At 61.4% G+C, this 57,671-nt stretch carries 45 protein-coding genes and 2 tRNA genes (1 of these 47 running past the window's edge); 16 read left to right on the top strand and 31 right to left on the bottom strand.

Annotation, left to right across the window (positions count from 1 at the left end; translation table 11 throughout):
* Positions 1-113: 113 nt before the first annotated feature.
* The 5 genes from B9Y51_RS03290 to B9Y51_RS03270 form a co-directional block, all read right to left on the bottom strand.
* Complete coding sequence (locus B9Y51_RS03290) at positions 114-1,265, bottom strand: M20 metallopeptidase family protein (protein WP_085528754.1); 1,152 nt, start codon at positions 1,263-1,265, stop codon at positions 114-116.
* Complete coding sequence (locus tag B9Y51_RS03285; RefSeq protein WP_085528753.1) at positions 1,262-2,398, bottom strand: amidohydrolase family protein; 1,137 nt, start codon at positions 2,396-2,398, stop codon at positions 1,262-1,264. The genes B9Y51_RS03290 and B9Y51_RS03285 overlap by 4 nt, the downstream gene beginning before the upstream one ends.
* The gene (locus tag B9Y51_RS03280) at positions 2,388-3,686 is read right to left on the bottom strand and encodes a type I glutamate--ammonia ligase (RefSeq protein ID WP_048680953.1); all 1,299 of its coding nucleotides are present in this window, start codon (positions 3,684-3,686) and stop codon (positions 2,388-2,390) included. Before B9Y51_RS03280 ends, B9Y51_RS03285 begins: the two co-directional genes overlap by 11 nt.
* A 143-nt stretch (positions 3,687-3,829) precedes the next feature.
* The gene (locus B9Y51_RS03275; protein ID WP_085528752.1) at positions 3,830-4,681 is read right to left on the bottom strand and encodes a MurR/RpiR family transcriptional regulator; all 852 of its coding nucleotides are present in this window, start codon (positions 4,679-4,681) and stop codon (positions 3,830-3,832) included.
* Positions 4,675-6,030: an aspartate aminotransferase family protein gene (locus B9Y51_RS03270; RefSeq protein WP_158088242.1), complete on the bottom strand. Its 1,356-nt coding sequence runs from the start codon at positions 6,028-6,030 to the stop codon at positions 4,675-4,677. The genes B9Y51_RS03275 and B9Y51_RS03270 overlap by 7 nt, the downstream gene beginning before the upstream one ends.
* Before the next feature lie 112 nt (positions 6,031-6,142).
* On the opposite strand from B9Y51_RS03270, the gene B9Y51_RS03265 reads away from it, so the two are divergent.
* Positions 6,143-7,603: an APC family permease gene (locus tag B9Y51_RS03265; RefSeq protein WP_245826036.1), complete on the top strand. Its 1,461-nt coding sequence runs from the start codon at positions 6,143-6,145 to the stop codon at positions 7,601-7,603.
* Positions 7,604-7,790: 187 nt separating this feature from the next.
* The gene (locus B9Y51_RS03260) at positions 7,791-8,696 is read left to right on the top strand and encodes an SDR family oxidoreductase (protein WP_425432050.1); all 906 of its coding nucleotides are present in this window, start codon (positions 7,791-7,793) and stop codon (positions 8,694-8,696) included.
* Between the two features lie 47 nt (positions 8,697-8,743).
* Here B9Y51_RS03260 and B9Y51_RS03255 read toward each other — a convergent pair whose 3' ends face one another.
* Positions 8,744-9,340 (bottom strand): HD domain-containing protein, encoded by a 597-nt coding sequence (locus B9Y51_RS03255; protein ID WP_085528750.1) that lies wholly within the window; start codon positions 9,338-9,340, stop codon positions 8,744-8,746.
* Between the two features lie 88 nt (positions 9,341-9,428).
* Here B9Y51_RS03255 and B9Y51_RS03250 point away from each other — a divergent pair, with 88 nt between their 5' ends.
* Both B9Y51_RS03250 and B9Y51_RS11310 read left to right on the top strand, forming a co-directional pair.
* Positions 9,429-10,190 (top strand): glycosyltransferase, encoded by a 762-nt coding sequence (locus B9Y51_RS03250; protein ID WP_143467970.1) that lies wholly within the window; start codon positions 9,429-9,431, stop codon positions 10,188-10,190.
* A 954-nt stretch (positions 10,191-11,144) separates the two neighbouring features.
* Complete coding sequence (locus tag B9Y51_RS11310; RefSeq protein WP_085528748.1) at positions 11,145-11,759, top strand: metalloregulator ArsR/SmtB family transcription factor; 615 nt, start codon at positions 11,145-11,147, stop codon at positions 11,757-11,759.
* A 496-nt stretch (positions 11,760-12,255) separates the two neighbouring features.
* On the opposite strand, the gene B9Y51_RS03240 is transcribed toward B9Y51_RS11310, so the two are convergent.
* The 3 genes from B9Y51_RS03240 to B9Y51_RS03230 all read right to left on the bottom strand — a co-directional run bounded on the left by B9Y51_RS03240 (position 12,256) and on the right by B9Y51_RS03230 (position 15,837).
* Positions 12,256-13,563 (bottom strand): ISL3 family transposase, encoded by a 1,308-nt coding sequence (locus B9Y51_RS03240; RefSeq protein ID WP_048680651.1) that lies wholly within the window; start codon positions 13,561-13,563, stop codon positions 12,256-12,258.
* A gap of 204 nt (positions 13,564-13,767) precedes the next feature.
* A complete protein-coding gene (locus tag B9Y51_RS03235) occupies positions 13,768-14,970 on the bottom strand; it encodes a low temperature requirement protein A (protein ID WP_245826035.1) in 1,203 nt (400 codons plus the stop codon).
* A 111-nt stretch (positions 14,971-15,081) separates the two neighbouring features.
* Positions 15,082-15,837, bottom strand: coding sequence for an SDR family oxidoreductase (locus B9Y51_RS03230; protein ID WP_048681003.1), 756 nt, complete (start codon positions 15,835-15,837; stop codon positions 15,082-15,084).
* A gap of 64 nt (positions 15,838-15,901) precedes the next feature.
* On the opposite strand from B9Y51_RS03230, the gene B9Y51_RS03225 reads away from it, so the two are divergent.
* A complete protein-coding gene (locus B9Y51_RS03225; RefSeq protein ID WP_085528746.1) occupies positions 15,902-16,588 on the top strand; it encodes a TetR/AcrR family transcriptional regulator in 687 nt (228 codons plus the stop codon).
* An 87-nt stretch (positions 16,589-16,675) separates the two neighbouring features.
* Here the strand turns inward: B9Y51_RS03225 and B9Y51_RS03220 are convergent, their stop codons facing one another.
* The 3 genes from B9Y51_RS03220 to B9Y51_RS03210 form a co-directional block, all read right to left on the bottom strand.
* Positions 16,676-17,026 carry a DUF488 domain-containing protein gene (locus B9Y51_RS03220; RefSeq protein ID WP_085528745.1) on the bottom strand — a complete coding sequence of 117 codons (351 nt, stop codon included), beginning with the start codon at positions 17,024-17,026 and terminating at the stop codon, positions 16,676-16,678.
* Between the two features lie 147 nt (positions 17,027-17,173).
* Complete coding sequence (locus B9Y51_RS03215; RefSeq protein WP_085528744.1) at positions 17,174-17,743, bottom strand: hypothetical protein; 570 nt, start codon at positions 17,741-17,743, stop codon at positions 17,174-17,176.
* A gap of 75 nt (positions 17,744-17,818) precedes the next feature.
* A complete protein-coding gene (locus B9Y51_RS03210) occupies positions 17,819-18,277 on the bottom strand; it encodes a hypothetical protein (protein ID WP_085528743.1) in 459 nt (152 codons plus the stop codon).
* A 1,501-nt stretch (positions 18,278-19,778) separates the two neighbouring features.
* Here B9Y51_RS03210 and B9Y51_RS03200 point away from each other — a divergent pair.
* The gene (locus tag B9Y51_RS03200; RefSeq protein ID WP_085528741.1) at positions 19,779-20,027 is read left to right on the top strand and encodes a hypothetical protein; all 249 of its coding nucleotides are present in this window, start codon (positions 19,779-19,781) and stop codon (positions 20,025-20,027) included.
* Positions 20,028-20,216: 189 nt separating this feature from the next.
* Here the strand turns inward: B9Y51_RS03200 and B9Y51_RS03195 are convergent, their stop codons facing one another.
* From B9Y51_RS03195 to B9Y51_RS03185, 3 genes are read right to left on the bottom strand one after another with little or no spacing between them, the layout of a single operon-like run.
* A complete protein-coding gene (locus B9Y51_RS03195; RefSeq protein WP_085528740.1) occupies positions 20,217-20,639 on the bottom strand; it encodes an arsenate-mycothiol transferase ArsC in 423 nt (140 codons plus the stop codon).
* Complete coding sequence (gene arsB, locus B9Y51_RS03190; protein WP_085528739.1) at positions 20,636-21,700, bottom strand: ACR3 family arsenite efflux transporter; 1,065 nt, start codon at positions 21,698-21,700, stop codon at positions 20,636-20,638. The genes B9Y51_RS03195 and arsB overlap by 4 nt, the downstream gene beginning before the upstream one ends.
* Positions 21,697-22,992 carry an NAD(P)-binding domain-containing protein gene (locus B9Y51_RS03185; RefSeq protein ID WP_085528738.1) on the bottom strand — a complete coding sequence of 432 codons (1,296 nt, stop codon included), beginning with the start codon at positions 22,990-22,992 and terminating at the stop codon, positions 21,697-21,699. The genes arsB and B9Y51_RS03185 overlap by 4 nt, the downstream gene beginning before the upstream one ends.
* Before the next feature lie 74 nt (positions 22,993-23,066).
* Here B9Y51_RS03185 and B9Y51_RS03180 point away from each other — a divergent pair, with 74 nt between their 5' ends.
* Entirely contained in the window at positions 23,067-23,399 is a 333-nt protein-coding gene (locus B9Y51_RS03180) for an ArsR/SmtB family transcription factor (protein ID WP_202975613.1), read from the top strand.
* Between the two features lie 882 nt (positions 23,400-24,281).
* Here the strand turns inward: B9Y51_RS03180 and B9Y51_RS03170 are convergent.
* Positions 24,282-24,354: transfer RNA gene (locus tag B9Y51_RS03170), tRNA-Lys, on the bottom strand.
* A gap of 207 nt (positions 24,355-24,561) precedes the next feature.
* Here B9Y51_RS03170 and B9Y51_RS03165 point away from each other — a divergent pair.
* A complete protein-coding gene (locus B9Y51_RS03165; RefSeq protein ID WP_085528736.1) occupies positions 24,562-25,263 on the top strand; it encodes a hypothetical protein in 702 nt (233 codons plus the stop codon).
* A 38-nt stretch (positions 25,264-25,301) separates the two neighbouring features.
* Here the strand turns inward: B9Y51_RS03165 and cls are convergent, their stop codons facing one another.
* The 3 genes from cls to B9Y51_RS03150 all read right to left on the bottom strand — a co-directional run bounded on the left by cls (position 25,302) and on the right by B9Y51_RS03150 (position 30,359).
* Positions 25,302-26,708 (bottom strand): cardiolipin synthase, encoded by a 1,407-nt coding sequence (gene cls / locus B9Y51_RS03160; protein ID WP_082156777.1) that lies wholly within the window; start codon positions 26,706-26,708, stop codon positions 25,302-25,304.
* A gap of 65 nt (positions 26,709-26,773) precedes the next feature.
* Positions 26,774-27,748 (bottom strand): hypothetical protein, encoded by a 975-nt coding sequence (locus tag B9Y51_RS03155; RefSeq protein ID WP_085528735.1) that lies wholly within the window; start codon positions 27,746-27,748, stop codon positions 26,774-26,776.
* A gap of 79 nt (positions 27,749-27,827) precedes the next feature.
* On the bottom strand, positions 27,828-30,359 hold the full coding sequence (locus B9Y51_RS03150; RefSeq protein WP_085528734.1) for a hypothetical protein: 2,532 nt from the start codon (positions 30,357-30,359) through the stop codon (positions 27,828-27,830).
* Between the two features lie 253 nt (positions 30,360-30,612).
* Here B9Y51_RS03150 and B9Y51_RS03145 point away from each other — a divergent pair, with 253 nt between their 5' ends.
* Both B9Y51_RS03145 and B9Y51_RS03140 read left to right on the top strand, forming a co-directional pair.
* Positions 30,613-31,683: an FUSC family protein gene (locus tag B9Y51_RS03145; protein WP_085528733.1), complete on the top strand. Its 1,071-nt coding sequence runs from the start codon at positions 30,613-30,615 to the stop codon at positions 31,681-31,683.
* Complete coding sequence (locus tag B9Y51_RS03140) at positions 31,683-33,974, top strand: ABC transporter permease (RefSeq protein WP_085528732.1); 2,292 nt, start codon at positions 31,683-31,685, stop codon at positions 33,972-33,974. The genes B9Y51_RS03145 and B9Y51_RS03140 overlap by 1 nt, the downstream gene beginning before the upstream one ends.
* Here the strand turns inward: B9Y51_RS03140 and B9Y51_RS03135 are convergent.
* The 7 genes from B9Y51_RS03135 to B9Y51_RS03105 form a co-directional block, all read right to left on the bottom strand.
* Positions 33,971-34,477 (bottom strand): SRPBCC family protein, encoded by a 507-nt coding sequence (locus B9Y51_RS03135; protein ID WP_048681205.1) that lies wholly within the window; start codon positions 34,475-34,477, stop codon positions 33,971-33,973. The genes B9Y51_RS03140 and B9Y51_RS03135 overlap by 4 nt on opposite strands.
* Entirely contained in the window at positions 34,474-35,799 is a 1,326-nt protein-coding gene (gene tgt / locus B9Y51_RS03130; protein WP_048681208.1) for a tRNA guanosine(34) transglycosylase Tgt, read from the bottom strand. The genes B9Y51_RS03135 and tgt overlap by 4 nt, the downstream gene beginning before the upstream one ends.
* Positions 35,800-35,835: 36 nt before the next feature.
* The gene (locus B9Y51_RS03125; RefSeq protein ID WP_048681211.1) at positions 35,836-36,381 is read right to left on the bottom strand and encodes an NUDIX hydrolase family protein; all 546 of its coding nucleotides are present in this window, start codon (positions 36,379-36,381) and stop codon (positions 35,836-35,838) included.
* A 144-nt stretch (positions 36,382-36,525) separates the two neighbouring features.
* A complete protein-coding gene (locus B9Y51_RS03120; protein ID WP_085528731.1) occupies positions 36,526-37,791 on the bottom strand; it encodes a glycoside hydrolase family 76 protein in 1,266 nt (421 codons plus the stop codon).
* Positions 37,792-37,822: 31 nt separating this feature from the next.
* Entirely contained in the window at positions 37,823-38,767 is a 945-nt protein-coding gene (locus B9Y51_RS03115; protein ID WP_245826034.1) for a pseudouridine synthase, read from the bottom strand.
* 159 nt (positions 38,768-38,926) lie between these two features.
* On the bottom strand, positions 38,927-40,444 hold the full coding sequence (locus B9Y51_RS03110) for an amino acid permease (RefSeq protein WP_048681216.1): 1,518 nt from the start codon (positions 40,442-40,444) through the stop codon (positions 38,927-38,929).
* 103 nt (positions 40,445-40,547) lie between these two features.
* On the bottom strand, positions 40,548-45,656 hold the full coding sequence (locus B9Y51_RS03105; RefSeq protein ID WP_143467968.1) for an Lhr family ATP-dependent helicase: 5,109 nt from the start codon (positions 45,654-45,656) through the stop codon (positions 40,548-40,550).
* Positions 45,657-45,855: 199 nt separating this feature from the next.
* Between B9Y51_RS03105 and B9Y51_RS03100 the strand changes: the two genes are divergently transcribed.
* Complete coding sequence (locus B9Y51_RS03100; RefSeq protein WP_048681221.1) at positions 45,856-46,458, top strand: malonic semialdehyde reductase; 603 nt, start codon at positions 45,856-45,858, stop codon at positions 46,456-46,458.
* A gap of 14 nt (positions 46,459-46,472) precedes the next feature.
* Here the strand turns inward: B9Y51_RS03100 and B9Y51_RS03095 are convergent, their stop codons facing one another.
* Entirely contained in the window at positions 46,473-47,261 is a 789-nt protein-coding gene (locus tag B9Y51_RS03095; RefSeq protein WP_085528728.1) for a DUF4232 domain-containing protein, read from the bottom strand.
* Between the two features lie 79 nt (positions 47,262-47,340).
* Positions 47,341-47,664, bottom strand: a complete 324-nt coding sequence (locus B9Y51_RS03090; protein ID WP_048681230.1) for a 2Fe-2S iron-sulfur cluster-binding protein — start codon at positions 47,662-47,664, stop codon at positions 47,341-47,343.
* A gap of 161 nt (positions 47,665-47,825) precedes the next feature.
* Between B9Y51_RS03090 and B9Y51_RS03085 the strand changes: the two genes are divergently transcribed.
* Complete coding sequence (locus B9Y51_RS03085; RefSeq protein WP_085528727.1) at positions 47,826-48,962, top strand: NgoMIV family type II restriction endonuclease; 1,137 nt, start codon at positions 47,826-47,828, stop codon at positions 48,960-48,962.
* Between the two features lie 35 nt (positions 48,963-48,997).
* Here the strand turns inward: B9Y51_RS03085 and B9Y51_RS03080 are convergent, their stop codons facing one another.
* On the bottom strand, positions 48,998-51,970 hold the full coding sequence (locus B9Y51_RS03080) for an ExeM/NucH family extracellular endonuclease (protein WP_085528726.1): 2,973 nt from the start codon (positions 51,968-51,970) through the stop codon (positions 48,998-49,000).
* Between the two features lie 179 nt (positions 51,971-52,149).
* A tRNA-Arg gene (locus B9Y51_RS03075) sits at positions 52,150-52,225 on the bottom strand.
* Positions 52,226-52,513: 288 nt separating this feature from the next.
* On the opposite strand from B9Y51_RS03075, the gene B9Y51_RS03070 reads away from it, so the two are divergent.
* Positions 52,514-54,373: a phosphoenolpyruvate carboxykinase (GTP) gene (locus B9Y51_RS03070; protein ID WP_048681257.1), complete on the top strand. Its 1,860-nt coding sequence runs from the start codon at positions 52,514-52,516 to the stop codon at positions 54,371-54,373.
* A 156-nt stretch (positions 54,374-54,529) separates the two neighbouring features.
* Here the strand turns inward: B9Y51_RS03070 and B9Y51_RS03065 are convergent, their stop codons facing one another.
* Positions 54,530-55,933 carry a phosphomannomutase/phosphoglucomutase gene (locus tag B9Y51_RS03065; protein WP_048681260.1) on the bottom strand — a complete coding sequence of 468 codons (1,404 nt, stop codon included), beginning with the start codon at positions 55,931-55,933 and terminating at the stop codon, positions 54,530-54,532.
* Between B9Y51_RS03065 and B9Y51_RS11405 the strand changes: the two genes are divergently transcribed.
* The 3 genes in view from B9Y51_RS11405 to B9Y51_RS03055 are tightly spaced (at most 51 nt apart) and all read left to right on the top strand, a layout consistent with a single transcriptional unit that may run on beyond the window.
* Positions 55,926-56,048: a hypothetical protein gene (locus B9Y51_RS11405; RefSeq protein WP_281252056.1), complete on the top strand. Its 123-nt coding sequence runs from the start codon at positions 55,926-55,928 to the stop codon at positions 56,046-56,048. The genes B9Y51_RS03065 and B9Y51_RS11405 overlap by 8 nt on opposite strands.
* The gene (gene manA / locus B9Y51_RS03060; protein WP_085528725.1) at positions 56,036-57,265 is read left to right on the top strand and encodes a mannose-6-phosphate isomerase, class I; all 1,230 of its coding nucleotides are present in this window, start codon (positions 56,036-56,038) and stop codon (positions 57,263-57,265) included. Before B9Y51_RS11405 ends, manA begins: the two co-directional genes overlap by 13 nt.
* Positions 57,266-57,316: 51 nt before the next feature.
* Positions 57,317-57,671, top strand: the 5' portion of a protein-coding gene (locus B9Y51_RS03055) for an AI-2E family transporter (protein WP_158088240.1). 881 nt of this gene lie beyond the right edge of the window; 355 of the gene's 1,236 nt are visible here — the first part of the coding sequence; its start codon is at positions 57,317-57,319; the stop codon falls past the right edge of the window.

The following is a 57,671-nucleotide window of genomic DNA, read 5'->3' as shown; positions in this document are numbered from 1 at the left end:
GAGTACATCAGCCGCAGATGACGAATGGGGGAGCATCGGGTGACGAGAACACGACCAACCCGTGGCCCAGGGCGGGAAGAGACCGGGCCACGGCGGCCGTGTTCGATCTCGCCTTAGGCCACGGCGTCGGCGAGCGCTAGGTAGCCAGACATCATGGCCCGAGCCACCCGATATACGTCGTCGTCGTTCGGAAGGAACGTCGAGGAATGCAGTCCCTCCGTGGTCTCGGTCCCCACGAAGAGCATGAGGGAGGGGATCTTCTCGGCGAAGAATGAGAAGTCATCCGCGCCCAACGAACGAAGGGTTTCGTCGACGTCGAACCCCTGTTCGGCAAGTATGGCCGCGGTGGCTTCGGCCAACGTCGGGTCGTTGTACAGCACAGGCTCACCGGCCGTGATGGTGACCTCCGCAGTGCACCCGTGGGCCGCCGACGTCGCGACCGCGATCTCCCGAACCTGAGCGCGTATGAGGGCCCGGGTTTCCTCGTCGAGCGCTCGCAGGGTCCCGGATATTGTGGCGCGCTCTGGGACAACATTTGCGGCCTCGCCGGCGTGAAAGGACGACACCCCGACGACTGCCGAGCGCATGGGGTCTACGACGCGGCCGACCACGGACTGGAGGGCCCCGACGATCTGGGTGCCCGCGTAGAGCGGGTCGCGGGTGGTGTGCGGGTACGCGGCGTGACCTGGACGGCCGCTGACCTCAATGTGGAACTCGTCTGCGGCGGCGTTGACGCCTTCCGGCGTGCACGAGACGACGTCGCGCTCCAGCGTGGGCTGAACATGCGCCCCCAACATTGCCGCGCACTCTTCGTGACGGAGGATTCCGGAGGCGACGATATCTTCCGCTCCTGAGGGGTAGGTCTCTTCCCGCGGTTGAAGGACCGCGAGCAGCGGCATGGGAGCCTCCGTCGAGGTCACCGCATGGACTACGGCCGTCAGCGCGGCCAGGTGCACGTCGTGACCGCAGGCGTGCATGACCCCCGGGTTTTCCGAGGCCCAGTCCACCCCGGTTTCTTCGAGAATGGGCAATGCATCCAGCTCACCGCGAATCCCAATGGCAGGGCCCGGTCCGCCACAACGCACGACGGCGCCCGCCTCGGCCACAGTCGTGCGCGGCAGCCCTTGAGGGAGATGCTCGATCACCAGGTCTCGCGTCTCGGTCTCGTTCCCGGAAGGTCGCGGATTCCGATGGAGGAGCCCTCGCAAGGCGCGGGCACGTGGCATCTCGGCGTCGAGGGCCGACCACAATTCTTCGTAGTTCATGACGTCACCTCGTAGACGCACAGTGCGTTATTCCTGCCGATCATCCGGGCGACGCGGGATGCTACGGCGGGACTCCATTCGTCGTCGTCGATCCATTGTTGGAGCACGCGTTCGGTTCCGCGACGCCACAAGACCGAACCGAGATAGTGCAGCTCGGGTGGGCCCCACGCGTCGGAGGAGTAGAGAATCTTGCCGAAGGGCGCGAGCTCCATACTCTCGGCGATGATTCGCGTCGCTGCGGCACCTGTGTAGTTGATGGCCAGTCCGACGTCCATATAGACGTGCGGAAACACGTGGGCCAGGTACCCGGCGATCCGATGGTACGGGTAGCAATGCAGAAGCATGATGCGTGCGCCCGTGGGCTCGATGAGCTTGAGCCAATCCGACAGCAGCGCGGGGTTGCACCGGTGCATGTCGACGTCGGCGTCGCCGAAGCCCACGTGAAGTTGCAGGGGTTTGCCCGTGGCGCAGGCCGCGTGAAGCAGGAAGCGCAGGAGCACCGGGTTCTCGACCCTCGGGGTGACACCAGGCTGGAAGTCTCCCATCCACTCACGGGCGGCTTCGCGAATCTCGGCGCTGCTGGGGCGCGTGGGGTCAAAGTCAAAGCCGTAGCGGTATGCGACGATCGATTTCCAGCCCACGGCTCGTTCCGATGCTTTGGCGAGGGCTTCCTCGACGTCCGTCTCCAAGTTTTCCGGGGTGGAATTCGGAGCTATGGCTTCGAGGGTCGATTCCAAACGCACAATCTCGTGGGTGGTGCCCTGCAGTTCGGCATTCATGCGGGCGACGTCCCAGATCGCGTCGGTCGCGAAACCGGAGTCCACGATCCAGTCGCTCACGCCCGCCGAACCCATCAGAACTTTCGCTAGGGCATCGGCCCCGAGATCCTCGCGGGCGGCCATGTAGGCATCCGCGCTCGCGTGGGCCTCCAGTCCCAAGGCGGGCGCGCAGTGACGTCGCACCGCGAAGCCAACCTGGCTGTCGAAGGCGCTGACCCCGGCAGGTTGGGGCACGTCGCATTCGCTGATGAGCGTCTCAAACGTGCCCCGATCCACGTTTCCGGCGAGTGGGCCGTGGACGTGGTGGTCCACCAGCTTCAGCTCGCGGAGGGTTTCGTGTAGCTCAGTAGACATTCGCGACCTTTCGGCAGATCTCCTTCGCGGTCAGGCCCTCACAGGATTCCAGGTCGGCTCGCTTGACGTCCACGTAGGTCTGGATGAGATCCGGGTGGAACCACGACATCACAACGTCGTCCTTGCGGAGGGCATCCAAGGCATCTTCGACGTCGGTGGGCAGCTTGGGCACCCGAGTGAGCTCTTCGGCCGAATCCTCTTCGTGCCAAATCTTCTCGGGCTGATACCCGCGCTTGATGCCTTCCATTCCCGCGCGCACGATGGCCCCCACGGCCAACCAAGGGTTCGCCGTCGCGTCCGCGGCGCGGTATTCCAAGTTGAACTGGTGCTGCGGTCGTCCCCCGCCGAGGGTGCTCGTGGGGCAGATCCGGACGAGGGCCTCACGGTGATATTCGCCCAGGAAGGCACCGCCGACGCTCCAGCGGTTGGGGCTTAGCCGCAAGTAGGAGGCCGGGCTGCACGCGGTCAGGGCGGTCAGCGGCTTGGCGTGGGTGATGATTCCGGCGGCGAACTGGGCACCGACCTCGGCGAGGTCCGAGGGGCGCTCCGGGTCATGGAGCACAGGCGCGCCGGTCTGGGCGTCGCGCAGGGAGAAGTGGATGTGCACGCCGCTGCCGGAACCATCCGGATCCAGCAGGGGAGCGAACGAGGCCTTGCGACCACTGCGTTCGGCCAGATCGCGGACCAAGTCGCGAAGCACGACGGCACGATCGGCGGCGGCCAAGGCACCCGTCGGCTCCAGGGTGATCTCGAACTGGTCTTCGCCGTATTCCGGAAGCCAGGTCTCCGGCCGGAGGCCGACCTCGTCCAGGAGCTCTACGAGCTTCGATCCGAACGGCTCGGCCTTGCGGAAACGCTCGAAGCTAAACGGGGCGGTCTCTTCCGCGCCGGACAGGAAAAACTCGTGTTCAAATGAGGCCACGACTTCCAAGCCAGTGAGTTCGGTGAACTCGCGCAGGGCGTCGCGGGCAAAGGTGCGGGGGCAGCATGCCCACGGTGAGCCGTCGGGGCGAGTTTGATCGGCCAAGTAGTAGCTCAGACCGGGGCGTTCTTCGGATTCGGCGATGTTAAACAACGCCTCGTTGTCGGGCATGAGCCGTAGGTCTCCCGTCGCGCCAAAGACGTTGTCCTCCGCGATGTGACCGAAGGCCCCGATCGCCAGATTGGCCGGAACCCAACCGACGCCGCGTCGTAGTGCTGCCGGAGTCTCGGCGCCGGGGACGGAACGTCCACGGGTCTGTGCGGAGAGGTCGTTGGTTGCGATGAAGGTTAGGGGGGTCGTGGTCATGGTCCTCACGCATCTTCGTCAGTGAATCAAATGTTCCAACACCGAGTGTTTCGATGTCTTTCGTAATGCACATTACATTTTCTGAGAGACGTGGGCCACAGTCTGCGTCATTTTGGTCGCTATTTGGTGAGGTGAGACGCGGGTCAAGCGTCCCGGAGGATGCCTTCGGCTAGTGCCACCCGGCGTTTGCCGTGTTCGCCCAACTGCTCCGTCACCGCCGCGATCAGGCTCTCGACCACAGCGGTTGCGGCGGTGATGGAATCGAAGGGTGAGGGCGACTCGACGGGGCAAGGCAGAACGACCGAGGACATTCGGGCAATGGGGGAGAGCCAGACGTCGGTCATGAGGCACACGGTTGCCCCTTGGGCCTGGACGGTCTGGGCCAAGTGCTCGGCCCAGGCCGTGTAGCGCCGGTAATCGAAGACGACGAGAACGGTCTGTCGGTTGGCGTCAGCCACCGCGGTGGCGCGGGACAATTCATCATGCCCGACCACCGAGACTCCGGGTCGCAAGAGCCGCAGGTGCGCTGCCAGGTACTCCGCGAGGAAACCGCTGAACCTGCCGCCCACGAGCATGATCTGTTTCTTCCGATCACACAGCTCTTGGACCATTGCGCGGAACTCGGATTCGGGGAGGCTCTCGTAGGTACTCTCGATCATGTCCACGAAAGTGCGCCGCGAGCGGGTGAGAACATCACGGCCGTCCTCGTGGGCCGCACCCGTCTTGTGGGGATATTGGCTGAGGGGTGAGCCTTCGTCGTTGAGCCCCTTGACGACGTCGCGCTGGAGCTCTGGCCACCCCGAATAGCCCAGGCGTGCGGCGAAGCGGATGACGGTTGGAGGGCTCACGTCGGCGACGGCGGCCAATTCCGCCACGGTGCCGAGGGCTGAACTGGGGTAGCCGGCGAGCACGGCCCGGGCGGCCTTGCGCTCGCTCGGGCTCATGTCTTCCATAAACTCGTGCACGAGCGAGCGTACGTTCCGGTGACTCACCATCCAGAGAACCTCCTCAGGTTGTTCGGATCAATCTTTCCATCTTCGGCGTCTCGAAGGGCCTGGGAGATCGTGTCGGCGATGAATTCGGCGTCCGCTCGGGTGATCGTGAGGGGAGGAACCAGCTCCAGGACGTTGCCGCCGATTCCGGAGTAGTTCAGGGCGACACCCAATTCGAAGGCTCGATACACGGTGGCCGCGGCGAGGTCGGTGGCCGGTTCTTTGGTTTTCCGGTCCAAGACCAGTTCGACGCCGATGGATAGCCCGCACCCGCGCACCTCACCCACGTGGGGCATCTGTGCGGTCCGTTCCAGAAGTAGGTCCTTAAGTAACTGACCCTGGGTGGCGGCGCGCTCGGGGAGACCTTCATCGTCGATGCGGCGGAGGACGTCGAGTCCGGTACGGGATCCGGCGGGATATCCGTTCATCGTGAGGAGGAGGCCTCCGGTGGCGGCGTCGGCCATCTTGGGAGCCATGATTGCCGCCGAGACCGGCAGTCCACCGCCAAGGGTTTTCCCCAGCGTTACGGCGTCTGGGGTGTGGTCGGGGTGATCGAAATAGTCGTCGGCGGTGTAGGCGGGAAAGGTGCCCGTGCGTCCCAGGCCGACCTTTACCTCGTCGACGCACAGTAACGTCCCGTGCCTGCGGCAGGCCCGGTGGAGGTCCCGCAGGAAGTGCTTCGGGGGTATCAAGATCCCGCCGTCGTGCGCGATGGGTTCGACCAGAACTAGGGCAATCTCGCCTGAAGCGAGGGCCTCCTCTGCGCGACGCATGACTTCGGCCAGGAGCTCTTCCTCGGTGCTGGCGGGATCACCGGTAACGGCCTCGGGGCGATAGAGGTCCGGATAGGGCAGAACTACCGCGCGTGGATCCATGTCACCGCCCGCATCGGCATTAAATCCCGACGCCGCCTGAGAGTCTCCGATGCCGCCGTGGTAGGAGTGGCCGAAGCTCAAGGCCTTGCTCCGTTGGGTGGCTGCCCGGGCGCTCCGGATGACCGCGGTGTTGGCGTCCGAGCCGGTGAGGCCCAGGTAAACCTTGCGGCCGGCGTCTCCCGGGATTACGTCGAGGAGACGCTGGGCGAATTCGACGGATGCCGAGTTCGTCATCGCCAACACGTTGGCCCCGCCCCCGTCCATGAGCGCGGATCGTGCCGAATCGGCCAGTCGTGCGTCGCCATAACCGAGTCCGAAGGCGCCTTGGCCGGAGGTGGCGTCCAGGACGCGCCGGCCGTCATCGGTCATGAGATATGGGCCTTCGCCTGAGCGGGCAGCTAAAGGGTAGAACCGCATTTTGGACGGGCTGGCTAGTACCGATTCGTCCCGTTCGTAGAGATCGCCTGAGGGGTCCATGGGTGTCCTCCGTGAATTGTGAATAACAGAAGGGTCTTGTTTATGAGGATTTGTAACGTGTATAACTATAGGCAATCTATGTGATGCTGAACACAGCGTCGGAGAGTTGGGCATGATGAACGACGCCAGATCTCAGAGCACCCAGACCGAGTCCCATCACGGTGCGAGCCGCGCCGAAGGCACACCGAAGCGGCTCATCGGACCCGTACAAGCCGCGGCCCTCTCGGTGGGTTTCATGGGTCCCGTTATGGCGATGGCACTGAACGGCATCGGAGTTGCGGGCCTGGTGGGAACCAAGGTTCCGTACACCTTCATCATCGCGGCCCTAGGCGTGTTGTTCGTGGCCTACGCGTTCGTGCGCCTGACCGGGAAATTCGCGCACGCGGGTTCGGTCTATGCGTTGACCGGAGCGACCATCGGGCCTCGGGCAGGATTCTTTTCGGGCTTCGCCTTGTTGGGCACGTACCTGTTCTTCGTCGCGTGCATCTACGGGGCCTGCGGCGTCTTCTTCGACGCCTTCGTCTCGACGCTGGGTTGGGACATATCGGTCCCGTGGCCGGTCACGCTGATCGTCATCGCCGCGCTCGTGCTTCTCCTGGGTGTGAGAGAGGCGCCGGTCATCACCAAGATCTTGATGGTCATCGGCGCCGTTGGTATCGGGTTGATGTTGATTCTCGCGGTGAACGTGATCGTTCAGGTTGCCGGTGGTGGAGGACCGCACGGTGAGCCGTTGAGCATGGATCCCGTGCTGCCAGGTGGGGCCTCGACGTCGGCCGTCATGACCGCCTCCGTGTTCGCGTTCCTGTCGTGGGCCGGGTTTGAATCGTGCACGTCTCTCGCGGAAGAAACGCGCAATCCTCGGCGTGCGATTCCGATCGCCCTCCTCGGCTCGGTCATCCTGGGCGGGGTGATCTACGTGGTCGTGATGTACGCCCAGACGGTGGGGTTCGGGACTTCGGATGCGGGCGTCGCCTCCTTCGCGGGGGCCGACTCGTCGTTGATCGAGATCGCCTCGATGTACACCGGGCCGATGTTTGCGCGGCTCTTGGCGCTCTCCGCATTTGCGGTGGCCTTCGCCTCTGCCCTGAGCTCGACGTCGGCGGCTTCCCGCCTGCTCTTCGCCCTTGCCCGGGACGGATTCGGTCCGCGGTTTCTGGCCCGTACGCCGGCCCGATCCTCGACTCCGCGCAACTGCGTGACCGCCGTCGTCGTGCTGACCCTGGCACTGTCCCTGTTCCTGCTGATTTTCCAGGCCCAAGCCTTCGAGACGTACTACTGGTTCGCGACCATCGCGGTGCTATGCCTGATCGTCGCCTACGCGATGACTTCGGTTGGGGCTATTGTCGCCGCGGCTCGCGGGACCTTCGGTCTTCACAAAGGGGAGATGATCATCCCTTTGGTTGCCCTCGCCTACCTCGGATATGTGTATTTCGTGCAGGCGTGGGGGCAGGAAGCGCCCTTCACCTATTTCCCGTGGATCGCTGGCGCTTGGTGTCTCGTGGGGCTCGTCGTGGCACTGGTTCGGCCGGATATGGCGAAGAACATCGGGGACGAGTTGTTGCTGGAGGACTGATATGGCCCACGACTCGCGCGACGCGTCGTGGGCGGTTAAGCCGAGACGCCGTCTCACTCGTCCGGGGGAGTTCCAAGCAGAATTTCCGGGTTTAAGCCGAGAGCTGTCGATCCTCGTGAGACCCGTGTTCCAGCTCTAGATTGGGGAGTGAGCCAACGCAGTTTTCGATAATCCCTCAAAGGAGATCATGATGACTCAATCGGCCGATCAGCTGACATTCCAGAACCCCGTCACGCGGTACCCGAAAATCGAACCGCCCCGGCAGAAGCAGCCGGAGCCCGGTCTGGACGCCCACCTTGAGCCAAGCGCGGATCGCGGTGAAAAGACCTATCGGGGAACCGGCCGGCTCGAAGGGCGCAAGGCGCTCATTACGGGTGCGGATTCCGGAATTGGCGCAGCGGTAGCGATTGCCTTCTCACGGGAAGGCGCCGACATCGCCATGAATTACCTGCCCGCCGAGGAAGAGGATGCGCAGTACATCAAGAACCTCCTGGAACAGGAAGGACGAAAGGTCTGCCTGATCCCCGGTGATCTTATGGACCGCGAATTCTGCACGACCCTCGTAGACCAGGCGCACGAGGCACTCGATGGCCTAGATATCCTCGTCAACAACGCCGGTAAACAGGTCATCACCGATGGTCTGGAGAATTTGAGCGACGACGAGCTGGAAAAGACCTTCGACGTCAACATCTTGGCCATGTTCCGTATTACCCGCCAAGCGTTGAAATACCTGCCCGCCGGATCGGCAATTGTTAATTCGACCTCAATTCAGGCCTATGATCCGTCGACGCACATCATGCACTACGCGTCCACCAAGGCGGCCATCAATAACTTTTCCAAGGGGCTGGCGCAGGATCTGGCCCCGCGTGGCATCCGGGTCAACGCCGTCGCACCGGGACCGATCTGGACGCCGTTGCAGGTGAGCGAGGGGCAACCCCAGGAAGCCTTGCCGTCATTCGGCCACAACACGCCCTTGGGTCGTGCCGGACAACCCACCGAACTTGCCCCCGCGTACGTATTTCTCGCGTCCGCCGAGTCGAGCTACGTCATGGGGGAAACCTTGAACGTTAACGGTGGGATGGTTTCTCCGTAGGGGATAGTGTCACCGATTTGGGAAGGCGGCGCTCGTCTCGGGGTAAGTTACTCGAGCGGGTGCCGCCTCATCCTTTCCACCAGCCCATTGTTGACCAGTCGCCCGGCCGCAGTGGCTGGTTTTCTGCGGGCTTGGTCGGTGACGCAGGCGCTGAATTCATCGGCGAGTGAGCCGCGTGGATACGTTTCGATGACTTCGTGCAGGAAGACCTGTGGCAGGGCCTCGATGTTGGCGCCGGTAATGTCTAGGCCGGTCGCGAGTTCCAGGAGGTGCCCCTCCAGGTCGAATTCCGGGTCCACGCTGGTCCAATTGTGTCGGATGATCACCTCAGCGACACGCTCGCGCCGCGCGGGTTCCCACCCGGCGCCCGCGGTGAGGGCCTTGCCGACGTGGCCGGCCGCTTCTTCGTAGGACAGCGTGTGATTGTCGAATTCCGGCACAGTACCTAGGTCGTGAAGGAGCGCGGCAACGTACAGAAGCTCGTGGTCGACCCCGGGGAGGTTTCTCTCGGCGGCAATCCCTTCGGCCCACAGCCAGGAACGCATCGTGTGATTCAGCATGGCCTCGGAATGATATTCGGCGGCCAATTCCCGGGCCGCCCGGGCCGCAGGAGTTTGTGGCGGGTGGATTTCGGCGAGCTTCATGGAATGAGTGTGTCACAGCGGGCACGTTTGGAAGCTGGACGATGCCCGGATCTAGGTGGCCGGGAATAAGAGGTTCCTTCCGGCTACTATGTGTCACGAGGCAGAAGCCTCACCTAAAACCTTAACCAGGGGCCGCCCGATGTTTAGTGTCGTCATTCCTACTCTGCAAAAATCACCAAAATTGGGAAGATTAATTAGCAGCCTGGATTCCGTCGATCTTGTGGGAGAAATCCTCGTCATCAATAACGCTCCGGAGCCGCTGGAATTTGCGAGCCAGAAGGTCCGCATCCTCAACCAGTCCGAAAACATCTTCGTCAACCCGGCATGGAACCTGGGTGCAGAACAGGCGCGGTTCCCCTGGTTAGCGATCCTCAACGACGACGTCGTCCTCGGCAGAGACTTTTTCAGCCGGGCGGCCTGGCTGTTGCGCACAGGGCGAGTGGGCATGGTCGGGCTGAATAAGGATCACGTAACCGAGTCGCCGGGCGGAATCCGAAAGTTCGTGCCGGCCAGTCCCGCTTATAAGCGAGGAATAGCTTTCGGCATGGCCATGGCCATGCCTACCCGGAATTACGTGCACATCCCCGAAAATCTCAAAGTGTTTTATGGGGATGATTGGATCTTCTACTCCCAAACTCTGCGAAATTGGACCCTGAGAAATATCCGCATCGACGCTGACGTGTCCGTCACCTCGGGCGCTCCGAAATTCCTCGCGATGGGGCGCGAAGAGGAGCGATGGTATTTCGCGAACCAGCCGAACACCTACCTCTCCCGGTTCGGGCGGGAACAACGCGTTACCAGGAAGCTGTTGGATATCGCTTATGGGCTACGACGGATGCTCCCCGGGTGATTGGCCCGAGGGGGTAGCCGTTGTGTTTTGTATCCTCTACTCAAGGGCCTCTCAGGGTGGATGGTTGCGCTTCCGCGACTCCCCGTTGCGGGTGACAGTTAAATGCTTGCCCAGCTGAATGGCTGAAAAAGTTGATGGGCCAACAGCTCATGATTGCTTGAGTCCGAGGTCTCGTCATGAGTTCCAGCTCGAGAATCAAGAACTCCGAGATTGTGCTAGTTTCTGTTGCCCGGTGGCTTGATTTTTCGTATGATTCCAGTATTAGTGATCCAAGACACAGGGGGATAATATGACATTCAAGCGACAACTCTCGACGCTTGCCATGGCTGCCGTATTTGTGGCTGGATCATTGACCGTGGGGACGGCGCCCGCACGGGCAGAGTTCAACCCTCACGCGTGCATAGCCAAATTCGGCATTGACTGGCAATTTTCTTGGACCGACTCGAGTGGCCAGGTCTGGCGGCAATTCGGCTGGAGCTTCCCCTGGGAATCTCATAGCTGTCCGGCACACGTTAAGAGAATTAAGACCTCTCATTGACGGTCATGGCGGAACGGAAACTTCTTCGGTTCCCTATTCCGTAATTGCCGATCCCGCCCCCCTTTGGGTCTGATTGCTCTAGCCAGTGTGCCTTCTCCTGGGTGAAATAGACTCGATGGTCAAGTAGCCACCGATGCTCGGCACGCTAGGTGCCGTCGTTTGAGGGACGAGAGGTAAAGAGTGTGGAGTGGAACTTGCGTTCCAGGGGATCGCAGATGGTTTTCGCCTGGGTGCTACTCGCCACGCGGTCAGATTTTTCGGGTGCTTGAGCGAAATCTGAAGCCTGTGGCGCACGCGGTCGCGTTTACCTTGGCTGGGTCCTTGCCCATCGCGGGGGCTGGGAAGCCGGTCGAACCGGCGAATCAAGACAAATTAGCATATTGCAATATGACTATGTGTTGACTATCTTGAGGGTTATGGGCATGTGCAACGAGCTGAGTGACGCGGCGGAGCTGTTCAAGACGTTGGGTAACCAGTCGCGCCTTCTGCTGTTGTGCCACCTTCAAGGAGGTCCACGGAGTGTGAATTCCTTGGCCTCAGCGACGAGTATGTCTCAGCCCCTCGTCTCTCAGCATCTGCGGGTTCTGCGAGCGGCTGGGCTGGTGACGGTGGAACGCTCCGGAAAGCACCGCACATATAGCCTGGCCGACGGTTACGTCGGTCGACTCTTTGCCCATGCCCGTGCCCATTCCCTTGAGAACGATGAACTGAAGGAGTCCACCATGAGCACCCATCATTCCGTAGCCGAACACACCGTTGCCGATCATCAGCATGGCCCCGATTGCGGGCATGAAAGCATCCAGCATGGTGATCACACCGATTACGTCCATGATGGTCACCTCCACGCTCTCGACGGCGATCACTACGACGAGCATGGTTCGTCCCCTGAGCGCCACGCTGAACACACCGTCGCCGATCATGAGCACGGTGCAAACTGTGGACACGAGAGCGTGCAGCACGGGGATCACACGGATTATCTCCACGACGGACACCTGCATGCCCAGCACGGAGAGCACTACGACGAGCATTAATTCAGCACTGACGGGTTAACGATTGCTCCGTGGAGGGGCTGGTCGGGGTCGAGCGGATCCGGTCCGGCCCCTTTGCTGTGCGTGTGGCACGAGGTTGACCAAACTGGTGTGTAATTATTGATCGGTAAAATAAATACCTGATGAATTATTGACGTCAGTACTTCACATTATAAATACCGAATCTCAGAAAAATAAACTATTGATTTAAAACAAGATGTTTCGGTAATCTATGCTCGCGAGCGAACAGTCGACTCGACAAAACCACTAATACTCTTGAAGGGATAGATGATGGACATCCAAGGTCTCATTGATGCCGGACTGAAGATCGTTGAAGGAGTGCTCGACGTCCTGCGCTGGTTTGGCATTCTCTAAGCGCTTATCCATCGCTTGATAGCGTCAGCAACGGCGTGCACCCCCTTAGGGGAGCACGCCGTTGCAATTTTCGGGGGAGCAACGCGGCTTCCTGGGGCTTGCGACCAACGACGAATCCGGCTCTTCACAATTCGGGGTGTAGGTGTGGTCTGAATCCGCCGGCTTCGAGGAGTGCGCGGGCGATGTAGTTGGTGAGGTTGCGGAAGCCGAGGGCCAGGCCACGCAGGTGCTCGAGGCGACCGTTCACGGCTTCGGTAGGTCCGTTGCTCGTGCGCGGCCGGTCGAAGTAGGCCAGGACGTCGCAGGCGCGTCTGGTCAGGGTGCGGCCGAGCTTGCGCAGTTCTACCAACGCCTCAGGCACACTGTCGGCGAGGGCGTCGATCACGGAGCTCATCTCGACGCGGCCGGCTGCCCGGTCGGGGTGACGGTAGGCGGAGATCATGCGCTGGTAGATCCCCCAGGTGCACTCGACTTGCACGTGCCGGTCCCCAGCGAAGAGCTTGTCAAGGCGCTCGTGCTGGCGGTCGGTGAGCAGGTCAGCCCCGGTGTGCAGGGTCCGCCGCGCGGTGTAGAGCGGGTCGCCCTTGCGTCCGCGGTGTCCGTGCAGTTCCTGCTGGACTCGGCGGCGGCACTCATCGAGAGCGTCCCCGGCCAACCGGATGACGTGGAAGGGATCCATAACCGTGACGGCGTCCGGCAGCTCCTCGGTGGTGGCGGTCTTGAAGCCCGCGAACCCATCCATGGCCACGACCTCGATCCCATCGCGCCAAGCCTGGTCCCGCTCGGCCAGCCAGTCCTTGAACGCCTTCTTCGACCGACCTTCGACCACGTCCAGCAGGCGTGAGGGCCCGGTGCCGTCCCGGACCGGGGTGAGGTCGATGATCACGGTGACGTACTTGTCACCGCGCCGGGTGTGCCGCCACACGTGCTCATCGACCCCGACGACCTTGACACCGTCCAGGCGGGTCGGGTCCTCGATGAGCAGACGCCGGCCCTCAGCCAGGACCGCGTCGTTGGCGGTGTTCCACGCCACGCCCAGTCCTTCGGCAACTCGGGCCATCGACAGGTGGCCGACGACGATCCCGACCAGACCCCACCGCAGGCCGGCGCGGGAGATCTTGGCCCGCGGCGGCGCCGCAGCGGTGGTGTCCTGACGCCACACGTGCGAGCACTCCTTGCAGCGGTAGCGGCGCACGGTGAGCACCAGCGTGGTAGGGCGCCACCCGAACGGCTCGTGCGCCAACTCCCTGCTCACCGTGTCACGGGGCACGCCCTGGCAGCCGCACCGCCTGCACCAGTCGTCCGGCTCCACGACCCGGCACGCCAGCACGGACCGGTCAGGCTCGAGCAGCTGGCCGGTGACCTCCAGACCGAGGCCGTCGAGGCGGGTGAAGGTAGTCAGGTCAGGGCGCGTGAAGGTAGCGTCAGGCACGTCGAGGTCTTCCGGACGGGTTGTGTGAGAACTCCCATCATCGGAAGACCTCGACCCTCACCCCGACACCGACGCGCCGCCCCAGGTCGCACCACAGCTACACCCTCATCTGTGAAGAGCCACGAATCCCAGAGGATTAGCGCTCGAGCCGCAATGCGATACGCGGAATGGAACGGCTACCTGAGTCGAATACCGTCCGCGTGTTTACGGTGCCGAATTACTGCTTTTCTCTATCTTTGCGGAATCTCGTCCGCCTTCCGGAGAAGGCATCTCCGTGGCAATGACCGCTACCGCGACTCCCAGGGCACCAATGAATACAGGGAAGATCCCCGGCAATAGTGAACCGGCGAGAATTAGTGCCACACCAGTGAGCACAAGGCTAGAGGCCTTCGACGTGAGTGTGTGGCGAAGAGTGAGCCACCAGATCCCGATGATGAAAACCGCAACGGGCCCCGTAAGAGTGAGTGCACTGACGATGTGCTGAAGGTGCGCCTCCCCGGTAACGGAATCCACGGTGACTTCGATTCCTGCTGAGAATGCGCCTGCTGCGGCGAAGATGAGGTAGTGGAAGTAGCCAAATACCAGGGAAGACTTCAAGGTTTTGATGTGGTGGTGTTGCTCGCGTGAAAAATAGATCCACCACATTCCGGCCGCGATGATGAGGCCAGCTGCCGAAATTGCCAGCATTTCAACGAGGTGGTGACCTGAACCGAGGGTGTCAACAATGGCGGTGGCTGATGCCAGAATCGACTCGCCCAGCAAAATGAGTGTGAACGAGCCGTAGCGTTCGGTGAGGTGATGGGCGTGCCATGGTGTGGTGCCATGGCGTTCGGCCCACATCGGGACGGCGACTTCTGCCACAACGAGGACGAAAAAGCAGACGAACCCCACCCCCTCGGGGAGGAATAAACGCACAACCCATGCAATTTGCACCGCACTGATTGCAGCGGCATATCGAAAAGTTGTACGTCGGAGGTCGCGGTTGTGAAGTCCGGCGCGTATCCACTGAGCCACGAGGGCTAACCGCATGATCACATAGCCAATGGTCACGAGTGCGAAATCGTGTTCCTCCAAGGCCTTCGTGCTTCCGGCGGCCACGATGAGGGCGCCAGCCATTTGGAGTACCGTCATGGCGCGGTAAAGCCAGTCGTCGTTGTCGAACGAGGTGGCAAACCAGGTGAAGTTCATCCAGGCCCACCAAATGGCGAAAAAGACCATGAAGTAGCCAAGTAATCCTGCGGCTACCTGACCGTCAGCTTCCATGTGGTGTAGCCCCTGAGAGGAGAAAGAGACTGCGACGACGAAGACCAGGTCAAAGAACAGTTCTAGGGGGCTGGCAACACGATGAGGTTGATGCGGGTCTCGAGGACGCATCGTGTTCAGGCTGCTGAGTCGGTTTGTGATCAAGGGAATGCTCTTCGGCAGGGGGATGTGGGCATGGGAAAGGTGCTCTAACCCTAGTGTGCATGGCCCTGCCGAGTGGCAGGGCCATGCAATGGGGTTGTATGGCGATGAGTTTTATCGGGTGGTATATCCACCGTTGGCGAAGATCGTTTGTCCGGTAATCCACCAGCCATCAGTTGCCAAGAAGTTCACGATAGGGGCGATGTCTTCGATTTGGGTGAGCTGATTGCCCATGGCCTGAGACTTGTGGAATTCGACGCGTTCCGGAGTTTCTTGGCCATAGAAGAACGGCGTGTCCATGGGGCCGGGAGCAATGGCGGTCACGGAGATTCCGCGGTCCACGTATTCCTTGGCCGCGGCTCGAGTGAAGTGCTCGACCGGACTCTTACCGCCGGCGTACGTTGAATAGCCGTCTGTAAATGCCCCGAGTAGAGCGGTGACGATCGTGATGATCTTGCCGTCGTCGGCCAGATGCTTGCCTGCTTCTTTAATGAAGAAGTAGGCGGCCTTCGCGTTGATGTCGAACATCGAGTCGTATTCGGCTTCGGTGGTTTCAACGATGGGTTTACGAAGAACCTTGCCCGTCGTATTCACGGCGACATCAATCTGGCCCAGTGCCTGCTCTGCGTCGGTGAAAAGACGAGCGATGTTTCCGGGATCCGTGAGATCTCCTTGGAAAATGGCACCGTTGACTCCCTCCGCTTCAACAGCCCTGAGGGTGGCTTGTGCGTCGTCTTTGCTGGAATCCGAGTTGAAGTGGATTGCGACGTTGGCTCCGGCTTGCGCCGATTGGCGGGCAATGAGACCGCCAAGGTTCTTGCCGCCACCGGCAATCAGGACGTTTTTGCCTTTGAGAGTGCGTGTGTTCATGTCACTGCCTCCATAACGACGATATATATACCCATATCAGTGGTATATGAGCTAATCTAACAGTATGGCACAGCAGGCGGCAAGAGATACCCGAGATCGGCTCATTGAAGCCGCAGCGGAGCTCGTGGCTACCACCCCAGGAGAAGACATCTCCCTGCGCGAAGTGTGTTCGATGGTTGGGGTGAAGATGCCGACGCTCTACCACTTCTTCGGTTCCAAGCAAGGCCTGATCGAAGCAGTCACTGAGCGTGGCTTCGACATGTACCTAGGCCAAAAGTCGGCCATGGAGTCATCTGGCGACCCTATTCAGGACCTACGGCATGGTTGGGACGTCCATGTGGATTTTGGTTTGGCGAATCCCGGCTTCTACACCTTGATGTATGGAACCGTACGTCCTGGATTTATCCCTGCAGCGCAAAATAAAGCTAGTGCGATTCTTCGCGATCTGACGGCACAAGCGGCTGCCCAGCACCGTCTTGTGGTTTCTTCGGAGCAGGCCGCCGCGCATATTCTCGCTACCAATGTTGGCGTGACATTGCGCCAGATTGTATGCGCCAAACCCGATCCTGAACTGTCCCGTGCCGTTCGTGACGGCGTCCTCGCGACAGTCACCGGAACCCATCGCCATGATGATGGGGGAGACTCGATTGCCTCAGTGCTGGAGTTCGCTGGGGCCCACCCGGAGGTTCTGGGAGAGGAAGAGACTCGTCTTCTATCTGTCTGGTTGAGGCGGCTCAAAGCTAAGAGCTGAGCAGGTGTATTGAGGGTGACGTAGCTGGATTTGCCGTGTCGGTAGAAAAGGTGGGCGTGTCGTGGCGTCTGGCACTTAGCTCGTTACTTACTCGGAGAGAATCTGCGCGAGAACCGTGGGATGGCTGTGTTCGACGTCTTTGGCAGCAGTCAGTAGCGTCAGGCGTTTTCCTTTGACGCACTGACGCAGTTCTTGCAGGGCCTGTCGACCGGCTTCGGTGGCTAACTCATCGTGGTATCGGCGGGAGAATTCATCGAACTTGTCCGGATCATGCCCGTACCATTTGCGCAGTTCGGTGGAGGGGGCGACGTCTTTGTTCCAGTCATCGAGCTCGGCGTCTTCTTTGCGAATGCCGCGGGGCCAAATCCTGTCGACCAGAACGCGTGTTCCATCATTGTGGCTGGATTGGTCATAGATGCGTTTGACGACAATGTTCATGCTTCACCTATACACCGGACAGGCTGGACCGGTCGAGGGTTCGAAAGCGGAGCCTCACGTGACTGGCGAACATTTGACTGTCACGGTCGCATCTCCGGGCTCATGCAACTCGACATGCTGACTGAAATGATGTGTACTCTCCGCAGACTATTTCCACCAGCCCTGGTTTCGACCCTGGTTCCAGGGGTCACCATGCTTCTTCTCTAATTTGTCTTGTTGTTTCTGTCGGAGTTCTTCTTTGTACTCCTGAGCCGTTTCGCGAGTCATATTTCCGAAAGCCTTGTTGCGTCGCTGAAAGTCTTCCTCGGACTCGCTCGCTTTCCATGGAGATAAAACAAAAAAGCTCGGTAGCGACCCCAGCAACCCTGCTGCGGCACCAACCCAAATGAACTGGGGATCCATCCCGAATAATGGTGTAACAACGGCACCTGCAATCGTCATGCCGGCCAACTCAGTCACCGCAACAACCGGCCCATGCGGCATCGTTTTTTGCTGTTTCACCTGTTCGTGACGGTTCATCAACGTTGTCAAGCAGGTGCCTAAAACTCCGATCACAATCGCGGTCACGATGAGGGAGCCAATAGTCAATCGTTCTGGATCTCGTACGAGAGCAAGATTGAGGAGAAGAATAGCGACGAATACGGGAACAGCATTGAGAGAACCGATGAAGACTGAGCCTGACAGTGCGTACTTAAGCGAAACGGGTTCGAAAGCCATGAAACCTCCCAAATGAAGGTGCGCCCCGAGGGCGACCGAGTTTGTTCCTCGGGGCGCACGGCGGTGAAATCTATTTTAGCTGCAGGCTGTGACGACCCCGTCGACTCCGAGGATTCCCTCGAGGACCTTAACCGCGTCTTCACCGATTTCGGCAATAGCAGCCCCGCTACGGATTGCAGCGATCAAGCCTTTAATCCCGCCGAAAATCTTGTAGCCATCTTTGAGCCATTTCACGACCTTGCCTACTGGAATTCCATACTGAGCTACCACACCGGCGAGAGCCGCTCCGCAGGATATCCAATTCACATACGTCGTAATGCCGCTGGATTCGGCGCCTTCAATCTTGTTGATGGCTTCGGTCAATCTCTGCTCGTAGTTGGGAGTGGTCTTGGGATCTGCTGTCTTTAGATCTTCGGGAAGCTGATCGAGAACCCGCATTGTGTGTTGAAATTGCTCTTCTGAAATCTGACCATTAGGAGTGGTAGCGGCCGACTGCACAATGTTTCCGTGGGCTTCGGCATTGGTTGCTGCCATGGCGGGTGCGAATCCGCCTGCTGACAGCGCGAGGGAGACGATGACTGCTCCGGCAGTTAGGGACTTGTGGTGCGCGAATTTAATTTCGAAGTTTACCTATTCTGCTAGTTCTTGAAATAGATGGCGATGGGCAGGCGAATCGCTTCGGGCCGCAATTGCAACATAGCCTGTTTATTCAACCTGAATCTAGGCGCGGTGAAAATTGTTATCGAATCGTTACTGTCTGTGCACCTTGGGGCGTACGGGGGCAATTGCCGGATGTTCCGGTCAGAATGTAGTGCAACTCTGAAATTATTCTACGATGCGCATGGTTCGATTTCGCTGAAATTGAGATGTGGAAAGCAATGTTCACTACACGGCGATCGTCAAGTGATGATTCCATGGGGTATGCGTCGAAGTTTCTCACCGAAAGGTGACTACGTGCAGCGGTCTTCATTGACAAGCAATATCTGTGGGTCTCGGATGCCGTCCGGTTGCTTAGTCTGGCACCTTCGACGCTTTACGAGCTCGGGCTTTCTGACCTTGAGGTTTGAGTAGGACCAGTGGTGGTGGAGGGGAAGATCAGCCGGTTCTGAAGTGCAGGCACCGCGCTGCCCCCCCCGGTCACTACCTTGCGACGGAGAAGAAGCTCCCTGAGATCGAAGAGGGATACCATGCCGACGCCGATGCCGTTCTGACTCGCGCCCACGTTTTCTACCGCCTCATGCGTTGCGAAAAATGTGGCAGACATGAGAAGGCTGCAGGGTTGGGCCAGGTTGGTCTTCGGTAAAGCTTGTGAATACTGGTGCTGCCGAGTCGTCCGTCGCTGACTACGACAGGAGACATCTGAAGAATGACGTTGCGCTGCGTCTTTGGGCTCGCGCAGACTATGTCAGGTAACATCGGAGGAAAGCGGAAGGTGCCGTTTGCCGGATTGTCACCGCCCGGGAATGGGTCGATGCCGCCAAACACTTACGTGGCTTAACGGCGATGTCCAGACGATGAAATTGCCGCTGAATCGCGTTCGTTCAAAGGCGGTTTACCGTTCGGAAAAACCTTGCGACCGCCTATGTCGGAGATTCTCGGAAGCTCCGGGCTCCGGAAGTCGCTCCGATGCTCCGGCCAGTCGCCGTCCATCGCGGCAACATTTCTCACATGACCGTGGGTTCTCCTTGCCATAGTCATGAGGCCGACCGATATCGGCGCCCAGCTCGGCCCGTCAGGTGGAGGGGCGTTATTGATGACCATCTGCAAAACACCGGCCGGTGGGTTCTGCTTGGCGAAGTATTCTCGACGTCGATCTATATACTCACCGGCCGATCATAAACAGAAACCCCGCCCCAGCCGAAGCTGGAACGGGGTCCCCTCACACGGTGCGCCCTGTGGGGCTCGAACCCACGACCCACGGATCAAACGACTCACTGCACCCTCATTTGTGCACGGCTCAGTCGCCGATCAAGAGTCGTCATCATCTTTGCCGCAACAGCTCGGTCGCCGTGTCCATATAGAAGGGATGAGGCCCATGTCTATCTACCACCATGCCAACTCACTTCTCGATCAGGGGAAGACGATGAAAGCTCGCAATTACTACCGCAAGGTCGTCGAAATCGAACCTGGCCGCGAAAACGATCCTCAAGCACGAAGCTATGCCATGACTGCTTACACAGCCATCATGGTTTTGGCCTCAATCGCATTCTCTGTAGCTAACGGCCCCCTATTCTGGATTAGGAATTTCGTTCCATGGGAAATGGCGGATAGATCGTCAAAATGATGGCGTACATACAACGGCGGAGAAGGCGGAACTATTCGGGGTGCCCGTTAGATAGTATATAGGACCATCCGGTACGCCATAGCGTAATAGACCCGCCTGCAAATGATAAGCACCTAAAAGAGTCTTGCCTTTACCAATGCGCTTCGCTGACAGGGGCCACTGATAGAAATGTGAGCCCGTTCGTAGAATTTAGTCCGTCTCAAGCTCTGCCAGGAGTGCTTGAACTCGTAGGGAGATATCGTCACGAATCAATCGCATGCGCTCCTGGCCTTCAATGCCCTGGCGAGAAGGCTCAACAGTCTCCCATCTCTGTATTGAACCTGTCATACCTTCAATAGGTTCAACATGAGCTTCGGTGCCGATAATGATGATCCGATTAGCCTCCCGAAGCAGCTTCGCGTCTATAGCTTTGGGGTGTTCGCCGTCGAACGAGGCGCCCACCTCGGCCACGGTTGCTTCCGAGGCTTGGTTAAGTCCCTGGCCAGGTTGTGTTCCGGCTGAGTGGACGATCACGCGTCCGTTGGAATACAGGCGAGTCAAAGCAGCAGCCATCTGAGATTTGCCAGCGTTTTTCACGCAGACGAATAGCACGCATGGGCGAGGATCGGTCATGGAGAAACCTCCTGATGGGGATATTGACGGCGCAAAGCCAGGGTTACATAAACGAGGCCGATGAGGGCAGGTACTTCGATCAACGGCCCAATGACTCCTGCCAGGGCCTGTCCGCTAGAGGCGCCGAAAGTCGCGATCGATACGGCGATCGCCAGTTCGAAATTGTTGCCCGCGGCGGTGAAAGCCAGCGTCGTGGTCCGTTGATAAGAAAAGTGCAAGGCCCTTCCCAGGAGATATCCTGCACCCCACATGATCACAAAATATGCGAGCAGGGGTATGGCAATACGTGCGACATCCACTGGCCGGTGGGCGATCTGATCACCTTGTAGAGCGAAAAGAACCACGATGGTGAACAGTAACCCGTAGAGAGCCAGAGGCCCGATCTTCGGTAGGAACGAGGTTTCGTAGGCTTTTCGGCCCCAGCGGCGCTCACCAATGCCACGCGAGAGGAACCCGGCCACTAGAGGTATCCCGAGAAAGACCAGCACGGATCCGGCGATGCTGACAGCCGAAACATCCAGATGAGCCTGCGGTAATCCAAGCCAGCCAGGCAGAACATTGAGATAGAACCAGCCCAGCCCAGCGAAGGCAATGACCTGAAAGACGGAATTGATCGCCACCAGCACGGCCGCCGCCTCTCGGTCTCCGCAGGCCAGGTCATTCCAGATGATGACCATAGCAATACAGCGGGCCAGTCCGACGATGATCAGGCCGGTTCGATATGCCGGTAGGTCCGGGAGAAAAATCCACGCCAGAGCGAACATCACGGCCGGTCCCACGACCCAATTCAGAATTAAGGATGAGACCAGCATGGGTTTATCTGAGGTGACGTGACCGAGCCGGTCGTACCGGACCTTGGCCAGCACCGGGTACATCATCACCAATAGCCCCAGGGCAATCGGCAAGGACACGCCTTGGACCTCCATTGCAGACAGGCCTACACCCAAACCTGGAACCAACCGGCCTAACCCCAGACCAGCGATCATGGCTAGAATGATCCACACCGGCAGGAACCTGTCCAGGGCCGACAGCCGCCCGTCTGTCGCTGAATCAACGCTCACCGTGAGATCCTCCCCTCAGAGCCGTTGCAGCAAACTTCAGGTTCGGCGTCGAAATCACCGGTACCACCGCATACTCCGGTCTCCGGAAGGTTTAGTTGCACACTTTGAGCGGCTTGAATATCCCCTGCCAAGTAGGCGGCAATGGAACGAACCTGTTCAAAACCAGTCATCGCCAAAAATGACGGAGCTCGACCATACGATTTGATCCCGGCGATGAAAAGACCTGCATCCGGTTGCTCCAAGGAGCGGTATCCATGCGCCGGTACCGATCCACAAGAATGCCAATTCGGGTCAATATCTGCAGCGATACCAGCAGGAGCTTCTAGTTGCCGGTCTAAATCCAGGCGGACCTCGGAGAGAAAAGAATGATCTGGGCGGAACCCGGTGGCACATACGATCCGGTTCAACCCCTCTATCGTGTCTCCGTCTGAGGAGACCAGAGCTACCGTATCCTCAGCCTCAGGGTGAACTGCAGCTGCCCTGAACCGGGTGATGACGGTAATCCTTCCGTCGGAAATTGCTCGACGAACCTTATCTCCCAGTGCTGCACGGGCAGGAAGCTCGTCATTTTCTCCGCCGCCGAGAGCTTGATCGATGGAGCCTCGCCGCACTGCCCACACCACCGAAGATGCAGCATTTTCACCCTGGCGGGTCAACGCCACCAACGATGTCAGTGCTGAGGCACCTGAACCGAGAACAGCCACCTTCTGTCCAGCCCAGCACGGGTCAGCAGGATCAGGCATCGAGTGAACGATTCGGTCCGCATGGTCGATTTCCCCAGCCACCGGATATCCTTCAGAACCGAGCGGGCTAGGTCGTTGCCACGTCCCGGTCGTATCAACCACCGCACGAGCTAAGGCCCGCTCGATGACCCCATCAGGCCGGAGGGCATGTATGACAAAGGGTTGTTCGGCTCGACCTGACTCAACTAGCAAATCCCGGTCTAGGCGGGATACCCCAACAACGCGACGGTCAAATCTAATCCAGTCGGCCAATGCCTGCCCCAGTGGATCTAGGTACTGGCTGACCCACTGCTGACCCGTGGGGTAGATAGAGGCCTTGGGCGGCTTCCACTGCGCCCCTAGTTGTTTGACCCCAGCAGCAGAGACCAGCTCCTCCCAGGGGGAAAACATGCGCACATGTGCCCATTGATGCACATTCTCGGCAACACGATCTGACTGTTCGAGTACCAGGACGGACTGATCGCGGCCACGTAGTTCAGCCGCGCAGGCTAGGCCTATGGGTCCAGCGCCTAGAACGATGACCGGAAGATCCTCCGTGGACGAGTCCATGCAACGCCTCCTATTTCGGTGTTTGTCTAAATAGATTGTTGCGTCCTGATTCGATGCTTGTCAAAATAAGAGACATGTCCATTCCAGCAGCTCCTTCGGTCCCCGTCAGGTCCTCTAGCCTCATTGCGTCGGAGGATCGTGTTCGAGAGGCTGCGGAGATTTTCAAGGCGCTGTCGGATCCGTTGCGGTTGCGCTTGTATCTGGCGATTCGACGAGCGGAACCCGATGAGGTCTGTGTCTGTGACTTGCCGGATCTGGCGGTTTCCCAAGCTACGGTCTCTCACCATCTGCGCAAGCTCAGGGAAGCAGGTCTAGTCACGGCTACACGTAAAGGAACCTGGGTTCATTACAGAGCAGTCGAGGGCGCGGCATCTGAGGCAATCAGTATCATCGGGCGCTCGGAGTGAGTGTGACGGCTGGCTGGCCTGACGGGCCGCCAGGGTCACAGTGACTTGACGCCGATGAGGTGCTCATGCGCTGCGACCCGAGACTTAGACCGTGAATCGTGCATATTCGCCCGAGTTCGCACCGCCAGTCCCGGTCCTCCGTGGAGGGTGGGTCGCAATGATCTACACCCTGGCACTCATGTTCTTCTCATGGTCAGTGCCTATTGATAACAGTTGGTTTGGTCAACACTATTCATTCCTCCAAGGCTCCGGCGACTCGTTGGCCACCGTCATCGATGCCATAACTCACTCGGTCCTGGCAGGAGTGAGCGAAGAACTGATCAACACTGTTATCCCTATTCTTCTTCGAGCGGTGAACATCTCTCGGAAGAGCCTTGTCCCTCTTCTGTTAATAGAACGAGTTCTCTTCCACGTTTACTTCGGTCCCGGCTCCGTGACCGTCCTTATCTGGGCTGGCCTGTCAATCCTGCTGTACCGGTACACCCAGTCTGCACTGGGCCTGGTTCTGCCACGTCCAATCCACCGTGTAGGCCCGGACTATCTTCCTCCGGCTGGGGCAACCCAGCCACGGTGACCGCCTTCACGCCGAATAGAAAGGATCTGTGATGAGGTGCAGCCTGGATGGGATATCGAAGATTGAGCTTGCCGTTCGTGATGAGGTGAAAGCTTGGATGGCTCGGCGGGGCGTTCGTCAGTCGAACGTCTCCTACCGGTTGCGTGGCAAGGCAGCGCTTGTCATCCATGACTCGGCCGTCATCGTCGGGTATCTCGGAATAACAATGGCCGATCTACTCGGAACGGTTGGCACGGGCCCAATCGTGTTGCCGCAACACGCGAAAAACCCCGCCCCAGCCGAAACTGGAACGGGGTCCCCGAACACGGTGCGCCCTGTGGGGCTCGAACCCACGACCCACGGATTAAAAGTCCGATGCTCTACCAACTGAGCTAAAGGCGCCCGCCTGGTCCATGCGCTGTCAACTCGCGCGAGGCTCAAGCTCGTCTAGCTTACAACATGACTGGGGGTCGGCAGAAACCTGAAGACCTGCTCGTGACTGGACTCATGTTCGAAGTCAATCGGACGCTGCGCGGTGGGGGTTTCCGTGTGGCGAACTCCGGGGCTCGGGGGCGGTGTACACCGTCCTTGGAGACCTAGACTGGGCGCATGTCCGGATCGAATCAGTCAGCACGCCACCATAGTCCCGTGAAGTTTTCCCCGGCCATGTTCGAACAGCTCGACGGCGGTGTGGACCCCGAAGTCATATCGCAAGCGGCTCACACCTCGGCTTGGGCTCTGCTTTCTCAAGGGCGCGCCAACAACGATCCTGGAGTCACCGAGCGCCTGGTCGACTTCACCGATCACTACGGCCTCGACGCCATCGCCGAGATGTGGGCGGAGGCCCCGGGAGTTTCATTGCCGGGTGTCTTGTGGCGGATCTACGCACTTCGAGACACCGTGCGTCGGAACCCCGACCTCATCAGTAGGTATTACCACCTGGGTCAGGACAACGCGCAAGTTTCCCGGGTTGTTGCCGGCGTCGCGGAACCTCCCGAGGCCGACGAGCTGTGCCGAACCATCGACCAGATCTTGACCGGCGCTTACACCGGCGAATTCGACGTCGCGTTGGAGCGTTTCGCGGCGTTCTGCCGAGTGGTTGCGCTCGGCCAAGCCGTGGCCGCGGATCGAGCCGACGACGACGCCCAATTCGAGGGGGACGAGGGGCGACGTCGCGCTGGCGAATTCACCACGACCCCCGGGTCCACTTGGGCAGGAATGAAACTTACGCGGGCCGCTCGGAAACTCATCACCACGGCTGAGGAGTTGGAGTCGGCGGCCTCCGCCTGGCGGCACCACCAACTGGACTAGCGCCGGCTGAGGGCGAGAAGCCCGCGTCGACGTGAGTGCTAGAGCAATCCCGAGGTCAGCCGACACACGTTTTCCAAGGCCTTGGTGTGCAACGGGCGTTCGCGCCAGCTGTCGTAGTCGACCTCAAAGCATGTGTCGAGGTACTCCTTGGCCACCTCCTCAAGTTCAGAGGCGACCCCCTTGTCCAAGAACAACATGGAGACTTCTAGGTTCAAGGCAAAGGACCGCTGATCCATATTGGACGAGCCGATGAAGGCGACGTCGTCGTCAATCAGCATGAACTTGGAATGCAATACCGTGGGCGCGGGATACAAATGGATCGAAATGCCGTTGGTGAGTAGGCCTTCGTAGTAGGAACGTTGGCCGTAGTGCGGAAAGAACTGATCGCCCTTTTCGCACACAATCAGGTGGATCTCGATCCCGGACTGTGCGGCGGTGGTCAGGGCCATTTTGAGCGAGTCGTCCGGAATGAAATACGGGCTACAAATCACGATGCGCCGTTCGGCGTTATAAATCAGGTGATTAATAAGGCGAAGGTTATTTTCTGTCTCGAAACCGGGCCCGGAGGGGACCACCTGGCCCATGATGCCGGAGTCGACCGCAGGAAGGTCTTGGTCGACCTCGTCCAGCAGGAGGTCTCCGGTTTCCGAATACCAATCCGAAATAAAGAGCGCGTTGAGCTCATCCACCAGAGGACCTTCGACGCGCATCATCAGGTCTTTCCACGCGAGCTTTTTCTTGAGGTTCGCGCGCTTATTGTACGAACGGTCGATGATGTTTTGGGATCCGGAGAAACCAAGGTCGCCGTCGATCACCAGGATTTTGCGGTGGTTGCGCAGATCGGGGCGCTGATACTCACCGCGCCACGGACGAATGGGCAACGAACGACGCCACGAGACACCAGAGGCGTCCAGCAATTTCACCAGATTGCTGTACCCCGGATAACCAGCTGAACCAAGCTGATCGACCAGAATATGCACCTTCACTCCGCGTCGATGAGCACGGAAAAGCGCATCGAGCAGGGGAGCGCTGGATTCGTCGTAGGCCACGATATAGAACTCGAAATGCACATATTCTTTGGCCTGGTCCACGGCCTCGGCCATCACGCGCATAGCCTCGTGATTATCCCGGAGAAAACGCAGCTGGTTTCCGCCCGTCATGGGGAGAGAGCCAAGCTTGTAATTGAGCTTGGCGGCGGCAATATCCATCTCCCGGAGATGTTCGCAATTGCCGAGGACGGGCTGGTCGCCGAGCTGTTCCCGAATGAGCTCATTCATATGAGTCTGCCGTTCGCGTCGGCCGCGAGGAAGATACGTGGAACCGATCACGAGAAAAGCAATGATCCCGACGTACGGAATCAAGAAAATCGCCATAAGCCATCCCAGGGCCACGGAAGGTTTCCGGTTATACGGAATCCAGCACAGGGCAACCACGCGGATCAACATGTCGATGACCACGAGCGTGGTATCTACCCATGCAGGGACTCCGGGAATTGGCAGAAGCGAATAATTCACGGCCCAAGTCTACGGGAGTTGCGCGGTTCGTCGACCCGGTCCCAGGGGATCAGCGGCTCCTCGAAATCCTCACCTGACGTGCCCGAATATGCGTGGCCCCGAGGCTGAGGGACTTCCCCGTTACGACGGCGTCGTTCGCGGGTCCGCGCGGCAGAAACGGCAACAGCGGTGATCAGCATGAGGCTGCACAGCGCGGTAATCCACAAATTGATCCAGATATTGCTGAGTTCGATGTTTGCAAATGGCGGCGCCCCATCACTGACTCCGCTTCCGGATGGGGAAACATTTCCTGGGAACGCATTGATGTACACGTTGCCAACCGAGGCGTGACCGAAATCCAATCCGGAATGAAATTCTGCGGCGTCCGACCACGGAAACGGCACGAAGCTGGCATACCGCTGGATGCGATCGACGACCGCGAAGGCGATCCATACGAATAGGCTGTAGCGCCACCAGCTACGAACCCTCCGGAAAGCGACCGCGAGGAACGCGAACACTGTGCAGAAGGTCGCCACACCCACGGCCGATTCCAAGGCATAGAACAGTGTGGTCTTCCACAAGGGCTCCATGCCGGTGCTCGGGCCGCGGTGGACGGCAGCGATCAGGACGAGGCCCGCTTGAATCAGCGCCAGAAAAAAGACGGCAATCGACGATGGCGCGATCGCGCGGAGCACGCGCCGGGTCAACCCGGGCCGTGGAGGCTCAGCGAGGCTCGGACGGATCGCGGTCAGGATGAGGAACCCGGTGTAGACCAGCAAGATTAACCACGTGATGAACGTGATGGTCGGGGCGACGGCGTGGAGGCCAGCCGCCGAGACCGACTGCGCGCCAGAAAAACGGCCGAGAATGCCGACGGTCCAAATCACGAGAAGACCGGCCCAGTACAAAGGGGTTTGGCCGAGCGCCGAGCGCCACGGACCCGGTTCTCCTTCGGTGAGTGCACGGAGGTACGGCTGACCGGTACTGTCCATGTGGCTCCTTCGCGAGTGGCTCGGCGGGCGAGGCGCGGCGGGCTCCGCGTCAGACCGATTTTACCGACGTCTTCGCTGGTCAGGGCGACAAAGGTGGCAATGGGTCGAGGGTGTCGCGGTCGGACTCTTCGGGAAGCTTCGGAGGCGGAGTGTATTTCGAGGCCGCCAAGGCCAGTCCGTAGGCCGTCGTACGATCCGGAGTCCACCGCAACGAACACGAAGTCGCCGCCGCCAAGGCTTCCTGAACCGGGGTGGGCGGCAAAAGATAGGGGGCATCGAAACGCTGGACGGGGTCGTCCTCCGGCCGCACGACGTCGTCGTCCCCTCGGACGGCCAACGCAGAAGTCTCGGGGCCATCCGAGCGGGGGTAGAGGACCCCGCGAGTCGAATGCAGCAGGCCGGCGTACGCCACCCCGCCGCGGATGCGTTCTGCGTCGGAATACACGATCCAGCCCACACGAGTCTCGCCCAGGCTTCGGCAAATTCCTGGGAGCAACTCCGCGTGGATCATCACCTGGGGGAAAACCATACCCAGGATTTCCCAAGCGGCTCGCACGGCGTCAGGATTGCGGCTCGGGTGGCCACACAAGAGGTCTCGAGCCGCGAGGAGGCCTTCCCGAAATTCCGCAGGCAACCCGTGGATGGCCATCGAGTGCATTCGAAGAGCCGCCTGGTACGCGGTGTACCGCGCGGCCTGAAGCTCGTCGTCGAGCCACGGGGCGAAGGCTTGGTCATTCCAATCGCCCGCCAACCAATCGCCATCCATGGCGTCTTGCGCATGAGGATAAGCAGCCAGCTCTTCGCGCAAAGAGGCAACCGTCTTTTGGTTTTCTTCAAGATCGTCCCGCAACCCTTCGTGGGCCTCTCGGAGCTGCCGAAGGTCGCGGTGTACACGGTCGACGGCGGACTGAGAGCCCTGCTCTTCGGCTTGCGCTTCGCTCTGCTCCCGGCGGAGCTGGGTGAGGCGCAGATGCCACGGCGTGCGCGCCCGTCCGAAGGTCGCGAGTCGCCACAGCATGGGCGGTTCGTCCCGCAGGTGAGCGGCAATACGGTCGCTCCATTCCTTGGAGCACTTCCGCGCGCGATCGTTCGCTTGGGAGAGCTCCTTCAGTTCACGTTCTTTGTCGGAAATGCCAGCCGCCGACTCGGCCAATGCCTCCGCCAGATCAGAAATCACGCCTTCGGTGCGCAACAACATGGGTACGGCTTCGTGATATCTCTGGCGTTCGGCCACGAGTCGACGGACGGTCGCGAGGCTCTCGTGGACCGATTCGGCGGTTTCGTCCCACCGGTCATAATCTTCGGCCGTCATCGAGACTCGAGCGTGGCCCAACCGGTTCAGCACGCCATCGATAGCATCGACGGCATCGATGGGCTGAGCCGCAGGGAGCCCACGATACGGTTCAAGCTCTTCCATCCCGGGGAGCAACCGCACGACGGCGGCTCGCCCTTGCGGAACGGCGGCTCCGGAACGCAGGGGAGCGGAGCGGATGACCTCGAAATTTTCCAGGTCGGGGTGCGGAAGATGAATCTCTCGGGCCGCCGACCACTCCGTGGGCTCGGGGTCGAAAATCTCGGCAGGATCCGGAATCGAGGCCAACGCCTCGGCACGGCGCGTGACGAGGCCCGACACCATGTCGTCGACCCACCGTGGGTCGGGCATCCCCGCCGCCGTCTGGGCCGGACAACACCACAGGCCTTCCTGGCGAGAAAGATCATTGAGCGCGGCATTGACGGCAAATTGAGTCGCCACCGAGGAGCGTTCGGGTCGGGAGACCCCCTCCGGAAGCATCTGCGGGGCCAACGCGTAGTACAGAGCTTCCCGCGACTCCACGACATCCTCGAAGGTTTCTGCGGCGTCGATACCCAGCAGGCCCGCGGCGGACTGGCGATATCGCGTGGTTTCGGTGGCCAGATCGAGGTCCTCGGCCGCTGGGTGATTCAACAGCGAGCTGTCGCCTACGTGAAGGGTGCGAGTAGCGAGCGTGCTCACGATTCTCGTCGGCATGGGGCGAGAAACCGTCATCGTCAACTCGGTGAGTCCAAAGAGCTCGTTGGTGACCTTCACGGCCGCGGCTACATCGTCGTGATTGAGCTGATGATCCTGTTCCACGTCCCCCGGAAGGCGCGGGTACCGCACACCCTTCATGACGACGCGGCGGTCCCGGAACAAATCCAGGATGCGTTGGCGCCACAGGGTCGCTGACTCGCGGTATGTCGCGGATATCGACGACGACAAATGCGCCACGGCCCACGCCGCCCGGGACACCTCGAGGCTCTCGGGGAGGAGTCTGCCGCTTTCCTCGAGGCGCACGGCGAAGAGCGCGGTCAGCAAGCCCGGCGCGGTTTCGGGCGGGGCCAAATTCGCGTGGGCAACGAGGGTGCCATAAGGCACGAGACCGGCGTAGACCACATGTTGCCAGGACCGAGTGCGGTCGTAACTCACGTGCCCCGACGAGGGCTCCCACGGGAGGGCGTGCCCAGGCAGATAATCCTTGATGGTGAGGGAGCGTTCCGCCGGCCGCGGGTGCGGCAAGACCCGGGGGCTCAGCTGCGCGAGAGATCGCCACAGCTCGAGCGGGTCATCGTGAAGGCGGGTGTGCTCGGTCATATGTTCCAAAATACAAGGGTCTGCCGCTCCCTGACGGGGAGTAGGCTTACTATTAAGCAAGGCGTGGTTTTTTCGCCACCTGCCGGGAACCCAATAGTTGTGACGGCCCCTCGAGGCTTGAGACCTGAATGGTCAGAACCTCGTCCATCCCAGTGTATTTCTCTGGCCGTAGGGCAATCCCGGTGATCTGATTCCGGCGACCACTCCTTCTATCCGATCCCCGAGCCGCAAGTTCAAGGAGCCACTCGTCACAGTGACAGACGGTCATTTCCGCAACATCGTGTCCTTCGCCCCGTCGAAAGCCGACCACATTCCGGCGACACGAATTGCGGTCAGCGTCGCCGTCCCTTTGACAACCGTCGTACTCCTCGGCCGAGTCGACCTGGCCATCTTTGCCTCATTCGGGGCCTTTACCTCGCTGTATGCACGCCAGGAGACCTTCATCGATAGGTTCCGGCATCAGTGCATGGCCGGGGCAATCCTTTTGGGCTGTCTCTTGGTGGGCCTCGGGCTCTCGCACGCTCACGCGAATCCGTGGGTGGTGATTGCGGCGGTCGCGCTCGTCGGTGGCGTCGGTGCGTCGCTGGCCCTGGTGCTCACTCTTCGCCCGCCCGGCGGCCTGTTTTTCATCTTCGCCTCCGGAGCCGTGGGCGCGATGCACGCACCGCCGCCGGTCCTTGAAGGCATGGCGACCGGTCTGGGTGCCGTGGTGTGGTCGGTCCTCGCGGGAATGCTCGGCTATTTCCTCGGTGAGGGGCGTCGTGGACATGTGGTGCCCGCCCCGCAGCATCACGGACAACCGTGGAACAAAATCATTCAACAAGGACTGCTGTTCTTTGCGGCTGCGGGGATTGCCGGTGTGCTGGGGGAGCTCTCGGGTATAAGCCATTCCTACTGGGCTATGGTCGCGGCGGTGGCGCCCATTGCGCAGCCGAGTGTCACGGCGCGCCTCTACAAATGCATTCAGCGCATTGTCGGTACCTTTGGTGGAGTCATGGTCACGGCATTTCTGTTGTCTTCTGGCCTCCAGCAATGGCACATGGTGGTGTGGATTGTGATCCTTCAATTCCTGGCGGAGGCCTTTGTGATGCGAAATTACGGTTTCGCGATGCTTTTCGTGACGCCACTGGCGCTCATGATGGTGCAACTCGCGCAACCAGCACCCCCAGAAGACATACTCACCGCCCGAATGGCCGAAACCGCCATCGGTGCCGCCGTGAGTTTTGTGCTGGTCTTGATATTCCGAAACCAGGCCGAGCGCGACGCCGACACTCAGGCCATCCCGATCCTCCGTCGTAATCATCAGAGAAAGCAGGCTTCGTGATGTCTCGATCTCCTCGTATCAGTGCGTCGGGCATCAAATCCGGGGCCAGCAAGGTTCTGAAATTCTCGATCGTCTTGCCCATGTTCCTGACGATCATGTTCCCGCTGATCTACGGCTTCAGCATGCACTCCCCGCAACCCCACGGCATGAAAATTGGGATTGTCGGTTCGGACGCTCAGACGCAGCACCTTGCGACCAAGCTCGATGCCCAAGCCGGGGACGCCTACGACGTCACCGCCGTCGGGTCGGTGGATGATGCCAAGCACGCGATCAAGTCCTTGGACATTCGGGCGGCCTGGGATCCCAAAACCAATACCGAATACGTCGCGACCATGGGCTCGACGAGCGCCGCACAGTTCGCTGAAGGGTATTTAGACAAGGTCGCACCCCAGGTCCTCACCCAGACCGGCCAATATCAGGATCCGAGCCAGGTCCCGAAACCCACGGTGGACGACCTTGTACCTCCTCCGCCCAACGACGGCATGGGCACGTCGCTCATGTTCATGGGTTTGCCGGTGCTGTTGGCCGGTTTCATGACGGCCGTGGGATTGAGGAGCAACCTGGCCAAACTCAGCGGCAAGGTCGCGATTTCCATCATGGGCGTGATGGCTCTGTTCTACGCAACCATCCCGGTGTTCATTGCCTACGCGGTGCACGGCGCATTCACCGAACACGCCCTTCCTGTGTATCTCCTCTTGGCGGGGATGTGTTTCACGGTGATGTTGTTCCACACGGGCGGCATGAGACTCATCGGCTTGTATATGGCCTTGCCAACCATGTTTCTCCTGGTCTTGTTGGGTATTCCTTCGTCAGGGGCGGGCATGGCCATTGAGCTGGTGCCCCCGATTTTCCAGGGGCTGCACCGGGTCCTGCCGACTCCCGCTCTCATGGAGGCCTTGCGCCGGATTCTGTACTTCCCGGATGCGCCACTCAGCGCTTCCCTCAGCACACTCTTGCTGTGGTTTTTCCTGGCCGTGATCCTTCTTGCCGCGTCATTCTTGCGGCGTCCTACATCCAAGGATGAGGACGCATTGAGTTCGGAGAGCGCAGACGGCCAGCAGCTAGACGGCGTGCGGAGCGGGCGACACGTTCGCGCCGGGTATTCGTCGCTCAGGTTCCGTGACTTTTTCGGTAGCCGCCGCACCGTCACCGAAGAGCAGATGCAAAACCGCAGAGGCCTGGTCCACGCGTTCAAGTTGCCGATCATCGTCGCCATCGCTCTACCCCTGATGTACATCGGGGTCGTCCACTCTCCGTCGCCGAATCACATGAAGATCGACGTCGTCGCTTCGGATGCCTCCTCCCACAAGCTGGTTCGGGCTCTCGACGACCTCCCGAAGGACGACTACGAGGTTCGTTCCGTGAAGTCCGCCGACGACGCGCGCCAAGACGTCCTGGAGAATAAGGCTCGGGCCGCGTACGTCCCGGCATCTTCGGCGGCCGGGATTTCCGAACGCACATCGGACTCCTCGGCTGTGCTCTTCGTCGCGACCGGAAACGGCATGCAATCAGAATCTGCGGCGGAGAAGCTCGTTGGAACCCTGACTCAAGGGGCACCCCTGCAGAAAGTGGATCTCGCGCCTACTCCGCAAAACGACAAATTCGGCATGTCGTTGATGTATCTCGGGATGGGCGGCGTCGTCGGCTCCAACCTCGCGGGCATGATGATCGGGTTGGTCGGACGAGCCTGGCACTGGGGACGACGCATCGTGTGGGTCCTCGGCGTCGCCGCCGCCAACACGTTGCTGCAATACCTGATCTCGGTGCACGTGGTGCACTTCCTGGAGCCGGGGGCTCCGTGGACCGTTTGGGGGATTCTCTTCTTGACGTCGTTGACGATCCAGTTCTTCACCCTCGGTGGGGCGCTCTTCCTCAGGGGGTCGGTCATGACGATTTCCCTGCCGTTATTCGTGATGTGCGGTGTGCCCAGCTCTGGGCTGTTACTGCCCCTGGACATGGCTCCGCAGCTGTATACGGTGCTGAATCACCTGGTCCCGAGCTCGGCTGCCATCGGCGCGATGAGGCTCCAGGTCTATTTGCCGGAAGCCTCCATCCGGGGCGACCTCATCCTGGAATTCGTGTGGCTCGCCATCGGCATCTTGCTTTACACCGCCGGGCACCTCTGGGTGCAACATCTCAAGAAGAAGAATGCGGCGCAGGAACAGGCCGAGGCAGAGCAATACGAGGGGCAGGACGCCGGCGAGTTTGAAGGCAACGCGCTGACCGGTAGCGACAGCCCCGAAACGCGGCAGTTGCGCGTGATCAATGCGAAGCGGAAGCAACGCACCTAGCGAGAGGCGCGGACCCGCCCTTCCGAGTGGATCGCGCGGGCCAGCTCCGCCAGGGCGGAACGCCAACCGGCGACGACGGTCGAGTGGATCTCTCGAGGGAGCGGCCCCTGGCTCACCACGACGCGCGTTCCCTCGACGCCGTCTACTTCGCGGGGAAGGAACTCGATGCGGTGAAGCACCGTCGCGTCGCTGGCCTCGCCGTTGGGGCCTGGGAGGGACTCGCGATGTTCGATCAGTTCTCCCTCGACGACGCTCACGAACGTCGAATACAGCGGCACGGCTTCATTCGGCTGGGCATGGTTGACCATCGCGAGGCGGAAGGTCCCGCCGGGCCTGGGGTCGATCGACACCGTGTGCACGGGAACGATCCAACCCTCCGGTCCGTACCATCCGGCGAGCCGTAAGGGATCGGTGAATGCGCCGAACACCACGTTCGGTGACGCGGGAACGTCACCGGAAATGGAGACGACATGATCCGCGGGGACCGTGGTCAAAATGCTCACTTCTTGGCCTTTCCGGCGTAGTAGCGGCCCAGAAATTCATCGCGATATTGGAAGTATTCGCCGCTCGCAATGGTGTCACGAGCGGTATCGACCATGCGGACGATGAACCTCTCGTTGTGAATCGAGGCGAGGGTCGCCGCGAGCCTCTCCTTGGCTTTGAAGAGGTGATGCAGATACGCCTTGGTGTAATGCGTGCACGTGTAACAGTCGCACCCCTCATAAATGGGGGTGAAATCGGTTTTGAAACGGGCGTTGGACACATTAAAGCGTCCGTCCGGTGAATACACCGCCGCCGTGCGAGCCACTCGGGTCGGGGAGACGCAATCAAAAGTGTCCGCGCCATTCTCCAGCGCGACGAAAATGTCGTCCGGCTCGGAAATGCCCAGGAGGTGCCGCGGTTTGTTGTCTGGCAACTCCTCGTTGCACCACCGCACAATGGTCCCGAGGTTCTCCTTCTCTAAGGCGCCGCCGAGTCCAAATCCGTCGAACTCCATGTCACCGAGATCCCGGCATGCCTTGCGGCGCAGGTCCTCGTATTGGGCTCCCTGGATGACGCCGAAGAGGGCCTGATACGGCTTGTCCGAGCGTTCCTGGGTGAGGCGTTGGTGCTCATCGATACACCGTAGGGCCCACAGCCGCGTGCGTTCCAAGGCTTGTTCTTGGTAACCACGGGAGTTATAGAGGGTGGTCAGCTCGTCAAAGGCAAACATCACGTCCGCACCGATGCGATGCTGCACGCTCATCGACACCTCCGGGGAGAACCTATGGAGGTCCCCGTTGAGGTGGGATTTGAAGGTCACGCCGTCGTCGTCGATGTGGGCCATGCGTTCTTTGCCCGCGGCGACGTCGTCGTCCCCGACGGGGCGACCGTCCGCGCCCGTCGCGCCGGAGACCGTGCCCATGTCGATGACCTTCTTGAAGCCAGAGCCCAGGGACATCACCTGGAATCCGCCCGAATCCGTGAAGGTCGGGCCGTTCCAGTTCATGAAACGGCCGAGGCCACCCGCGGCGTCGAGGACATCCGGCCCAGGCTGCAAATAGAGGTGGTACGCGTTGGCGAGCAACGCCTGGCTACCGAGCTGACTCATGGCTTCGGGAAGCACGGCCTTCACGGTCGCCTTGGTTCCGACCGGAATGAACGCGGGGGTCTGAATCTCGCCGTGGGGCGTGGTCATGACGCCGGTCCGACCCAAGAACTCGCCGCCGTCGTTGCGAGAGCGCGCGGCCCTGGAGGAGTCGTTACCGGCGGTCTCGCTCAGGCGGGAACCGACAGTGAAACCGAATTGTGGGTTGGGAAAAGTAGTGTTGGGCACTCTGCCCATACTAGTTGCTCCCAGTGACGGGGTGTTCGGAGGCCTTCAGCAGCGGCCCCACCCGGCGAAGGCCAGCGCTCGCCGCACCAGATCGCCGCTACCGCCCTCAAATTCTTCCTGGACCTCGTCCCGGAGCACTTCTTCCGGCGTGAGCCAGGAGAGCTGGAGGGCGTCCTCGCGGGGCTCACAATCTCCATTGACGGGGATCACATAGCAGAGGGCGACGGCGTGTTGTCGGTCGTCGGTGAGGCCCGATTGGGACGGATGCGGGAAATACTCGGCGACGGTAAACGGGGTCAGGGAGGCGGGCATCTGCGGCATCGCGAGGTGGCCGAGGTCTTTCTCGAGGTGACGCAGGAGGGCCCCGCGAACCGTCTCCCGGTAGTGCACCCTTCCCGACACGAACGAGCGAACCATGCTCCCCTCGTCATTGGGGCGAAGGAGCAAGCCAACCTCGCTGACGCATCCCAGGGGGTCGAGCGTCACGGGAATGGCTTGGACGTAGACCATCGGCAACTGTTGGCGGGCCTGGGCGAGCTCTTCCTCGGAGAGCCACCCGGGCGTGGGGTCCGGTGTGCGTACTCTGCTCATACCTCGGTTGTATCGCACCCGGAACAAAAATTCCCAGTATTTTGCGTGGTCGGAGCGGTGTTTGGCTACCCGCTGAACCGGCGGCGGACTCGGCCCCGGGAAGCGCACGACGACGTCGCCCGCCGTCTTCCCGGGGCCGCGCCGTCACGCGAGGCGGTAGGCAGCCTCCAGGATGGTCCAGGCCTGAACCTGCGTGCTGAGTTCCACGCGGGCCCCCGAACCGAGAGTCTCCGAGCTGTGGCGCGTCGCGTCCGGGGAGAACAACGCCACCGAATCGCCGCGAATTTCGGTCACGTCGATTCCGGGTTCGTTCAGCGGAAGGTCTGGATCGAACTCTCGGCGACCGGCCCACAACAGCTCAGCAGTGGCGACGACGAGATCGCGCGCGAGGTGACGGGTCTTCGGCTCGATCCGATGATCCATGGCAGCCCGGGTGAGGTATCGCGCGAGGATTCCGGCGAATAATCCGCCGTCGCCGGAACCTCGTGTGTCGAGGACACGGAATTCGGTGCCCTCTTCAGCATGCGTCACGGTGAACTTTTCGTGGACCAACCGGACGATCTCCTCGACGTGGCGGAGGTCCCCACCCTGGATTTCTAGGTGCGCGCCGATCGCCACGCCCTGGTTGTAAGAGAAGGCTCGTTCTTCGGGAACTTCCTTGCGGGATCCGTCGCGTTGCAGTTCCAGTTTGATGCCGTCGAGGTACCCCTGGCGGGGGTCCCACAAGCGATCCCGGAACCACTGAGTGAGTGCGAAGGCGCTGTCGTGCTCGCCGGCCCGTGATAGAGCCATCGAGATTGGCCCGGAAGCGGGCAGATTCTTGAAGTTCTCCGCCTTGGACCAGTAGGCACCGCCTCCGGTCTCGTCAGAGATGGCGGCCTTGAGTTGTGGGTAGAGGGCCCGTCCGACTTCTTGCGCGGGTTCGGACCCACGGCCCAGCACCGCTTGTGAGAGAGAGTTGAGGCGTTGGGCCGCCAGGACGAGCCACGCCATGTCGTCATAGAACGAATTGACGAAGGTGCCAAAGTTATGGATCCGGATGCCCCGCAGCAAACGATGGCACTGGTCGATCTGGCGCTCGGCCTCTGAGGTGCGTCCGTCGGCAAGATAGCGTTGGCCGGCGTCGACCAGGGCGTCCAGCAATTGCGCCTGCCACCAGTAGTTCCAGTTGGTCACACGCTTCTTCAGACCCTTCTGCGGCGGCAACGTCGTCTCACCGATGAGTGTCCCGGGAATTCCGCTCACGCGGCGCAGGAAGAGCCGGTGAACCGAGTACGTGGCACGTTCGGCACGGAGGGCCTTCTCGGCCCGATGCCGTTGGGCCGGAGAAGCCGGGGCCTGCCCTCCTTCTGGGGCGGAACGACGCCGTTGGCTACGCGTGGTCGGCGGGGTGCGGGGGTCTGTGGTCATGGTCTCTCCCGGTCAATGATGCTGCGAACGTTCAAGCGTCCTCAGGTCTGGTTCTTATCTCCAGGGTACGGTCTGAGCGCACGCTCAGGTGATCTCCGGTGAAGGGGTGGCGTAGGGAAATTTCGCGGGCGAGGAGCTGGAGCCGGGTCTCGGGGTGACGCAATGCCTCGTCGTCGATCGTCGGGTACAAGGGGTCGCCGAGAAGGGGACGGCCCAGGTGGTTCATGTGGACCCGAATCTGATGGGTTTTTCCCGAGAGCGGATATGCGGCGTAGAGCCCCCACGGAGTTCCGGAGAACTCTCGGATCAGCCGAATCCCGGTGACCGCATTGGCGGGACCGTCGACTTCTCTGGCTTGGAGCGATGATGAGTCCTTCACAATGCGGGACCGGACGCGGATCGGTTCCTCGGGATGCTGGGGGAGCCGTTCCGGAGCGTCGGATTCGGGGTGGGGATTCAGCGGGGCGATCAGCTCATAGGTCTTGCGTACCTGCTGGAGTTCAAAGAGGCTTTGCAGCGGTCCACGGGCTCGCGGGGTTTTGGCGAAGATCAGGACTCCCGCAGTCAGGCGGTCGAGTCGGTGCACGGGGGAGAGACCCTGGTTTCCGGTGCGTACCCGGAGCTTGGTCACGGCCGTCTGCTTCACGAATCCGCCGCGCGGGGTGACCGGTAAGCCGTGAGGCTTGTCGACGACGAGGAGATCGTCGTCCTCATAGAGAACGGGGATCTCGTCCGAGAGGGAAGGCTCCTCGGGGAGTGGGCGGAAAACCCAGACGTGGCCACCGGGGCGGTACTCAGCGTCGGGAGCCAGCGGGAGACCGTCCGGGGAAAAGACGTCGCCGCGCGCCATCAGCTGGGCGACCTGCTCTGGATCATGCGGCGGGAATCGTTCAGCTAGAAATCCCGCGAGCGACGCGTAATTTTCGTCCCGGGGCAACCGAATGCGTGTGGGAGAAACTCCCTCCCGTGCGGGCACCGGACAACCTGGCCGGGGACGTCGAGTCATGCGTCGTCGCCGAACGTGTGCGAGCTTTTAGCGGTCATGTCTCCACGGTATCTTTCGCGGGATTGAACGACGATGGCGTGCACCGCAATCTGTCGATGCGATGCACGCCATGCATGGGGTCGGGGCCGACTACGCCGTGGGCGTCACATGTTCGGCCGAAGTGGGTTCATCCGTGGAGTTCCGCAGGCGGCTGTGGCGCCGTGAGTACGCGAAGTACACCACGATGCCGATGAGCAGCCAGATCACGAAACGGATCCAGGTCTCCAAGGAGAGGTTCATCATTAGGTACAGGCACATCAGCGCGGAGACGATGGGCAGGACCGGCACGAACGGGGCCTTGAATGAGCGCTTCAGATCCGGACGGCTCTTGCGCAGGATGATCACGCCGACGGAGACCAGGATGAAGGCGGACAAGGTGCCGATGTTGACCAAGTCGGCGAGCTTGGCCAGCGGGACGAAGGCTGCAAGGAGGGCGATCGCCAGGCCAGCGAGCATCGTGAAACGGTACGGCGTCTTGAACTTGGGGTGGGTCTTGCCGAGCGACGGCGGGAGCAACCGATCTCGCGCCATCGAGAAACCGACGCGCGTTTGGCCGAGGAACAGAATCATGGTGACCACGATCAAGCCGATGCACGCACCGATGGCGATGAGGTGTCCCATGAACGGCAGCCCGTTATTCGAGAACGCGGTGGCCAGCGGGGCGCCGTCGTTCGGATCGATGTCCTTGTAGCTCTGCATGCCGGTAATGACCAGCGAAACGCCCGCGTAGAGCACCGTCACGATGGCGAGCGAGCCGAAGATACCGATGGGAAGGTTCCGCTGGGGATTCTTGGTCTCCTCCGCGGTGGTGGCCACGATGTCGAATCCGATGAAGGCAAAGAACACCATGGCCGCGGCGGCCAGCACGCCACCCACGCCAAAGACGCTCGGTGCAATGCCGAAGAGGGTTTGCACGAGGGGCAGATGCAGGGCGCCGCCGGTCTGAGCGCTCGCGCCCTGCGTCGGAGGAATGAACGGAACCCAGTTGGACGCCTTGACGAAGAACATTCCGACGACGATCACGGCCAGGACGACCAACAGCTTGATGCCCGTGACGACTTGATTGAGGCGGCTGGAGAGCTTGACTCCGGTGATCAAGACGACGGTCAGGCCGACGACCAGCAAGAAGGCCGGCAAATTGACCCATCCGGTTTCCGCAGACGCGAGGGCGGGCGGAATTGCGAAGGGGGTGTCTTGCAAGATGACCCCGAGGTATTGGCTAAATGACGTCGCCAGAGCCGCTGCGCCGACGGTGAATTCGAGGATGAGGTCCCAGCCGATGATCCACGCGGCCAATTCACCTAGAGTCGCGTAGGTAAAGGTGTACGCCGAACCCGCGACGGGCACGGTCGAGGCAAGCTCCGCGTAGCAAACGGCGGCGAGACCGCAGGCAAGCCCCGCGATGAGGAAGGAGAGCACGATGGCGGGCCCAGCGTTCGTGGCAGCGGCGTGGCCGGTCAGCACAAAGATGCCCGCTCCCACGCTCACTCCGACACCGAAAACAATCAGGTCGAGCGCGCCAAGATTCTTCTTGAGCTGATGCTCCGGTTCCTCGGTGTCCCGGATGCTCTGCTCTACGGACTTGGTGCGGAAAAGTCCAGAGGACATGGTGGATCCTTTAGATCAGGTAATTCCAATAAAGATGATGATTGAGCGTACTCCGAGGTTTTCAAACAATGGACGGAAATCTCAGTATGTGGACGTGGTGGTTTTAGCGACGTATCCGTATCCCGCGCGGCGTCGAATAGAAGCCCGCGGCGGTGAGGGATTCGCGAAGGGCGGTCACGGGGGCAGGAGCACCACCAGTCTCTTGAGTGCCACGTTCCAGGATGGAGATCCCATTGACCTTTTCGATGACCAGCTTGTCGACGGCGCCCAATCTGACCGCCGAAGTGACGGCCGGCCCCGCAAGGGTCAGGTCTGCGACGTCGGACGTGAAGGTCAGCATCGTCTTGCCGCCTCGTTCGACGTAGAGGACGGGCCTCCCGTCCACCAACACCACCAGCGCACCGGCCTTTCGTCCGGGTCGAGCCAAACGCGGATTCTCCGTCGACGACGCGGCCTGAGGCTCGCCCCCGCTCGCGGTCAGTAGCCGTTCCGGCGCAACGGGATCGGGCCAGCCGAGGGTCGAACCATACGCATTCGCCGGGTCGCTCGCCGCGAGAACCAGAACCTCGGGGGCGCGCGGTTCGGAAGAGGAGCCTTCAAGTTGCTGATCGATGGTGGTGGAACGCAAGAGGTCCACGGTCAAGGGCGCTGCGAATTGTGCGCCGCCCAAACCCTCGACGAAATAACCGCGACGCGCTTCGCCCTGATCCTCTTGGGCCGTGAGGATTTGGTACATCGCCTGGAAGCCGCCGGGGGTTTCCTCGTGGGCTACGGCGCCTCGGGTCAGTACGCCGTAGCGGTCCAGCATCAGCTGGGCCGTCGCCACCGCCCGAACGGTGACGTCCAGAGGCTCCTCATCCAGGAAGGTGCTGACTCTGGACCACCGGCCGCTGAGCTCCCGCTCCCGTTGCGGGGAGAGCCCTGCGGCGACCCCCGTCGCCTCGCCTAATCCGCCGGGGCCCAGCCCGAAACCACCGGCCTGGTGCGCGACGGGATTGCCTGCGCGTCCCAACCGTGCGGAGGTGATGCGTCCCGCTCCGCGCCGTCCTCTCGAGCGTGAACGGCCCGGTGCTTTCGGGCGGGCATGGGCAGAAGAACCGCCATCCAAAAAGGCACGCAACGGTCCGGCCGTGTCGTTGGTGACCAATCCGGCCCACACCAATTCCCAGAGCGCGGTTCCGGCGAGGTCAAGGCTCATCCCAGCGCGCGTCGCGATACGGGGCAAGAAGTCCGCGCCGTCTCCCATGGCATCGAAGACGCGGCGGGCATCCTCGCTCAGGTCGTCGAGTCCCATGGGTGGGTCGGTGGGAATTGTCAGGTCGGCAGATTCGGTCAGGTGCAGGCGTACCCATCCGTCCTGTCCGGGGATCGTGCCACTGCCGGTCCACACCACGTCTCCGCGAGACATCGCTTCGTCCAGCATGCTCGGACGGTACCCCCGTACGCGCGCGGGCAACACCAGAGTCTCCACGGCGGAGGCTGGGAGTGGAACGCCCGCGAGCTGGTCGATGACGGTCAACAGGCCGTCCGCGTCGTCGACCCGTGGATCTTCCGAGGCGCCTTCCGCGCGAACATGTTGCCACGCCGGCAGGAACCGCGCATACGTGGCCGCGTCTACGGGCTCAATCTGGGCGCGCAGCTTGGCCAATGAACGACGTCGGATCGTTCGGAGAACCCCGACATCGCACCATTCCACGGCCGACTCGGAATCCGCCGCTGCCTCCACCATCTCCGGCGGTAGGAAACGTCCCTGGGCGATGCGACGGTCCGTCACTAGTCGCGTCAGTACCGTCTCGACCACGGCCGATCCCAGTCCCAGGGCGGCCGCCGCTCGGGCAGCGGTGAACGGTCCGTGGGTGCGTGCGAATCGGGAAACGAGATCACCCAAGGGATCCGCCACAGGTTCGATGAAGGCTTGGGGGATGCCCATGGGCAAGGGAATGCCCAACCCGTCACGGAGCCGGGCGGCGTCCTCGACGGCGGCGATCTTTTCCTGACCCGCGATGCGGACCGTGAAGGCTCGGGCGGCGCGTGTTAGCTCGGCCATGTGAGAGGCAGCGTCTACGCCGTCTTCAAGGCGTTCGGTGGCTTCGTCGAGGGTGAGGGGGCCCAAGATACGCAAGAGATCGGCCAGGCCCTCGACGCCGTGGAGTTGACGACCCTCCGTGAGGCGTTGCACCTGCGCTTCGGTCTCGCGAATCGTCTCGGGGTCCAGCAGCTCACGCAGTTCGTCCCGCCCTAACAGCTCGGACAGCAGCGTGGGGTCGAGGCTCAGCGCGGCGGCTTTGCGCTCGGCCAGCGGGGCGTCGGTGTTGTACAGGAATTGCCCCACGTACCCGAAGAGCAGCGTCCTGGCGAAGGGGGAAGGTTCGCTCGTTTCGATCTCGCGCACCGTGATGCGGCGGGAGGAAATGTCCTCATGGATCTTTCGCAGTGCGGGCAGGTCGTAAACGTCCTGAAGGCACTCGCGCACCGTTTCGAGGATGATCGGGAAATTTGGGTGGCGGCGGGCGACGTCGAGCAACTGTGCCGAACGTTGGCGCTGCTGCCACAGAGGCGTCCGTTTCCCCGGGTCGCGGCGCGGTAACAACAAAGCCCGGGCCGAGCACTCGCGAAAACGGGCGGCAAAGAGCGCGGAGGAACCAATCTGTTCGGTGACGATCGCTTCGATCTCGTCCGGCTCGAAGAGAAAGAGATCGGCGCCGGGAGGGTTTTCCTCCATGGCAGGGATGCGCAAGACGATCCCGTCGTCGGCGGCCATCGCCGAACCGTCCAGCCCGTAAAGTTCGTCGATCCTGGCACCGATCGCCAAGGCCCACGGCGCGTGCACCGGCATCCCGTAGGGAGAATGCAACACCACGCGCCAGTCACCGAGCTCGTCGCGGAATCGTTCGACCACGGCGGTCTTCTCGCTCGGGACCTGACCGGTTGCTTCGCGTTGTTCGTCGATATACGCGCACAGGTTATCCGCGGCCCACTCATCGAGTCCCGCGGTGAGCAACCGCTCGCGCGCCGCCTCTCGGCCGTCGGTTTCTTCCGCCAACGACGTCGCCAGCTCCCGAGTAAATCGTCCCGTGGCGGCACCCAGTTCGGCCGGCCGGCCGGGCCCGTCCCCGTGCCAGAACGGCAGTTTTCCCACCTGTCCCGGCGCCGGCGTCACGTTGACACGGTCGTGGGTGATCTCCTCGATCCGCCAGCTCGTTGCTCCAAGGGCGATGACGTCGCCATTTCGGGATTCGTAGACCATTTCCTCATCGAGCTCGCCCACTCGCTTGGGGCCGCGAGTCTCTTCGTCCGAGCCCACGATGTAGACGGGGTAAAGTCCGCGGTCCGGGATGGTCCCGCCGGAGGTCACCGCGACGCGTTGCGCCCCTGGCCTGGGTTCCAAGGTTCCTGCCTCGCGATCCCAAATCACCCGGGGGCGGAGTTCCGCAAATTCGTCGGACGGGTACTTACCTGCCAACAGGTCCAGCACGGCGTCGAATGCGGACCGGGGAAGGGCAGCGAATGGGGCGGTGTGCCGGACGGCGTCGAACCAGGCCTCGACGTCGATGGGCCCGGTCGCGCACGCCGCCACGGTCTGTTGCGCCAAAACGTCCAGGGGATTGGCGGGTACGTGCAGGGGCTCGAGGGCACCGGCACGCATGCGTTCGACCGTCACGGCCGATGAGAGCAGGTCCCCTCGGTGCTTCGGGTACAGGACGGCCCGCGAGGTCTCGCCCACCTGGTGGCCCGCTCGTCCCACGCGTTGCAAACCGCTCGCGACGCTCGGCGGCGACTCCACCTGGATCACCAGGTCCACGGAGCCCATGTCGATCCCCAATTCCAGGGAACTGGTGGCTACCACGCATCGTAAGCTTCCCGACTTCAGGGCATCCTCAATGAGCGCTCGCTGATCTTTGGACACCGAACCGTGATGGGCGCGAGCAAGCTCGGCGGGGGCTGTTCCCGTGGTGAGGTGATTCAGGGCCGGGGGAGAATAGGGCATCTCGCCGCCCTCGGAAGGGGCGGCATCGGCTACAGCATCATGGCGCTGTTCCTCGCGAAATGCGTACACCTCGTTGAGCCGCGAGGTCAGGCGTTCGGCGAGGCCGCGCGAATTCGCGAAGACAATGGTCGAACGATGGGCTTCCACGAGGTCGACGATCCGCTCCTCGACGTGTGGCCAGATCGAGGCGACGACGGTGTGCGGGGTGGTCGACGTCGGCTCCGCGGCGGAACCTCGGCTGACGGCTGCGGTGCCCGTTGAACTGTCGTCCGAATCCGACGGGGCGGCTTCGGCGCTGGTGGCCAGCGGCGACTCGAGATCCAGGCCTAGGGCATCCTCGAGCGTCGGATTCGCTCCGGCGGCCGACCCCGCGGAGACTCCAGTGCGGTGATCCGGAAGGTCGGTGCGTGGTACCGGAACCGTCAGATTCGACATATCTGGAACGGGGACCGAAACGGTCAGGTCCCAGGACTTCTCCAGCGCTGGTTGGACCACGCTCACCGGTGCCGTGCCTCCCAAAAACCGGGCGACGGCGTCCACGGGCTCGACCGTCGCGGACAGCCCGATCCGCTGTGCTGGAGCAGGGAGGATCTGATCGAGGCGTTCGAGAGACACCGCGAGATGAGCTCCGCGTTTGGTCCCGGCGACGGCGTGCACCTCGTCCACGATCACGGTATCCACGGCCGACAAGGTGGAACGCGCCTTCGAGGTCAGCATGAGATACAGCGACTCGGGGGTGGTGATGAGGATGTCCGGAGGGTCGGTGACCAGACGACGTCGTTCCCGGGCTGGTGTGTCGCCCGAACGAATCCCGACAGAAATCTCGCGAGGCTCGCGCCCGTGAAATCGCGCCGTCTGGGAGAGGCCAACCAACGGTGAGCGCAGATTCCGTTCGATATCGACGCCGAGGGCTTTGAGCGGCGAGATATATAGGACTCGGGTGCGCCGTGAGGAACGCTTCCGGCGGGCGGTAGGTCCCGTGTGCTCATCCTCCGAGGTGGCGGCAGCCTCGAGCCCCTCAGCGTCCGGGCGTAATACCAAGCGGTCCAGGGCCCAGAGGAATGCGGCCAAGGTTTTGCCGGAACCCGTGGGTGCCACGACCAAAGCATGTCGACCCTCCGCAATCGCTGACCACGCGCCTTCCTGGGCCGAGGTCGCGCGCGAAAAAGCGCCCGTGAACCATTCACGGGTCGCCGGATCGAATCGCTCTAGGGCCGAAGGCATGTGTCCCATTGTGCCGCTTTCCGTTCCTCGGCGCGTCGACGACGCCGCCCAACGGGTTCGCCGGGAGCGTTGTGTCACATCTACTCATCCACGTCATGGCCACGGAATATCTCTCGCGACTCGTTAGTTTATGTGTAAAGCAATATATTGAGGGGCGCGCAGGGCCCGCGAGGTCCGGCTCCGGCGGAAAGGACGAACTATGGACGATATCGCAACTCAGGCGAAGATGACCTCGCAGGACATTGACCTGCTCTTCAACGGGCGCACCGCGAGCGCCTTCGAGGATGTTGAGGTAACTGAGGAACAGCGGCGAGCCATTTACGAGCTCACCAAGATGGGCCCCACGGCGTTCAACTCCCAGCCGTTGCGCATTGTGTGGGTGGAAAAGGGAGAGGCTCGGGATCGTCTCGTCAGCCACATGATTGCCGGGAATCAGGCCAAGACGCAGGAGGCCCCGCTGGTCGCCGTCTTGGCGATGGACCAGACATGGCACCACAAATTTGATCGTTTCCTTCCGGCGCGTCCGCAGGTAGGCCAGATGTATATGGATCAGCCGGAGCTTGCGGCCGGAACGGGCCGGGACAATGCCTTTATCCAGGTCGGATACTTCGTCATGGCGGTCCGGGCCATGGGTCTCGCGGCGGGCCCGATGACCGGGTTCAACGCATCCGGCGTCGACGAGGATCTCTTGGCCGGCTACGACCTGAATTCGGTGGTCGTCGTCAACATCGGTAAAGGCGTCGAGCCGAAGTATTCTCGCTCCCCGCGCTTCGCGTACGAGGAATCCACCCTCACGCTCTGAGAGTCAAGGGCGGGTCAGCCCTGGACGCCCACCTTGCTCACGGACAGCTGGGACACCGCAGGATTTCCGCACGCGGAAAAGGTGAAGGGGACATCCAGGGAGTCCTTGGAGCCCGGAGCGGCGATGCGCAGTCCGCTGGCATTGGTTTTCTCACACGTCGATCCGTAGAGATCCGGTTGGGTGCTCCGCAATATGGCTGATGTGGAATCGCCCGGCTGCAGCGTCGCCCCGGTGCCTCCAAGGTCCGTGGCAGGGGTCGCGGCGGCTCCGATGGTTTGTCCCGAGCCGCCGATGAAGTTGACCGTGGGGTAACCGGAGATCTTGCACGGGTTCGAACCGGAATTCGTGAAAGTCATGGTGTAGTACGTCGAACCGGCGGCACCATTGGACGTGTCGACGGCAACGTGGAGATCGCCCCGGCCACAAGAGCTTTCGCTCGAGGCCGCCTCACTCGACGACGAAGGCTCCTGCCCCGGAGGGTTACTCGGCGTGGGCTGGGTCGGCTGAGCGGATGGGGTCTGTGAGGGTTCCGCCGGTGCCTGGTCCACGGTGCCACTCGGTTGTGGCGTTGGTTCCGCTTCGGTCACGGTGGGTGTCGGGGCGGGCTGCGTCGTCGCCGCGCTCTCTGAGGGGCTCGGTTTCGGAACGGTCGAAGAAGACGAGGCGCTCGCCGAGCTGCTCGACTCCTGGCCGTCGTGCCCCGAGGTGTTCCCTGAGGCGCACGCACTGGCTCCCAGGGTGAACGCGATGAGCGTTACCCCGGTGAGCGCCGTACGGATGCGTCGAGTTGTTCGGTCGTACATGTGCCTAGAGTAGGCAGATTTATGACGTGGTGCCAGCGGGGACGGGAGGCCGGCCCCGTCATGCGTGGGGAATCAGTTGCTACATTCCGGGCTTGAGCGTCACCGTGGCGCCGTCCAGTTCGTCGTTGTACTGCGTTTGGCAGGCGAGCCGGGAGTACTCATTGGCGACGTCGTCGATCATGTCCAGCAAGTCCTCTTCTTCTTCGGTGCGGTCATCTCCGCCGGCTTCGAAGTGCTCCGGATCCATGAAGGTGTGGCAAGTGGCGCACGATGCATTGCCGCCGCACGTGGCGAGCACCGGGTACTGATTCTTGTGGAGGCATTCCAGGAGCGTCTGGTTGTCCTTCCACTCGACTTCGTTGGAGTCCCCAGACTCGTCGACCACGGTGATGTTAATGCTCATTGCTCTCCCGTTGTGGGTGAAATTTTCGTGCCTTCACAGTCTAGGCAGGCGGCGCAAGGAGGCCATAACCCCTTTTGCGAGAGGTGACGTGAAACATAGGTCGGCGTGATATTTCTGCACAGTGAGTAATCTGGTCGGAAACTGACGGATCTGGAGGATGCATGAGTCGACGTCGCCCGCAGCATGAACCGGAGGAACAGTTCCTCTTTTCTTTGGACCTCACCGAATTTGCCGGCGAGGGGGCACAACCGGAATCGAAACGTCGTCCAGATGCTTCGGAGAAGCCAGGTGCTCCGGCCGAGATTCATGCCGTCGAGGGTGCCGACCCGAAGGCCCCCGAGCCTCCAAATCTCCGCGAAGCCGAAGCCGAGATGACGCGCGCGGAAATTGCGGCCTCGCGCCGTAACGATCCGGAATACCTTATGGATAAGGCGCGTCGGGTATTTCACCGGGCGTTACTCGACGAGCGAGTACTGGTCATGGATCCGAATTCGGGAGTCCCTTCGAATGCGGACAAGGATTCCGCGTCCAGCATCCGGTACGCCCAGGCGATGACAGACGGGATCGGTGGTGTTCCGGAGGCGCGGCGCGCACCCGGGCATGGTGTGCGGCGGAATTTTGAGCGAGCGGTCGCTGCGTACCTGAAGTCCGTCATGCGCGCCCTGGATGTTGTGCGGCCGGGGGAGTGGACGGTGCGTCGACTCGGCGACGTCGCGGACGGTCAAGGCGCTCAGGACGCGTCGACCGTTTTCGAACAATATGAACATGTCAGCGGATTGCGGGAGGCCATCGCTGCCCATCGTGACCTTCGTGCATTGATCGGCCACGATTCGTCGATCATTGCCCCGGACGTGGTGGTGGCTCGCGCCCCCGTGGCCGACTCCGAACTCAACGCCACGGCTCGCCTCGTGGACCCTCTGGGCCCGCTGGCCTCGGCGAGCCCTCTCCGTTCCGCGGTGCAGGAAAAATCGCTCTTGCACGCCGTCGTCGCGTGCAAATGGACCTTGCGAAGCGATCGCGCCGAGCAGGTGCGTTCCGAAGCGCGTCATTTGATACGCAATCGCAGGGGGCGCGTCCCTCACCTCGTTTTGGTGACCGGTGAGCCGATGCCGTCCAGGCTCGCGGCCGTGGCGTTGGGGACTGGGGATATCGACTGCGTGTATCACGTAGGTCTTCACGAACTCCTGGACGCGATCGACCCCGCGACGGATCCGGCGGGGGCGGACCTCCTGCACACCATGGTTCAAGGCAGGCGGCTCAAGGATATTTCGGACCTTCCGTTGGACTTGGCCCTGTAACCTCGGCCGCCCACCCTGGAAACGTACGGTGCGACTTACGACTGTTCGGTGCGCCGGCGGCCTCCGACAACGACGGCGATGGCACCTCCCAGAAGCAGCACGAGACCGATGATGACGTAAGGCAGGACCGTCGCGCCTGTGGAAGCCAAGTCACCCGTAGGCTGCGACCCCGAGGCCATTGTCCCGTCATAGAAACCGTCGTTAGTCCCGGTGGAGGTCCACGGCGTGGCTGAGGAGATACCGTCGTCAGCTGGTCCGTTCGAGTCCTCGGGCGCCGTCACCCCCGGGTTTTGCCCTGCGTCATTCTGGGCTGGAGAGTGGCCTGTGCCGGTCGATGGGGCGGTTCCGGCGGAATGACTGGTTTCATCCGATGATCCATTGCCACCCTGAGGCTGATCCGGCTGAGTCGAGGCTCCACCCGCCGGTTGATCGTCTCCCGTGCCGGGCTGGACGTTCCCGGGTTGAGCATTGCCGGAACCCGGTTGTCCCTGACCTGATGTCGGATTCGAGGAATCGGAATGACCGCTCCCGGTTGCGGCCCTCGTATCGAAGCCCACCAACAGCGGGTCGTGGTCCGAGGAACGATACGGATCGTCCGAATACAGGTTCGTCACGTTGTTGTTATACCGGCTATATTCCAACCCCACGGATTCCACGGAATTGATATTCCAGACGTCGGCTCCCGAGAGCTTGCTGAACATGGGACCTGAGGCCAGCACGTGGTCGATGCTCCCGACGCGCCCACCAAAGAGGTAGGTGTGCTTATTCGTCTTGGCGGAACCGATGTCTTGGTAGCCGGCCTTGTAGAGGATCTGCATGGGATCTTCTTGGGTGTAGGAATTGAAATCACCGAGGAGTACCACGTTCTGTGTTCCGGCCTTTTCTTCCTGCGCGGCGGCAAAAGTGCTCAGCGACTGAGCCTGTTCCTTACGTGATCCGTTGGAAGCGCCCTGGCCGTCACCGGTGTCGGCGTTCCCCGCACCTGCGCCCGAACCCTTCGACTTGAAGTGGTTGACGATGGCAAGGAATTTCTGGCTGCCCTCCGAGGTGGGCTGGAAGGCCTGCGCCAGCGGACGCCGGGCGTTATCGAATGCGGGGTCGTCGAGCAGGATGGTTGACTCGCCCACAGGCTTGACCTTGGCCGGCTGGTAGATGAAGGCCGTGCGGATCACATCCTCCGAGCTGGGCAGCTGGGCCGGTGAATCCACGGCTTTCCACTTATTCGTGCCGGCAGCTTTGTTGAGCTCATCGACCAGATGGTGGAGCGCTTCGTCGCGGTTCTTGCCGAATCGAGCCGAGTTTTCGATCTCCTCCAGGGAAAGTACCGAAGTATCCAGCGAATTGATCGCACCGACGATCTTTTGTTGCTGCCGTTGGAAATTATCCGCGTTGGCGGCACCGCGGGCATCGCAACCGCCGCTCACGGTCACCGGATTTCCTGCGCGGTCCTCGTAGTAAGTGCACCCCGTCAACTGATCACCCGTGGTGGGAAAGTAATTGAGCACATTGAAACTGGCGATGCTCACGTCTCCGCCAACTTTTTCAGGAGCCGGAGTGCGATTGTTGGCGAAGGACACCGGGGAGTCGGATGCCTTGTTGCCGTTCAGCCACGTCGTGGGCTGGAGCCTCCAAGCATCGAATCCATAGCCGAGGACCACCGGCTTATTGAAGGTCGCGCTTCCACCGACCCGCAACGGGTCGGTGGTGGAGAGGTATGGGACGGGGGTTCCGTTGGCGCCCCTGGTGTAGTCCACGGTTCCGCCGTCGTCGAGAAGGTATTCCTTGCTCGCGTTCTGGGCTTCGATGGCCTTGGCATCCTCGCCGGGGGCGGCGACGTCGGTCGATTGCGGAAGTGCCGTGGAGCCATTCGTCAGTCCGACTTCACCGTAGCGGTTGGTGTTGTAATTGTCGGTCACCGTGATGGGACCGCTCGGTTGCAGAAGCATGCCCTCGAGCGCCTCGCGCGCGGCCGGATCTTCCGGGAAGGCACCGGTGACGGGTTGGACCGGCTCAACCTGGTCGGCGAGCTTGTGCTCATTTCCGCTATCCACCGTCATCTGTGTTTGCCCGTGGTATTCACTCACGGTGCCGGTGACCTCAATGTAATCGCCGACAGCCACTTGCCCCACGGTCGCGGGGGAGTAGACGAAGAGACCGTCAGAACGGCCTGGAGTCGGATCCTGATCCCCACCGGTTCCGGGAGTCTGGATGAAGTATCCCTTCAAGCCGCCATCCGGATATGCAGCGGTCACGACGCCGCTCGTCGTTTTGGTCTGGCCTGCTGCCGGGGATAGATCGGTGGTTCCCTGGATGTCAGCAATGGGGGTTCCATGGGAGGTCGACGGCGGGGCAGCGCTCGTTGAGGACGACGAGCTGGACGGCTCGGGCGTAGCCGGAGCGGATGTGGAGTTGGCAACGCCGGGAGTGGGGGCCGCGGCTTTCCATGTGCCATCGATGCGTTGGATCGATTGGCCGGTGGGTGACGTGGCGCCAGTCGGATCCGCCGGTACTCCGCGAATTCCAGCCGGTAGGGATGGGGAGGTACCGGCCGTGATTCCACGACCGCCGGCTGTTCCACCGATCTGCTCGAAGTCTGTGCGTTGTCCCGAGGGATCAGCCACGAAGACGGCGGCCCCATACTTGCCGTCCGCACCGGATCCGGCATCGACGCTATTGGTGATGGGCACCTTGACCTCGTAGTAACCCGAGGAAGGGATGGTGGTGCCTTCCGAAAGAGTCTGGAGGTGCTTGCCATCCTGAAGGTTGCCGCCCCGAGCCACCGAACCGACAACATATCCGCTCAAGTCCGCTCCAGGTTCACCGGAGATTTCCACGAAATCGGAGGCGTCGTCTCCCGCGTAGGAGATTTCGGATATTTGGATGGGAGCTAGCGCTTGGGACGGTGCGGCGGCGACGGGCGTGAGAGCCCCGGCAAGGAGGGCTGCCGTGGCCAGGGACGTAACGCCGCGAAGACGGCGAGAACAACGCAATGTGGATGCGGAAAACATGAAAACCTCTGATGCATGGAGTGATGAGCACCTTGAGGATATGAGGTCCAACGGTTACCCAGGCGAGGGGTGCGGAATATGTGTGTGAACAGCTGGGAAATACATTGCGCCACTGCACGGTGAATCGTTACGACCGTTAATCAGTGAAGCCCCGTCACCAGGTGGTGACGGGGCTTCCGTGGTGCGCCCGAAGGGATTCGAACCCCCAACCTTCTGATCCGTAGTCAGATGCTCTATCCGTTGAGCTACAGGCGCATGGTCTCTCGCAGGTGAACTGCCTCAAGACCAGGTACTACCTTACATGCGGGTTGACGGATCACCAACTCCAGGTGCTGTGATCTCCGCCGCAGGTCGAGAGGAAGCCTCTCCGAGGGCCTGTAAGCTACTCTGGTTCATGTCACAAGGGGTGATAGGTCTGGCCTCGTGAAGATCGGTTCGAAATTCGGAGCTGATGGGATCGAGGCTGTTGTGCCGAACCGCCCCACACAACGTCGTGAGTGATGGCTCGATCCTGGGCCGGAACCTCCTTAAGGGGAACAAATAATGACTGACACCGCCGTCGGAAACAACGACAAGCTCAAGCCAGCCGTTGCTGAAGCCTTGGACAAGGCTCCCACCACCCATCAAAAACTGTTGACCTGGGTGCGCGAGGTCGCGGAGCTGACCCAGCCCGATGCCATCCATTGGGTGGATGGTTCTCAGGAAGAATGGGATCAGCTGACCACGGAACTCGTGGATGCAGGAACCTTCGTACGGCTCAACGAAGAAAAATTCCCGAACTCCTTCGCCGCATTCTCCGATCCAGACGACGTGGCACGCGTCGAAGAGCGGACCTTCATCTGCAGCGAGACCCGTGAAGGGGCGGGACCCACCAATAACTGGATGGATCCCGAAGAGATGAAGGAAACCCTGACGGAGAAGTACCGCGGATGCATGCGCGGCCGCACGCTGTACGTCATTCCCTTCGTGATGGGCCATTTGGATGCCAAAGATCCCAAGTTTGGCGTCGAGTTGAGCGACTCGCCTTACGTCGTGTGCTCGATGCGCATCATGGCGACCATCGGTAGCGAGGTGCTGCGCAAGATGGAGAGCCAGAATGCTTTCTTCGTGGAGGCGCTCCATTCCGTGGGAGCTCCGCTCGCCGACGGCGAGGCCGATGTTCCGTGGCCGTGCAATCCGGATAAGTACATCGTTCAATTCCCCGAAGAGCGAGCGATTTGGTCCTTTGGATCCGGTTACGGCGGTAACGCCTTGCTGGGAAAGAAGTGTTACGCCCTGCGCATCGCCTCGGCTATCGCGCACGACGAGGCCTGGCTCGCCGAGCACATGCTGATTCTCAAGGTCACCGACCCCAAGGGCCAGACCCACTACGTCAGCGGCGCTTTCCCGTCGGCGTGCGGTAAGACGAACTTCGCCATGATCGAGCCCACCATCGACGGTTGGAAGGCCGAGATGGTCGGAGACGACATTTCGTGGATCACCTTCGATGAAGCCGGCAAGCCCCGCGTCATCAACCCGGAGGCAGGCCTCTTCGGCGTCGCGCCGGGCACCGGCTGGAGCACTAACCCCAACGCGATGCGCGGCGTCGCACAGGGCAACACCATCTTCACCAACGTCGCTCTGACCGACGACGGAGGCGTCTGGTGGGAAGGCATGACGGACGAAAAGCCCGACCACCTGATCGACTGGAAGGGTCAAGACTGGACCCCGGATTCGGGCCGCCCCGCCGCGCATCCGAACTCGCGTTTCTGCACCCCGATCAAGCAGGTCGATATCCTCGCTCCCGAATACGACGACCCCGAGGGCGTGCCCCTATCCGCCATCATCTTTGGTGGACGTCGTAAGACCACGGTTCCGTTGGTTTCGGAATCCTTCGATTGGGAACACGGCGTTTTCCAGGGGGCCACGCTATCCTCTGAGACCACCGCGGCCGCTAAGGGCCAGGTCGGCGTCGTGCGTCGCGATCCGATGGCCATGTTGCCGTTTATTGGCTACAACGCTGGGGATTACCTCAAGCACTGGATCAACGTCGCGGAGAAGTACGGCGAAGAGAATATGCCGAAGGTCTTCTACGTGAACTGGTTCCGTCGCACGGCCGACGGCGGTTTTGCGTGGCCTGGATTCGGCGAGAACTCGCGCGTCGTCAAGTGGATCGTCGAGCGCCTTCAGGGAGAGGGCGGTGGCCGGAACACCGCGGTCGGCATTGTCCCGAACCTCGAGGACCTCGACCTCACCGGCCTGGATGGCCAGGAGGACGAGATTCGACAGGCCCTTGCCGTTGACCACGAGGAGTGGAAGGCCGAGTTGCCGGGTATCGACGAGTGGCTAGAAAAGCTCGGCGATCACGTGCCGGAGGAACTTCGTCGCCAGCGCGATGCGTTGGAGCAGCGCCTGAATTCTTAACGGTAGGGCGTTCCCCGAGCCTGCGCGCGGTCCGAAACCTGAAGCGTTTCGGGCCGCGCGTCGTCATGGGAACGCTACGCTCGTAGAAAGGCGGCCCGGCAAATATTTGCCGGGCCGCCTTTTTCGAGGATCATCGCCTCACGATCTGAGTGGAGTTCAGCCTTCCTGGCGGACCAGGCTCAGCGCCAGGTCGCGTACGCGCTCCATGGTCGAAACATCTGGTGCTTCAACGTTCAGGCGCAAGAAAGGCTCCGTGTTGGAGGGGCGCAGGTTGAACCACCAGCCCTCGTCCCGATGCGTGAAGGTCGTGCCGTCGGATTCTTCGATCTCGACGTTTTGCTCGGCCAGCCCCTCCCGAACGCGCTGTACCGCCGCGACCTTGTCGTCGATCTTGGAGTTGATCTCACCCGAGGCGACGTAAGGGGAGTACTTTTCGGCCAATTCCGAAAGCGGCTTCTGTTGAGCGCCCAACGCGGCCAGAACGTGCATCGCCGCGAGCATACCGGTGTCGGCATTGAAGAAATCACGGAAGTAGTAGTGAGCGGAGTGTTCGCCGCCGAATACTCCCCGTTCCTTGGCCATCACGGCCTTGATGAAGGAATGCCCCACACGGGTCTTGATGGGTCGACCGCCCTTGGCCTCGACCAGCTGGGGAACGGCCTTCGACGTGATGAGGTTGTAGATGATCGCCGGTTCGGCCTCGCCAGCAGCCTGGGCACGTTCGATCTCCCGTTCCGCAACGAGTGCCGCAATGGCCGAGGGAGTGACGGGCTCGCCACGTTCGTCGATCACAAAGCAGCGGTCGGCGTCGCCGTCAAAAGCGAGGCCGATGTCGGCTCCTTCACGGACGACGGCGGCCTGCAAGTCCCGGAGATTTTCCGGCTCCAGAGGATTCGCAGGATGGTTCGGGAAGGTGCCGTCGAGTTCGAAGTACATCGGCACGATCTCCAGCGGCAGCCCGGGCAGAACGGCGTCGCCCAAGACGGCCGGGGTGGTTTTGCCACCCATGCCGTTGCCGGCATCGACGACGACCTTCAGCGGACGAATGTCAGAAAGGTCCACGAGCTCGCGGAGGTACTTCGCGTAATCGCTCAGGATGTCGCGTTCCTCGACGACGCCGGTTTCTTCGGCGGTCGGGATGCCTTCGGCGAGGTAGGTCTGCGCCCGGTCGCGGATCTCGTAGAGGCCGGTCTCGGAAGAGACGGGCACGGCGCCGGCCTTAGACATTTTCATGCCGTTGTACTCGGCCGGATTATGAGAGGCCGTGAAGGTGACGCCTGGCGCGTCGAACACTCCGCAGGCAAAATACAGCTCGTCCGTGGAGATCAAGCCGATCTTGACGACGTCGGCTCCCCGAGCGGTGGCCCCAGCCGCGAATTCGTCGATGAATTCGGGGGACGAGGGGCGCATGTCTCCCCCGACCAAAACCGTGGATCCGGCCAAACCGAGGACGTCGATGAAAGCTGCACCGGTAGCGCGCACGGATTCGTGGGTGATGGTCTCGCCCACGATGCCTCGAACGTCGTAGGCCTTGAATGACTCGTTTAGGTTAATGCTCACCCTCGAATTCTACGTTCTGCTCCGGGAATTCCTCGGGATCGCGAGCGTGACGGGCCTCATGTCCCTGCGCTTGTGCCGTCGGTTGTGGTTGGATTGTGCGTTATGGGCCAGCTGATGAACATGGACAATCCGATTCAGAATTACGCATGGGGCACACGCGATACGCTCGCTCGGTTACGCGGTGAACAGGCGCCCTCGGAGCAACCGGAAGCGGAGCTTTGGGTTGGAGCGCACCCAAAATCCTCCTCACGAGTGACGACGGATCTTGGTGAGCGCCGGCTGGCCGACCTCATCGAGGAGGACCCAGCGACCGTTCTGCCGGAAGGCCTCACAGAATTTCCCTATCTCCTCAAAATCCTCGCGATCGATTCCCCTCTGTCTCTCCAGGTTCATCCTTCCGAGGAGCAGGCTGCGGCAGGCTTCGAGCGGGAAGAAGCGGAGGGCATCTCGCGAGACGCGGCAGAGCGTAATTACAAAGATCGTCGCTCCAAGCCCGAAACCGTGGTCGCGTATTCCCCGCTTCGCATCCTGACCGGCATCCGCCCGGCGAACGAACTCAAAGAGATCGCCCGGTGCCTCAACCTCACGTGGTTGGCAGAATTGGCGGACTATAACGCCGCGGACATCGTCACAGGGCTCTTCGCCAAGGACGAGACGAGCGCTTCGGTGGCAGTCGAAGCCACGGTCAACGCAGCCATGGACTGGAGCCTGCGCCATCCGTTTGACGAAGAAGGCGCGGCGGAGCGTCGCGATCGGCCGGGATTTGCCGTCGACGCCGTCGCCGACCTGATCTTGTTACTTCACGACGCGTATCCCGGGGACCGTGGGATTCTGGTGGCTGTGGCCATGAATCAGCTCTTTCTCAAACCGGGGGAGTCGGCGCATACGCCGCACGGGTATATTCACGCCTACATTCAAGGCACCGCCGTGGAAATCATGAACCCCTCCGACAACGTGATGCGCGCGGGGCTCACGCCCAAGCACGTGGACGTCAAAGAGATGCTCGCCACCGTCGTGCAAGAGCAGCCGGCACCGGAGCTGGGAGCGGGACGGGAGGTTCAGCCGGGAGTCTCCACCTACGATCTGTGGGATCCTCGGCTCCGCCTGGATCGCGTGGAGGTGACCGCGGGCGAAGAGCGTTCGTACGAGTGCAATGGGCTGGCCGCGATCCTGTGCGTTGCTGGCGACGTCGAAATTGCTTCTCCCCAAGAGCAGGTTTCGTTGTCTGGGACGCGGTCGGTGCTACACATCGGCACGGCGGACCGGCTCACGTTCACCGGCCAAGGAAGCGTGTTCATTGCCGGCTACGATCCTGCGGCCCCGGCCTCCTGATCTCGAATTACCCGCGGATTCCGTATGACTGAAAGGGAAACTCAGAGAGCTATGACCCAAGCCGACGAGAAAAGCCACCGGGGGTACGGCTTGCCCATGGGCGTCGTCTCCCTGGTTGCCCTTGCCGCCCTCGTCGTCCTCATGGGTGGCCTCAAGTCCATTTCCGAGATTTTCGGTCCCATGTTCTTAGCCTTTTCGCTCGTCGTGGCTGTTCGCCCGATGCGACTATGGCTCCAAGATCGCAAGCTACCGCGGTGGCTTTCCACGGTGACCGTGGCGCTATTCCTGTATGCGATCCTGTTGGCAATCATCGCTTCCATGGTGGTGGCGGTCGTGCAACTGGTCGACACCTTGCCCGGATATAGCGGAAAGTTTGGGGTCCTGTACCAGCAGGCTCAACAATGGA

The sequence above is a fragment of the Kocuria massiliensis genome, from assembly GCF_900169715.1.
In the GTDB taxonomy this organism is placed as follows: domain Bacteria; phylum Actinomycetota; class Actinomycetes; order Actinomycetales; family Micrococcaceae; genus Rothia; species Rothia massiliensis.
This window is presented reverse-complemented; position numbering and strand designations above follow the sequence as displayed.

Excerpts from the sequence above, each read along its gene's own strand:
- B9Y51_RS03290 (WP_085528754.1), bottom strand. The coding sequence starts at position 1,265 with ATGAACTACGAAGAATTGTGGTCGGCCCTCGACGCCGAGATGCCACGT.
- B9Y51_RS03285 (WP_085528753.1), bottom strand. The coding sequence starts at position 2,398 with ATGTCTACTGAGCTACACGAAACCCTCCGCGAGCTGAAGCTGGTGGAC.
- B9Y51_RS03280 (WP_048680953.1), bottom strand. The coding sequence starts at position 3,686 with ATGACCACGACCCCCCTAACCTTCATCGCAACCAACGACCTCTCCGCA.
- B9Y51_RS03275 (WP_085528752.1), bottom strand. The coding sequence starts at position 4,681 with ATGGTGAGTCACCGGAACGTACGCTCGCTCGTGCACGAGTTTATGGAA.
- B9Y51_RS03270 (WP_158088242.1), bottom strand. The coding sequence starts at position 6,030 with ATGGACCCCTCAGGCGATCTCTACGAACGGGACGAATCGGTACTAGCC.
- B9Y51_RS03265 (WP_245826036.1), top strand. The coding sequence starts at position 6,143 with ATGATGAACGACGCCAGATCTCAGAGCACCCAGACCGAGTCCCATCAC.
- B9Y51_RS03260 (WP_425432050.1), top strand. The coding sequence starts at position 7,791 with ATGATGACTCAATCGGCCGATCAGCTGACATTCCAGAACCCCGTCACG.
- B9Y51_RS03255 (WP_085528750.1), bottom strand. The coding sequence starts at position 9,340 with ATGAAGCTCGCCGAAATCCACCCGCCACAAACTCCTGCGGCCCGGGCG.
- B9Y51_RS03250 (WP_143467970.1), top strand. The coding sequence starts at position 9,429 with ATGTGTCACGAGGCAGAAGCCTCACCTAAAACCTTAACCAGGGGCCGC.
- B9Y51_RS11310 (WP_085528748.1), top strand. The coding sequence starts at position 11,145 with ATGGGCATGTGCAACGAGCTGAGTGACGCGGCGGAGCTGTTCAAGACG.
- B9Y51_RS03230 (WP_048681003.1), bottom strand. The coding sequence starts at position 15,837 with ATGAACACACGCACTCTCAAAGGCAAAAACGTCCTGATTGCCGGTGGC.
- B9Y51_RS03225 (WP_085528746.1), top strand. The coding sequence starts at position 15,902 with ATGGCACAGCAGGCGGCAAGAGATACCCGAGATCGGCTCATTGAAGCC.
- B9Y51_RS03220 (WP_085528745.1), bottom strand. The coding sequence starts at position 17,026 with ATGAACATTGTCGTCAAACGCATCTATGACCAATCCAGCCACAATGAT.
- B9Y51_RS03215 (WP_085528744.1), bottom strand. The coding sequence starts at position 17,743 with ATGGCTTTCGAACCCGTTTCGCTTAAGTACGCACTGTCAGGCTCAGTC.
- B9Y51_RS03210 (WP_085528743.1), bottom strand. The coding sequence starts at position 18,277 with ATGGCAGCAACCAATGCCGAAGCCCACGGAAACATTGTGCAGTCGGCC.
- B9Y51_RS03200 (WP_085528741.1), top strand. The coding sequence starts at position 19,779 with ATGTCTATCTACCACCATGCCAACTCACTTCTCGATCAGGGGAAGACG.
- B9Y51_RS03195 (WP_085528740.1), bottom strand. The coding sequence starts at position 20,639 with ATGACCGATCCTCGCCCATGCGTGCTATTCGTCTGCGTGAAAAACGCT.
- B9Y51_RS03185 (WP_085528738.1), bottom strand. The coding sequence starts at position 22,992 with ATGGACTCGTCCACGGAGGATCTTCCGGTCATCGTTCTAGGCGCTGGA.
- B9Y51_RS03180 (WP_202975613.1), top strand. The coding sequence starts at position 23,067 with ATGTCCATTCCAGCAGCTCCTTCGGTCCCCGTCAGGTCCTCTAGCCTC.
- B9Y51_RS03165 (WP_085528736.1), top strand. The coding sequence starts at position 24,562 with ATGTCCGGATCGAATCAGTCAGCACGCCACCATAGTCCCGTGAAGTTT.
- cls (WP_082156777.1), bottom strand. The coding sequence starts at position 26,708 with ATGTTGATCCGCGTGGTTGCCCTGTGCTGGATTCCGTATAACCGGAAA.
- B9Y51_RS03155 (WP_085528735.1), bottom strand. The coding sequence starts at position 27,748 with ATGGACAGTACCGGTCAGCCGTACCTCCGTGCACTCACCGAAGGAGAA.
- B9Y51_RS03150 (WP_085528734.1), bottom strand. The coding sequence starts at position 30,359 with ATGACCGAGCACACCCGCCTTCACGATGACCCGCTCGAGCTGTGGCGA.
- B9Y51_RS03140 (WP_085528732.1), top strand. The coding sequence starts at position 31,683 with ATGTCTCGATCTCCTCGTATCAGTGCGTCGGGCATCAAATCCGGGGCC.
- tgt (WP_048681208.1), bottom strand. The coding sequence starts at position 35,799 with ATGGGCAGAGTGCCCAACACTACTTTTCCCAACCCACAATTCGGTTTC.
- B9Y51_RS03125 (WP_048681211.1), bottom strand. The coding sequence starts at position 36,381 with ATGAGCAGAGTACGCACACCGGACCCCACGCCCGGGTGGCTCTCCGAG.
- B9Y51_RS03120 (WP_085528731.1), bottom strand. The coding sequence starts at position 37,791 with ATGACCACAGACCCCCGCACCCCGCCGACCACGCGTAGCCAACGGCGT.
- B9Y51_RS03110 (WP_048681216.1), bottom strand. The coding sequence starts at position 40,444 with ATGTCCTCTGGACTTTTCCGCACCAAGTCCGTAGAGCAGAGCATCCGG.
- B9Y51_RS03105 (WP_143467968.1), bottom strand. The coding sequence starts at position 45,656 with ATGCCTTCGGCCCTAGAGCGATTCGATCCGGCGACCCGTGAATGGTTC.
- B9Y51_RS03100 (WP_048681221.1), top strand. The coding sequence starts at position 45,856 with ATGGACGATATCGCAACTCAGGCGAAGATGACCTCGCAGGACATTGAC.
- B9Y51_RS03095 (WP_085528728.1), bottom strand. The coding sequence starts at position 47,261 with ATGTACGACCGAACAACTCGACGCATCCGTACGGCGCTCACCGGGGTA.
- B9Y51_RS03090 (WP_048681230.1), bottom strand. The coding sequence starts at position 47,664 with ATGAGCATTAACATCACCGTGGTCGACGAGTCTGGGGACTCCAACGAA.
- B9Y51_RS03085 (WP_085528727.1), top strand. The coding sequence starts at position 47,826 with ATGAGTCGACGTCGCCCGCAGCATGAACCGGAGGAACAGTTCCTCTTT.
- B9Y51_RS03080 (WP_085528726.1), bottom strand. The coding sequence starts at position 51,970 with ATGTTTTCCGCATCCACATTGCGTTGTTCTCGCCGTCTTCGCGGCGTT.
- B9Y51_RS03070 (WP_048681257.1), top strand. The coding sequence starts at position 52,514 with ATGACTGACACCGCCGTCGGAAACAACGACAAGCTCAAGCCAGCCGTT.
- B9Y51_RS11405 (WP_281252056.1), top strand. The coding sequence starts at position 55,926 with ATGCTCACCCTCGAATTCTACGTTCTGCTCCGGGAATTCCTCGGGATC.
- manA (WP_085528725.1), top strand. The coding sequence starts at position 56,036 with ATGGGCCAGCTGATGAACATGGACAATCCGATTCAGAATTACGCATGG.